Source organism: Enterococcus sp. DIV0236 (genome assembly GCF_050558525.1).
GTDB lineage: Bacteria > Bacillota > Bacilli > Lactobacillales > Enterococcaceae > Enterococcus > Enterococcus faecalis.
On the sequence record NZ_CP187891.1, the window covers coordinates 115,343 to 173,013 of the forward strand.

General features: G+C 38.2%; 66 protein-coding genes (2 of these 66 running past the window's edge). 55 read left to right on the forward strand and 11 right to left on the reverse strand.

Features of this window, described 5'->3' with window-relative positions; all coding sequences use genetic code 11:
* On the forward strand, positions 1-1,517 hold the 3' portion of the coding sequence (locus IGK27_RS00480; RefSeq protein WP_010710971.1) for an EndoS/ChiA family endoglycosidase. 991 nt of this gene lie to the left of the window's left edge; only the last 1,517 of its 2,508 coding nucleotides appear in the window; the start codon falls outside the window, past its left edge; it ends in the stop codon at positions 1,515-1,517.
* 428 nt (positions 1,518-1,945) lie between these two features.
* Positions 1,946-3,214: a RidA family protein gene (locus IGK27_RS00485; protein WP_010830585.1), complete on the forward strand. Its 1,269-nt coding sequence runs from the start codon at positions 1,946-1,948 to the stop codon at positions 3,212-3,214.
* Positions 3,215-3,263: 49 nt separating this feature from the next.
* Here IGK27_RS00485 and IGK27_RS00490 read toward each other — a convergent pair whose 3' ends face one another.
* The 4 genes from IGK27_RS00490 to IGK27_RS00505 form a co-directional block, all read right to left on the reverse strand.
* Positions 3,264-3,707, reverse strand: coding sequence for a MepB family protein (locus tag IGK27_RS00490; RefSeq protein ID WP_002379245.1), 444 nt, complete (start codon positions 3,705-3,707; stop codon positions 3,264-3,266).
* 14 nt (positions 3,708-3,721) lie between these two features.
* Positions 3,722-4,267, reverse strand: a complete 546-nt coding sequence (locus tag IGK27_RS00495; protein WP_002387479.1) for an ATP:cob(I)alamin adenosyltransferase — start codon at positions 4,265-4,267, stop codon at positions 3,722-3,724.
* A gap of 150 nt (positions 4,268-4,417) precedes the next feature.
* The gene (locus tag IGK27_RS00500; protein WP_010819690.1) at positions 4,418-4,714 is read right to left on the reverse strand and encodes a hypothetical protein; all 297 of its coding nucleotides are present in this window, start codon (positions 4,712-4,714) and stop codon (positions 4,418-4,420) included.
* A 1,604-nt stretch (positions 4,715-6,318) separates the two neighbouring features.
* Positions 6,319-7,911 (reverse strand): ATP-binding cassette domain-containing protein, encoded by a 1,593-nt coding sequence (locus IGK27_RS00505; RefSeq protein ID WP_002394599.1) that lies wholly within the window; start codon positions 7,909-7,911, stop codon positions 6,319-6,321.
* 202 nt (positions 7,912-8,113) lie between these two features.
* Between IGK27_RS00505 and IGK27_RS00510 the strand changes: the two genes are divergently transcribed.
* The 6 genes from IGK27_RS00510 (at position 8,114) to IGK27_RS00535 (ending at position 13,570) form a co-directional block, all read left to right on the forward strand.
* Complete coding sequence (locus tag IGK27_RS00510) at positions 8,114-8,302, forward strand: hypothetical protein (protein ID WP_002394598.1); 189 nt, start codon at positions 8,114-8,116, stop codon at positions 8,300-8,302.
* Between the two features lie 73 nt (positions 8,303-8,375).
* A complete protein-coding gene (locus IGK27_RS00515; RefSeq protein ID WP_010819691.1) occupies positions 8,376-8,846 on the forward strand; it encodes a hypothetical protein in 471 nt (156 codons plus the stop codon).
* A 34-nt stretch (positions 8,847-8,880) separates the two neighbouring features.
* Positions 8,881-9,861 (forward strand): radical SAM protein, encoded by a 981-nt coding sequence (locus IGK27_RS00520; protein WP_267589435.1) that lies wholly within the window; start codon positions 8,881-8,883, stop codon positions 9,859-9,861.
* A gap of 20 nt (positions 9,862-9,881) precedes the next feature.
* Positions 9,882-10,727, forward strand: a complete 846-nt coding sequence (locus tag IGK27_RS00525; protein ID WP_002394593.1) for a PqqD family protein — start codon at positions 9,882-9,884, stop codon at positions 10,725-10,727.
* 2 nt (positions 10,728-10,729) lie between these two features.
* Positions 10,730-11,737: a radical SAM/SPASM domain-containing protein gene (locus tag IGK27_RS00530; protein ID WP_010819692.1), complete on the forward strand. Its 1,008-nt coding sequence runs from the start codon at positions 10,730-10,732 to the stop codon at positions 11,735-11,737.
* Between the two features lie 477 nt (positions 11,738-12,214).
* On the forward strand, positions 12,215-13,570 hold the full coding sequence (locus IGK27_RS00535; RefSeq protein ID WP_010819693.1) for a PIN-like domain-containing protein: 1,356 nt from the start codon (positions 12,215-12,217) through the stop codon (positions 13,568-13,570).
* A gap of 192 nt (positions 13,571-13,762) precedes the next feature.
* On the opposite strand, the gene guaA is transcribed toward IGK27_RS00535, so the two are convergent.
* Together guaA and coaA are read right to left on the reverse strand one after the other, a co-directional pair.
* The gene (guaA, locus tag IGK27_RS00540; RefSeq protein WP_002356158.1) at positions 13,763-15,325 is read right to left on the reverse strand and encodes a glutamine-hydrolyzing GMP synthase; all 1,563 of its coding nucleotides are present in this window, start codon (positions 15,323-15,325) and stop codon (positions 13,763-13,765) included.
* Between the two features lie 311 nt (positions 15,326-15,636).
* Positions 15,637-16,560, reverse strand: a complete 924-nt coding sequence (coaA, locus tag IGK27_RS00545; protein ID WP_002356160.1) for a type I pantothenate kinase — start codon at positions 16,558-16,560, stop codon at positions 15,637-15,639.
* Positions 16,561-16,714: 154 nt separating this feature from the next.
* Here coaA and IGK27_RS00550 point away from each other — a divergent pair, with 154 nt between their 5' ends.
* Positions 16,715-17,302 carry an SGNH/GDSL hydrolase family protein gene (locus IGK27_RS00550; protein ID WP_002356161.1) on the forward strand — a complete coding sequence of 196 codons (588 nt, stop codon included), beginning with the start codon at positions 16,715-16,717 and terminating at the stop codon, positions 17,300-17,302.
* 14 nt (positions 17,303-17,316) lie between these two features.
* Complete coding sequence (locus tag IGK27_RS00555) at positions 17,317-17,925, forward strand: class I SAM-dependent methyltransferase (RefSeq protein ID WP_002356162.1); 609 nt, start codon at positions 17,317-17,319, stop codon at positions 17,923-17,925.
* Positions 17,926-17,957: 32 nt separating this feature from the next.
* Here IGK27_RS00555 and add read toward each other — a convergent pair whose 3' ends face one another.
* Complete coding sequence (gene add, locus IGK27_RS00560; protein ID WP_002356163.1) at positions 17,958-18,989, reverse strand: adenosine deaminase; 1,032 nt, start codon at positions 18,987-18,989, stop codon at positions 17,958-17,960.
* A 141-nt stretch (positions 18,990-19,130) separates the two neighbouring features.
* Here add and IGK27_RS00565 point away from each other — a divergent pair, with 141 nt between their 5' ends.
* From IGK27_RS00565 to deoD, 13 genes are all read left to right on the forward strand, one after another.
* A complete protein-coding gene (locus tag IGK27_RS00565; RefSeq protein ID WP_002356164.1) occupies positions 19,131-20,138 on the forward strand; it encodes a substrate-binding domain-containing protein in 1,008 nt (335 codons plus the stop codon).
* Between the two features lie 140 nt (positions 20,139-20,278).
* A complete protein-coding gene (locus IGK27_RS00570; protein WP_002356165.1) occupies positions 20,279-21,580 on the forward strand; it encodes a pyrimidine-nucleoside phosphorylase in 1,302 nt (433 codons plus the stop codon).
* A gap of 27 nt (positions 21,581-21,607) precedes the next feature.
* A complete protein-coding gene (gene deoC / locus IGK27_RS00575) occupies positions 21,608-22,270 on the forward strand; it encodes a deoxyribose-phosphate aldolase (RefSeq protein ID WP_002356166.1) in 663 nt (220 codons plus the stop codon).
* Positions 22,239-22,703 (forward strand): cytidine deaminase, encoded by a 465-nt coding sequence (locus tag IGK27_RS00580; protein ID WP_002387503.1) that lies wholly within the window; start codon positions 22,239-22,241, stop codon positions 22,701-22,703. Before deoC ends, IGK27_RS00580 begins: the two co-directional genes overlap by 32 nt.
* Positions 22,704-22,798: 95 nt before the next feature.
* A complete protein-coding gene (locus IGK27_RS00585) occupies positions 22,799-23,872 on the forward strand; it encodes a BMP family lipoprotein (RefSeq protein ID WP_010830588.1) in 1,074 nt (357 codons plus the stop codon).
* A 53-nt stretch (positions 23,873-23,925) separates the two neighbouring features.
* Positions 23,926-25,011 (forward strand): BMP family lipoprotein, encoded by a 1,086-nt coding sequence (locus tag IGK27_RS00590; protein WP_002356169.1) that lies wholly within the window; start codon positions 23,926-23,928, stop codon positions 25,009-25,011.
* Between the two features lie 205 nt (positions 25,012-25,216).
* Positions 25,217-26,785, forward strand: coding sequence for an ABC transporter ATP-binding protein (locus IGK27_RS00595; protein ID WP_002381361.1), 1,569 nt, complete (start codon positions 25,217-25,219; stop codon positions 26,783-26,785).
* On the forward strand, positions 26,778-27,911 hold the full coding sequence (locus tag IGK27_RS00600; protein ID WP_002356171.1) for an ABC transporter permease: 1,134 nt from the start codon (positions 26,778-26,780) through the stop codon (positions 27,909-27,911). The genes IGK27_RS00595 and IGK27_RS00600 overlap by 8 nt, the downstream gene beginning before the upstream one ends.
* Positions 27,911-28,864 carry an ABC transporter permease gene (locus tag IGK27_RS00605; RefSeq protein ID WP_002356172.1) on the forward strand — a complete coding sequence of 318 codons (954 nt, stop codon included), beginning with the start codon at positions 27,911-27,913 and terminating at the stop codon, positions 28,862-28,864. Before IGK27_RS00600 ends, IGK27_RS00605 begins: the two co-directional genes overlap by 1 nt.
* A 275-nt stretch (positions 28,865-29,139) precedes the next feature.
* Positions 29,140-29,733, forward strand: coding sequence for a TMEM175 family protein (locus IGK27_RS00610; protein ID WP_010830589.1), 594 nt, complete (start codon positions 29,140-29,142; stop codon positions 29,731-29,733).
* Positions 29,734-30,034: 301 nt separating this feature from the next.
* Positions 30,035-31,201 (forward strand): phosphopentomutase, encoded by a 1,167-nt coding sequence (deoB, locus tag IGK27_RS00615; RefSeq protein ID WP_002356179.1) that lies wholly within the window; start codon positions 30,035-30,037, stop codon positions 31,199-31,201.
* A 16-nt stretch (positions 31,202-31,217) separates the two neighbouring features.
* Positions 31,218-32,036 carry a purine-nucleoside phosphorylase gene (locus tag IGK27_RS00620; RefSeq protein ID WP_002356180.1) on the forward strand — a complete coding sequence of 273 codons (819 nt, stop codon included), beginning with the start codon at positions 31,218-31,220 and terminating at the stop codon, positions 32,034-32,036.
* 17 nt (positions 32,037-32,053) lie between these two features.
* Positions 32,054-32,761 (forward strand): purine-nucleoside phosphorylase, encoded by a 708-nt coding sequence (gene deoD, locus IGK27_RS00625; RefSeq protein WP_002359338.1) that lies wholly within the window; start codon positions 32,054-32,056, stop codon positions 32,759-32,761.
* A 38-nt stretch (positions 32,762-32,799) separates the two neighbouring features.
* Here deoD and IGK27_RS00630 read toward each other — a convergent pair whose 3' ends face one another.
* Positions 32,800-33,738: an iron-hydroxamate ABC transporter substrate-binding protein gene (locus tag IGK27_RS00630; RefSeq protein WP_002361532.1), complete on the reverse strand. Its 939-nt coding sequence runs from the start codon at positions 33,736-33,738 to the stop codon at positions 32,800-32,802.
* A gap of 230 nt (positions 33,739-33,968) precedes the next feature.
* Between IGK27_RS00630 and IGK27_RS00635 the strand changes: the two genes are divergently transcribed.
* From IGK27_RS00635 to IGK27_RS00650, 4 genes are all read left to right on the forward strand, one after another.
* Complete coding sequence (locus IGK27_RS00635; RefSeq protein WP_002363473.1) at positions 33,969-34,775, forward strand: ABC transporter ATP-binding protein; 807 nt, start codon at positions 33,969-33,971, stop codon at positions 34,773-34,775.
* The gene (locus IGK27_RS00640; RefSeq protein WP_002388739.1) at positions 34,772-35,782 is read left to right on the forward strand and encodes a FecCD family ABC transporter permease; all 1,011 of its coding nucleotides are present in this window, start codon (positions 34,772-34,774) and stop codon (positions 35,780-35,782) included. Before IGK27_RS00635 ends, IGK27_RS00640 begins: the two co-directional genes overlap by 4 nt.
* Positions 35,779-36,783 (forward strand): FecCD family ABC transporter permease, encoded by a 1,005-nt coding sequence (locus IGK27_RS00645; protein ID WP_002392918.1) that lies wholly within the window; start codon positions 35,779-35,781, stop codon positions 36,781-36,783. Before IGK27_RS00640 ends, IGK27_RS00645 begins: the two co-directional genes overlap by 4 nt.
* 113 nt (positions 36,784-36,896) lie before the next feature.
* Positions 36,897-38,099, forward strand: coding sequence for an iron-containing alcohol dehydrogenase (locus IGK27_RS00650; RefSeq protein WP_002408242.1), 1,203 nt, complete (start codon positions 36,897-36,899; stop codon positions 38,097-38,099).
* Between the two features lie 56 nt (positions 38,100-38,155).
* Here IGK27_RS00650 and gpmA read toward each other — a convergent pair whose 3' ends face one another.
* From gpmA to rpiA, 3 genes are all read right to left on the reverse strand, one after another.
* Positions 38,156-38,842 (reverse strand): 2,3-diphosphoglycerate-dependent phosphoglycerate mutase, encoded by a 687-nt coding sequence (gpmA, locus tag IGK27_RS00655; protein WP_002359343.1) that lies wholly within the window; start codon positions 38,840-38,842, stop codon positions 38,156-38,158.
* A gap of 174 nt (positions 38,843-39,016) precedes the next feature.
* Positions 39,017-39,592: a recombinase family protein gene (locus IGK27_RS00660; protein ID WP_002356188.1), complete on the reverse strand. Its 576-nt coding sequence runs from the start codon at positions 39,590-39,592 to the stop codon at positions 39,017-39,019.
* Between the two features lie 41 nt (positions 39,593-39,633).
* Positions 39,634-40,314: a ribose-5-phosphate isomerase RpiA gene (gene rpiA / locus IGK27_RS00665; RefSeq protein ID WP_002363468.1), complete on the reverse strand. Its 681-nt coding sequence runs from the start codon at positions 40,312-40,314 to the stop codon at positions 39,634-39,636.
* A gap of 344 nt (positions 40,315-40,658) precedes the next feature.
* Here rpiA and rpsL point away from each other — a divergent pair, with 344 nt between their 5' ends.
* The 28 genes from rpsL to secY all read left to right on the forward strand — a co-directional run.
* Positions 40,659-41,072 carry a 30S ribosomal protein S12 gene (gene rpsL, locus IGK27_RS00670; protein ID WP_002356190.1) on the forward strand — a complete coding sequence of 138 codons (414 nt, stop codon included), beginning with the start codon at positions 40,659-40,661 and terminating at the stop codon, positions 41,070-41,072.
* A 55-nt stretch (positions 41,073-41,127) separates the two neighbouring features.
* Positions 41,128-41,598: a 30S ribosomal protein S7 gene (gene rpsG / locus IGK27_RS00675; protein WP_002356191.1), complete on the forward strand. Its 471-nt coding sequence runs from the start codon at positions 41,128-41,130 to the stop codon at positions 41,596-41,598.
* Positions 41,599-41,681: 83 nt separating this feature from the next.
* Complete coding sequence (fusA, locus tag IGK27_RS00680; RefSeq protein WP_002356192.1) at positions 41,682-43,763, forward strand: elongation factor G; 2,082 nt, start codon at positions 41,682-41,684, stop codon at positions 43,761-43,763.
* A 150-nt stretch (positions 43,764-43,913) separates the two neighbouring features.
* Positions 43,914-45,101: an elongation factor Tu gene (tuf, locus tag IGK27_RS00685; RefSeq protein ID WP_002356194.1), complete on the forward strand. Its 1,188-nt coding sequence runs from the start codon at positions 43,914-43,916 to the stop codon at positions 45,099-45,101.
* Between the two features lie 180 nt (positions 45,102-45,281).
* Positions 45,282-46,106 (forward strand): bifunctional hydroxymethylpyrimidine kinase/phosphomethylpyrimidine kinase, encoded by an 825-nt coding sequence (thiD, locus tag IGK27_RS00690; protein WP_010819148.1) that lies wholly within the window; start codon positions 45,282-45,284, stop codon positions 46,104-46,106.
* A gap of 271 nt (positions 46,107-46,377) precedes the next feature.
* On the forward strand, positions 46,378-47,544 hold the full coding sequence (locus IGK27_RS00695; protein ID WP_033626371.1) for an SAM-dependent methyltransferase: 1,167 nt from the start codon (positions 46,378-46,380) through the stop codon (positions 47,542-47,544).
* A gap of 348 nt (positions 47,545-47,892) precedes the next feature.
* On the forward strand, positions 47,893-48,201 hold the full coding sequence (gene rpsJ / locus IGK27_RS00700) for a 30S ribosomal protein S10 (protein ID WP_002389727.1): 309 nt from the start codon (positions 47,893-47,895) through the stop codon (positions 48,199-48,201).
* A 21-nt stretch (positions 48,202-48,222) separates the two neighbouring features.
* Positions 48,223-48,852: a 50S ribosomal protein L3 gene (rplC, locus tag IGK27_RS00705; RefSeq protein WP_002356199.1), complete on the forward strand. Its 630-nt coding sequence runs from the start codon at positions 48,223-48,225 to the stop codon at positions 48,850-48,852.
* Positions 48,853-48,877: 25 nt separating this feature from the next.
* Complete coding sequence (rplD, locus tag IGK27_RS00710; RefSeq protein ID WP_002356200.1) at positions 48,878-49,501, forward strand: 50S ribosomal protein L4; 624 nt, start codon at positions 48,878-48,880, stop codon at positions 49,499-49,501.
* On the forward strand, positions 49,501-49,791 hold the full coding sequence (locus IGK27_RS00715) for a 50S ribosomal protein L23 (protein ID WP_002356203.1): 291 nt from the start codon (positions 49,501-49,503) through the stop codon (positions 49,789-49,791). The genes rplD and IGK27_RS00715 overlap by 1 nt, the downstream gene beginning before the upstream one ends.
* Positions 49,792-49,830: 39 nt before the next feature.
* Positions 49,831-50,661: a 50S ribosomal protein L2 gene (gene rplB, locus IGK27_RS00720; protein ID WP_002356204.1), complete on the forward strand. Its 831-nt coding sequence runs from the start codon at positions 49,831-49,833 to the stop codon at positions 50,659-50,661.
* Positions 50,662-50,703: 42 nt separating this feature from the next.
* Positions 50,704-50,982: a 30S ribosomal protein S19 gene (gene rpsS, locus IGK27_RS00725; protein WP_002356205.1), complete on the forward strand. Its 279-nt coding sequence runs from the start codon at positions 50,704-50,706 to the stop codon at positions 50,980-50,982.
* Positions 50,983-51,003: 21 nt separating this feature from the next.
* Positions 51,004-51,351 carry a 50S ribosomal protein L22 gene (gene rplV, locus IGK27_RS00730; protein ID WP_002356206.1) on the forward strand — a complete coding sequence of 116 codons (348 nt, stop codon included), beginning with the start codon at positions 51,004-51,006 and terminating at the stop codon, positions 51,349-51,351.
* 66 nt (positions 51,352-51,417) lie between these two features.
* Positions 51,418-52,074 carry a 30S ribosomal protein S3 gene (gene rpsC / locus IGK27_RS00735; RefSeq protein WP_002356207.1) on the forward strand — a complete coding sequence of 219 codons (657 nt, stop codon included), beginning with the start codon at positions 51,418-51,420 and terminating at the stop codon, positions 52,072-52,074.
* 2 nt (positions 52,075-52,076) lie between these two features.
* A complete protein-coding gene (rplP, locus tag IGK27_RS00740; RefSeq protein ID WP_002356208.1) occupies positions 52,077-52,511 on the forward strand; it encodes a 50S ribosomal protein L16 in 435 nt (144 codons plus the stop codon).
* Positions 52,501-52,689: a 50S ribosomal protein L29 gene (gene rpmC, locus IGK27_RS00745; RefSeq protein ID WP_002383858.1), complete on the forward strand. Its 189-nt coding sequence runs from the start codon at positions 52,501-52,503 to the stop codon at positions 52,687-52,689. Before rplP ends, rpmC begins: the two co-directional genes overlap by 11 nt.
* Positions 52,690-52,712: 23 nt before the next feature.
* Positions 52,713-52,979, forward strand: coding sequence for a 30S ribosomal protein S17 (gene rpsQ, locus IGK27_RS00750; protein WP_002359348.1), 267 nt, complete (start codon positions 52,713-52,715; stop codon positions 52,977-52,979).
* Positions 52,980-53,036: 57 nt separating this feature from the next.
* A complete protein-coding gene (rplN, locus tag IGK27_RS00755) occupies positions 53,037-53,405 on the forward strand; it encodes a 50S ribosomal protein L14 (RefSeq protein ID WP_002356211.1) in 369 nt (122 codons plus the stop codon).
* 35 nt (positions 53,406-53,440) lie between these two features.
* Positions 53,441-53,752 carry a 50S ribosomal protein L24 gene (rplX, locus tag IGK27_RS00760; protein WP_002356212.1) on the forward strand — a complete coding sequence of 104 codons (312 nt, stop codon included), beginning with the start codon at positions 53,441-53,443 and terminating at the stop codon, positions 53,750-53,752.
* 25 nt (positions 53,753-53,777) lie between these two features.
* Positions 53,778-54,317 carry a 50S ribosomal protein L5 gene (gene rplE, locus IGK27_RS00765; protein ID WP_002356213.1) on the forward strand — a complete coding sequence of 180 codons (540 nt, stop codon included), beginning with the start codon at positions 53,778-53,780 and terminating at the stop codon, positions 54,315-54,317.
* 18 nt (positions 54,318-54,335) lie between these two features.
* Positions 54,336-54,521: a type Z 30S ribosomal protein S14 gene (locus tag IGK27_RS00770; RefSeq protein WP_002356214.1), complete on the forward strand. Its 186-nt coding sequence runs from the start codon at positions 54,336-54,338 to the stop codon at positions 54,519-54,521.
* Between the two features lie 35 nt (positions 54,522-54,556).
* On the forward strand, positions 54,557-54,955 hold the full coding sequence (gene rpsH / locus IGK27_RS00775; protein WP_002356215.1) for a 30S ribosomal protein S8: 399 nt from the start codon (positions 54,557-54,559) through the stop codon (positions 54,953-54,955).
* A gap of 31 nt (positions 54,956-54,986) precedes the next feature.
* On the forward strand, positions 54,987-55,523 hold the full coding sequence (gene rplF / locus IGK27_RS00780; RefSeq protein ID WP_002356217.1) for a 50S ribosomal protein L6: 537 nt from the start codon (positions 54,987-54,989) through the stop codon (positions 55,521-55,523).
* A 160-nt stretch (positions 55,524-55,683) separates the two neighbouring features.
* Complete coding sequence (rplR, locus tag IGK27_RS00785; protein WP_002356218.1) at positions 55,684-56,040, forward strand: 50S ribosomal protein L18; 357 nt, start codon at positions 55,684-55,686, stop codon at positions 56,038-56,040.
* 20 nt (positions 56,041-56,060) lie between these two features.
* A complete protein-coding gene (gene rpsE / locus IGK27_RS00790) occupies positions 56,061-56,561 on the forward strand; it encodes a 30S ribosomal protein S5 (protein ID WP_002356219.1) in 501 nt (166 codons plus the stop codon).
* Positions 56,562-56,575: 14 nt separating this feature from the next.
* Positions 56,576-56,755: a 50S ribosomal protein L30 gene (gene rpmD / locus IGK27_RS00795; protein WP_002356220.1), complete on the forward strand. Its 180-nt coding sequence runs from the start codon at positions 56,576-56,578 to the stop codon at positions 56,753-56,755.
* Between the two features lie 47 nt (positions 56,756-56,802).
* A complete protein-coding gene (gene rplO, locus IGK27_RS00800) occupies positions 56,803-57,243 on the forward strand; it encodes a 50S ribosomal protein L15 (RefSeq protein ID WP_002356221.1) in 441 nt (146 codons plus the stop codon).
* On the forward strand, positions 57,244-57,671 hold the 5' end (the start) of the coding sequence (gene secY, locus IGK27_RS00805; RefSeq protein WP_002359350.1) for a preprotein translocase subunit SecY. 871 nt of this gene lie beyond the right edge of the window; 428 of the gene's 1,299 nt are visible here — the first part of the coding sequence; the start codon lies at positions 57,244-57,246; its stop codon lies off the right edge, out of view. It abuts the gene before it with no gap.

Genomic DNA, 57,671 nt, shown 5'->3' on the forward strand with positions numbered 1-57,671 from the left:
AACCTTCTAATTTGCTTTGGACAAAAACGGCCATTGCAGAGAGTAAAGGCGTTTCTCTTGCAGAGATGAAAGCGGCTGCGCAACACTATTTAAAACGAATTAGCTACGCCAACACAGACCTTGAAGCACAAAATAAAGCCGCAGAAGCAGTGACACAAGCAACAACGCTTTATGATGTGAATAAAGCTATTTTAGGTGGCGATTATGGCCAAGGGATTTCAAACATCTATGATGCTGAATTAGAAAAAGGCCTGTTAGCCATTGACTTAACCACTTTATATCGTGCGTTGGATCAAGCAGTTACAGCCATTGAAAAGGCAGAAAGCTATACACCAGAAACGATTCAAGCACTACAAACAACAAAAGAGACAGTCGCAACAGAACTTGCGGGAAAAACGTATACATCCGCGCAAGTGACTACTTGGCAAACGGAGGTCCAAACAGCTTTGGATAATTTAAAAGAGAAACAAACACAACCTTTAAAAAGTGTCTTTTCCATTGATGCGGGAAGAAAATATTTTTCCGTGGAACAACTGGAAGAATTAGTGGCCAAAGCCAGTCAAAATGGGTACACAGATGTCCAATTAATTTTAGGAAATGATGGCTTACGGTTTATCTTGGATGATATGTCGGTCAATGTGAATGGTAAAAAATACAACCACAACCGGGTTTCAAAAGCAATCCAACGAGGCAACAACGCGTATTACAATGACCCTAATGGCAACGCGTTAACACAAAAAGAAATGGATCGGTTGTTGGCTTTTGCGAAAGCGCGCAACATCAACATCATTCCCGTGATTAACAGTCCAGGACATATGGATGCCTTGTTAGTGGCCATGGAAAAACTAGCGATTAAAAATCCCGCTTTTGATGGCTCAAAACGAACAGTAGATTTAGGGAACCAAAAGGCAGTGAATTTCACAAAGGCGATTATCAGTAAGTACGTGGCTTATTTTTCCACGCATAGTGAAATTTTCAATTTTGGCGGCGATGAGTATGCAAATGATGTCGACACGGGCGGTTGGGCGAAACTGCAATCTTCTGGGCGCTACAAGGATTTTGTCGCTTATGCGAATGATTTAGCTAAAATAATTAAAGATGCGGGCATGCAGCCAATGAGCTTCAATGATGGCATTTATTACAACAGCGACGATTCTTTCGGTACATTTGACCCAGAGATTATTATTTCTTATTGGACAGCCGGTTGGAGTGGGTATGACGTAGCCAAACCTGAGTACTTTGTTCAAAAAGGACACAAAATTTTTAATACCAATGATGCGTGGTATTGGGTAGCTGGCAATGTTGATTCTGGCATTTATCAATATGATGATGCTTTAGCAAATATGTCGAAAAAAGCATTTACAGATGTGCCAGCAGGTAGCCCAAATCTTACAATTATTGGAAGTATTCAATGTGTTTGGTATGATGACCCTCGTCGTGACTATGATTTTGAACGAATTTATACGCTAATGGATACGTTCTCGGAAAATTATCGTGAGTATATGGTGGTTAAATAAAACTAGTTAAAGCTAACGAGTTATCTATAAAGACTGATCCTGGGACAAAAATCACTTTGGATTTTTGTCCCAGGATCAAAACCTGATAAACGGCGGGAACAGAACCAACTCCTTCGGAAATAAGCCGAAATTCTCCAAAAATTAAAGAGCAATTTTCGGAAATTTCTTCTTATTTCTCGGAGCTAAACGGTTCTTTCCCGACCTCAGCCTTCTTTAACGGAAGAAGATTTGTTTGAGGGCCAACAATCAATTTAGGAATGCCTTATTGAAATGTTCCTGTTCTTATTGTAGACTGAAAGAAGTGGTGGTGGAAAGCTATCACCATTAATAGAAAAGCAAGAAAATAAAAAGGATCTTGTTGGAAGTTTAATGCTTGAAAATGTAAGCGGAATCATTTTTGTTGGAATGCTAAAAAAGGGAGTAGAGTTATGAGTAATGAAAATATCGTCTTAGCAAGAAATACAGAACGTGCACCAAAGCATCCTCTCGCAGCCCAAACAGTCGCATTTTCCCACTATAATCATTTGTCGGCACAGTTACCTATTGAGCCAACCTCTGGACAATTGGTAGAAGGTGGCATTCGGGCCCAAGCGACACAATGTTTGAAAAATATCCAAGCGGTTGTTGAAAGTATCAACCATGTGATGAGTGACATTGTCAGAATGACCATTTTTGTCAAAGATATGCGGGATGTTACCGCAGTTGAGGAGGTCTATGCGGCCTTTTTTACCCATTATTATCCAGCTAAAACAGTGGTTGCCGTCGCAGATTTGCCGTTAGGCGCTTCTGTTCAAATGGAGGCACTTGTTTCAAATGGGGAAGGAACTATCCCTAATGCACCTCAAGCTGGGGATTTAATTAAATTAACAAATCAGACTGTTCAGGCACCAATTGATGCTCTAGCCAGTCAAACGGTCGCGTTTTCTCATTATAACAATCTGTCTGCACAATTGCCTATAGATCCTCAAACGGGCAGAGTTGTGGCTGGCTGTGTTAAAACGCAAACAAAACAATGTTTGAAAAACATAAAAGCCATTTTAACCAGTATTGATGTGCCTTTTGATGATATTGTGAAGGTCAACATTTATTTAAAAGATTTATCTAAGCTGGAAGCTGTCAATCAAGTATATGCCGCTTTTTTCCCAGATTCAGGAATTGCGCGTACGGTCAATTACATGCCAGCACGAACAGTGATTGCTGTTGCTGATTTACCAATGGGCGCGGCGGTTCAAGTAGAAGCGGTGGTTTCTCATGGGGATGGTACGCCACCACAAGCGATTGAAGATCGACATGGATTAATTATTGAAGCAAATAATACAGATCACGCACCGAAGTGTCCATTTTCGACACAAACTGTTGCTTTTTCTCATTACAACCATCTATCAGCTCAGCTACCATTGGACCCTAAAACAAATGCGTTAGTCGCTGGCGGAATCAAGGAACAAACGACGCAATGTTTAGAAAACATCAAAGCGATTATTGAAAGTGTGGATCACAGCTTAGCTGATCTGGTGAAAGTGAATATTTTTGTGAAAGAGATTGAAGAGCTGGCGGCAGTGGATGACGTCTACCAAACGTACTTTCCTGAAGGCACGCCTGCCAGAAGAGTGATTGGTGTGACGGATTTACCAAAAGGTGCCCAGATTCAAATCGAAGCGATTGCTGGGAACGCAGAAGGTACGCCACCAATTGGCTAAACAGTAAAATAAACAAACGTCAGCTGGCTTCTGAAGCCAGCTGACGTTTTTAGTATTTAGATAAATCAGTAAAGTAAGTTAGTTGCCATTTTTGTGTTTTTTTCGCGGTTTGATTAAGGTTTTGGCACCAAGAAGGATAAAAACGGGCCGCCATTTTGCCTTTTTGTTGATGCGTTTTGAGAATTTTTTGTTGGATTAAACATTCTTTTGGCAGAAGAAAGAGACCTTGCTTTTCTTGATCAGCAATGACAATTGCTAACATTTCAGGGGCTTCCGTTGCATCAAAGGCTTCGTTCTGATTTTGTTGATTTTTTTCCCAGAAGGCTACAAAATAGCCTTCTTTTTTCGGCGTTTTTTTGGCTAAGCGACTGCGGATAAGTTGTTGCGATTCATTAACTTGGCATAAAAAGCCTTCATATTCGGCATTTTGTTTTTCTTCGGAAAGCAGGGTAATCGTGCCCACTGCTTTTTCAAGTATTGGCAATGAATTCATCATCTTCCTCCAAATTAAATAGAATAGTTGCGAGAAACAAAGGGAACTTCTTCACCATTTTCGAGCTGATTTAGATACAAAGCTAACATGAAAAAGTAACCTGAGAGTAAGTTGACTACATCATACAGCTGCGGATCAATTTTTTTACCACCATAGTCCATGCGATAAAGTAAACGAACAATATCTTTGGCTTTGGCTCTTAAAATGTGTGCATAAGAGGAACAGATTGTGCCCATCGGTAAAACAAAAGGACGATTTTCTTCGTATGTCAGTTCATTCATAGCATTGACACGTTCCAAAAGCCAGGCTATTTCGTCCTCTGTGACTGTTAATTTTGTTCGGGTCGTTGGATTGACATGGTAGATTAACTCGCAAATTTTGGCTAGTTCTTCTGTTAGTGCAGGCTGTTCAGGGACGTCTAATTGTTGCACATATCCTCGTAGAAGACCTGTCATCGAGGCCAATTCATCAGTCATTAATTCAAAATCACATCGTAAATCTTCTGGTTTAGAAGATAGATACGGGTACGCTTCATACGGACTGCGGTACATTTTTTCCATTCAATTTCCCTACTTTCTAAAAATAAAAAGCCCTCAAAAAGAATGCACGAAAGCCAATCTTTTTGAGCGCCGTTGCTCGACTGTTCACAGTACACCATTGTACTTGCTAAGGTAATCATAGCCAAGAGTGAAGGGAGAGTCAAGGGGGAATCAAAGTTGGAGAAAGAAAATGAAGCTAAGAATTACCAGAAGTAAACCAATCAATAAACTGACAAGACCAGAAAGTTGACCTAATCGTTGTTGGGTAGAAGAAGGCTGGTCGGTAATTGTGAGCAAACTTGAGAAAAAGTTCATTTTTTTCACGAGTATTAAATACGCAACAATAAGCAAAAGAATACCCGAAAAAAGGTACGAAAGGGGCTCAGAAATAAATTTTTGGGCACGAAGTAAAAAAATTCCTATGAAGAGGACAACAAAACCATACTTAAGAAAAGTTTCTTTTGACATGTTGAAATCGCTTCCTTTTTATTGATAAATTTTATTAATAGCCATTATTCTTATGATTAAATTATAGGACTTTGAGGGCGGTGGAGCAAAGGAAAAACGGAGAATGGTGGGAGGAAAGTGTGATAACACAAAAGAAAACCCGCTAGAAAACCTAATTTATAGGTTTTCTAGCGGGTTGATTGTTATTCCCTCCCAAAAGCCAACAACTTTGGTAATAGGAGAGGTGATATTTATGCAGATGTAAAGTAATTTAAAATAGGCATGTTCATTTAGAATATTATCAACTAAGGTTAAATAAGTCTTTAGATATTTAGGTTTTATAAAATAAAATATTTCAACATCAGTAATGATTTTGGTAATAGGGCTTTTCCAATAATTACATAATAATTATTTCGTAGAAACTTAATTTTATCACCAAAAATTAGTTGATTATAAAGAAACTTTTCATTCGGACTTGTATTAAGGGTTTGTGATTAAAAACATATTGTTACTATTCAAACTATGAACAACACAATTCCCATTTAAGTTATATGAATTATACAAGTATCATTTTGTTTTCTAGGACATGCGGTACGGAAGAAACACCATCTAGGTTCTATTGATTTTTGCGAAAGCCAAATCATTAACAAAACACCTCTCTTTCAGTTAGTTACCTTCTAATCTCCAACACCAGTACAGAGGGTTACAACCATTATACTGAGTACAAACTCTTATGACACATGCACCTCTAGGTTTAATTTCGTTATAGTCTTTTAACCAATTCATATTCATATGCTCCTTTCCTATTGTTTAAAGATTGATATAACAAGATTTATTCCAACACCATCTCCATGCGCAACCCCCATTATTTGGACAAGAAACTGAGATACAAGTTTTAATTCCGCAAGTTAAACCTGAACAATTGCCACGCAGTGAAGGTTCACTAAAATTTAACCAATTCATTTCAAATTCCTCCTTTCTATTTAATTATGAAAAATATAATAGTAGGCAGAAAAATGACTACTATTAAAATAACAAAAATAATTAATAAAATTTTAAGAATCTTGTTCATCATTTATTCCTCCTATATTTAACAATTTAAAGTTTTAAAATCGAGTAAGAACTGGTTACATTACTTAAGAAAAGTTAGAGGCTTTAACTAATTTGTACTGGTTAAACAAAGTTGGGAAATATTAAAATAAAAATGCTTATTATATAGTGGATAGGCTATCAATAGTAAAGAAAGTTAAGAATGAACTTATTATAGTCTTCCTTTCTTTATAGATAGAATTGTTACGATATCTGAAACAATTAGGCATATGAAACATGATAGGATAATAATTATTATTTTTGTGTTTTCGGACATTGATAAAACGTTAAAGCATAGAAGGGTTATTATTGATACAACCATTAGAAAAGTACCTACTAATTTATTAGAAAAGTACCAGACTCGTTTTCCGTATATGTAATATGCTAATCCTCTGTATGCAATTCCTCCGTGCGGGGTTTTGGTTGACAGGGCAAATACAATCAATCCAATTATAAATATCAATATAGGTATTTGGTTTACATAAGTTGATTTTATCATGTTAATAATTAACATTAACTTTTACCTTCTTTCCATGTTAGGATTTATTTAAATCTATGATGGTGTCTACTCGTTCCAACACAAAATTATCGTGACTCGAGATAATAATAATAGCATCATTCTTTATATTATTTAAATACTTCATAAGTATTTCCTTACTTATAAAATCCAAGTGATTTGTTGGTTCATCTAGCAAGAGAATATTAAATGGTTTTGTGATGCTTCTTAAGAAAGAGATTTTCTGTTTTTCTCCACCAGAAATTTTTGTATTTATGTTATAGTTAGAATCAATATACTTTTCCAAGCCGAGTTCTTGTATTAAAGTACTTAACTTTTCAGAGAGATTTTGCGATAATATGTTATCCTTTAAGCCAGCTTTAATAACAAAAGCATCTTGAGTCATGTATGATAGACATACGTCACGATAATATTTTGTATCGAATAATTCGATATTTCGCTGATTTAATTCTATGGAACCATTATACGAAAATTTTAGCTTAGAAATAATATCCAGTAGGGTTGTTTTTCCGCTACCATTCCTACCCTTTAAACAATAAATATTGCCTTTTTGGAAAGAATAATTAAATTTTGAAAATAAATAAGTGTTGGAGCCTGGATATTTATAGGTTAAATTTTTTATTTCAAGAAAATTATTATCTGAATATTTTAATTTTCCAGTATTATCTTTTTCTAAATTAATTAATTCAGTAATCCTAGAATATGAGGCAAACATTTCGGCGTAGGACGATGTTAATGATGGAATATATTTTATTGAGTTGAGCATCATATTGAAATATGATAGTAAAACTGAGAATATACCAATTGTCATATTTCCATTTATTACTGATACTCCCCCAAAGATGAAAATTACTATTTGAGCAAAGAATGCTAACAAGGTATCACCTGAAGTGAGCCTAAAAGAAAAGATTTTAAATTTTTTTAAAGAATATATATATTTGTTATAGGAGTCAAATAAGCTGATTCCATAATAATTATACAAAGAAAAAATTTTTAAATTTTTTAAATTTTTGAGCTGAGAAAAGATTTGTGAGAAATAATAGCTAAAATCATTTTTAACATCCTTCTGTTTCACTGTTAAATTATTTTGTAATTTGTAAAAGTATAGTATATACAATACTAAGAATACTAAAATAAATAATGCAATCTCCCATTTTACGATAAATAAAAGAATTGTTGAGAAGAAGAAATTAAGGCAACAAACTAATAACGAACTTCCCGAAGATATCATAAATGATGATATTGAAGAAGAATCACTTGATATTCTTTGACTTAAGTTAGCTAAATCGTATTGGGAAATTAAATAAATTTGAGTTTTCTGAAGTTGATTTAGAATGTCTTTTTGTATGTTATAAGTCAAGTGAGCTTGTAAAACGGCTTCTTGAACTTGGACAACATATCCAAGTGACAATTGTGCAAATACAAATAAACATAGTATTATGATAAATTTTATTATAATTTGATAATCATGCGAAGAAACTAATGAATCTATGAAATTGCCCGAAATAAGCGGAACAACAGCTGATATGAAAGCGATTAACATATTTAATATGCTAAAAATTAGAATCTTTTTTTTTGCCTGTTTAAAGTAGTTGCTTAGAAATAATAACATGATTTTCTCCTTTTAGCTCATTGTACCATATTTTAAATCAAAAGCACCAAATTATTTGTTATTGATAAAAAAAATTTTTTATACAAGAGGAGTTATGGTATACTTAGCACATAGCTTTAGAAATATGACCATTGTCAAGAGGAATGTGTAAATGGCGTTGACTATGGGTTATATAGATTAGTATTGGAAAGGAGGAGAGAATATGAATGAGCAAAATTTTTCAGAAGAACAAAAAAAATATCAGAGTCCCAGTTCACAAAATTTTTATGGTTCTGAAATCCAACCGACAAGTTCAACAGTTTTTGGTATTGTAATGGTATTTACAGTTGTCGCAGCTTACTGGGTTGTAAACTCGTTCAAGCCATGCAAGTGCTATGGTAATATTGCGTAGCACTCAGTTTCAGAAAAAGTAAAGCAAAAAATTGTTTTACTTTTTCTATTTTAATTTGGAAGGAGTGACTATTGTGTATAAACATGTTAATGAAGGCGATACAGGAGATTTGATGCTTTTTTTGAAAACGCTTTCCGAAGAGGGTGGTTCATCTTTCTTTGATAACACAAATATTATGAAAATGCAGGTTAACAGTATCAGCTTAGCTCGGTATTATTTGTATAAAAAAGAGCAAGAAGTTATTTATGATGAATCAAAAGAGAACTTTATAGGATTATTTGTTGAGAATAATTATAGGAATTCAGCTAGTATAAATTTTATTTTTTTGAAAAATGACTCTCAAATGAAATTACAGGAAATGATAAATTATATAAAAAATGAAATGGTATCATTTTTAGTAAAAGAAGTAAATAAGTTAGTTATTGATTTAGACTCAAATACTGAATTTTTTAAAGTGTGGGAAAATCGTATTTTAGCTGTGGGATTCAATAAATGTACGTTAGCCAAAGAAAGTAGGTTATTTACGTATGAATTATTGCTTTGACTAATTTATAAATAGGGATGGAAGGAGTAGTTATATGAATAATATAGTCAGAGGGCCGATAAATATTAATTTTGATATTACGAATAGATGTAATTTAAATTGCCTACATTGCTACAATAGTAGTGGGGAAAGAGATTTCTCTTTTGAACTTTCCGATAATGAGGTGTTAAATATTGTTGATCAAATCATAGAGATGAAGCCCTACAATGTATGTATTTGTGGTGGTGAAACTTTAATTAGGAAAAGGTTAGTTTTGAAAGTCTTAGAAAAACTGACCAAAGCTAATATTAGTTGTGGCATGGTAACAAATGGAATATTGTTAACAGAAGAGTTGGCTAAGTCATTAAAGAAAAAGGGGATAAATAATATACAAATTAGTCTTGATGGAAAAAAATGGGCACATAATAATTTGCGTAATAATAAAAATGCATATGATGGAGCGATTAGAGGGTTAAAGTTATTAAGTAAATATAATATTATTTCTGGTATTGCTTTTTCTCCTACTAAGTGGAATATATCTGAGTTTGATAGTGTCTTTTCTCTTGCAGAAGAGTTGGGAGTGCATGAAGTTAGGCTACAAGATTTAATGCCAGTCGGTAGAGCTGAAAAAAATTTACACATTTTACCTTCTGAAAAAGAGTATAGACAGTTAAAAAAAGAATACAATAAAAAAATATTGGAAAATTTAAACGGGAAAACTAATGTTAATGTTGCTTGGGGTGATCCAATCGATCACTTGTTAGTATTTACGGAGAGTTTTTCTAATTCGTCATATACGGATACTATTTGTATATTATCGGATGGGTCAATTACGCCATCTATATATTTACCAAAGACTTTTGGAAATTTGAGAAAGCACACTCTGTCAGAATACTGGATTGGGGGGCTAAATCAAATATGGGGTTCAGAACATATTATATCTATGGTTTCAAAACTTACATCAGTAAAACAGATGACTACACCAAGTAATAATACACAAAGTAACCGTTCAACCGAGTTTGATATATTAAACTAAGTAAAGAATAGGGTGGTAAAATGTTAATACAAAAAAGATTTTTAGAGTTTAAACCTTGTTTGATTGAAAATTATCTTATCTATTATCGGTTTGAACATGGTGGGTATGTAACGATTAAAACTATTGTCAATTCTCAGAAGACTGAGTTAGTAAACTCTACTTACTATTATATTTTAACAATGTGTGATGGAGTGAATAGTGTTGAAAATATTATAGATAAAATAATGGCAAAATATATAGGAGCCCCTAAGTCTTTAATTGAAAAAGACGTAATTAAAACTATTGAAAAGTTATCAATATGTGGTGGTTTAAAACTTAAAGATAATCCTTTTTTTGTGAAGGAAAGCATACATTTATCAAATGAATTGTCGATATCCTATGATATAAGTGCTTGCTATTCATCATTGTTAAAACTTATTTTACAAGAAAAGGGGGATTGTTTGAGAATATTTAAAAATCCATTTTATGATGATTTGTTTGTAAATAGTTTGATTCTAAATCGTGATTTTGAACTAAATAAATCTACTATTGTTTTAATGATAATAGATAACTTGAGGAAGACAAATTGTGGGTTCATGATTTGGAATATTCAGAATAAAAACAATGTAATACTTCAATATTATTGCAGAAATAAAAATATTGAAGTATTCGATGAAAAAATTTTAAAAAATGGGATTGCTTTGACTACAAAGCTACTAAAACAGAGGTCGTTAACATACAAAGTGTTCTGTATACAAAATAATTTAGAAAGTCAAAGTCTGATTAGTAATATTAAAAATTTGAAATTTCGACATATTAATTCATATAAAAAAGAAGTTAGAAGTCAAAATGTTGATGAGTACCAATTTAATTTTGGAGGTATTTGAACTTGAATTCTTTTGAACTAAGGAGTGTATACTTAGAAGTGGGGTCGTTATGCAATCTAAAATGTAAGCATTGCTACAACAAATCTGGTAGTGGAATGTATCGTTTTAGCGAAGATCAGATTCTATCAATATTTAAAGAAATATCGAAATTGAAATGTCAAAATGTAATTATCTCTGGAGGAGAGCCGTTACTTTATAAAAATTTAATAAACTTGCTAAGAATAGGAAAGCAAAAATATGGTTTATGCATTGGGTTAGTAACGAATGGAACTATGGTAGATGATTACCTTGCCCAGAGGTTGAGTAATGTCGTAGATTATGTTCAGATTAGTATTGACGGAACAACGCCAGAAGAAAACGATGCTGTAAGGGGAAAAGGTACTTTTCAAAAAGCTATCTACGCAATTGAACTATTCGAAAAATATAAAATTAAAACAGTCGTAAATTTTGTGATAACTGGGAAAAATACGAGTAAGCTAGCTCCTTTTTTAAGTGCACTTAAATCTAAAAATGTTTCAGTGATATCTTTTAAAGAAATAATCAATATCGGAAGGTCCAAGGGAGAGAAACCTGTTTCGGGAGAATTTTTTAGAAGTATAGTGAAAGAGCTTTTGCTTCTCATGGAAGAATTGCAAGATGACAATTTTGAGATCAAACCACCATATGTTTCCAACAGTAGGTGTCCGTTATATTTTGAAAATAATTATACTCCTACTCTAGAGATTCGAATTAGTTATACCGGCGAAGTATTTCTTTGCCAAAAATTTGAAACAGAAAAAGTATTTAGTTTAGGAAATGTGAACGTTGATCTACTAACTGATATTATGCAATCAGAGAAATATGTTGATTTATTTAGCTTGATTGATGTTTCAACAAAATTCATAAAAAAATGTGAAGGCTGTTTTTTTACAGAAATGTGTTTTCGGGAGTGTCCAGCTACAATAATTTCAAATGGTTTTTTCGATTATCAAGATCAACTATGTGATATACGACATTTTGGAATGGATTGATTATTTTAACTAGCAGTTTAAATCTTAAGATATATTTTTTACAGACGAATTATAAGGAGAATTGCAAAAAAATCCTTGTCAAGCATTAGTCAGACAAGGATTTTTTCGGTAGGAAAATACTAGGGAACCATATCATTTTTTATGAGAACCAAGCATTTCATAAGTTAAAAAGTGTAGGTTTGTAAGCGGTATTCATCTATATTATGTTAGGTCTTTTTCCTAATACAGTAGTAAGCAAAAGAAAAAAATAATATTAGAAAACTTAAGAACTAGGTTAGGAGCAGTAGATGTAGTAAAAATAAGTTTTAGTGATGATGATTTACCTTTTTAAGCCAACTCTATTGGTTGCAAATTTTTTAAGTTAGAATAACCATGTTAAAGCTATTGTATTCTATTTTATATTAATAAATATGTTACAATATTATTGTATAAAGAATATTCAAGATATAAAATTATTGTTAATAAGAGGGATAATTAATGGCAAATTTGAAAGAGCTTTTTCCAGAGTTTTATCAATCTAAATTAGATATGAAAGATTTGAGCAGTGAAAGTGAGAATTTATTAGTACTAGATACAAATTATCTTTTAGATATAATTCAATTACCTACAACTGTTTCAAAGAAATACATAGAAGCGTTGGAAAAAGTAAAAGAAAATATTTATATACCTTATTTAGTGGCTCTGGAGTTCAATTTTAAAAAGAGTAGTTTGAAAAAAGGAAAAATTAAAAAGATTAGAAAGTATAAAAATGAGATAGAGCAATCAGTTGTAAATATAAATAAAAAAATCAATGAAATTGATTTAGTAGATAAAGAGGAAAAAGAAATTTTTACTAATGAGCTACTAACAATGACAGAAGATTACTTAGCTGAATTAAAAAAAGTAATAGATAGTAAGGTATCTTCGATGATTACGGAGGAAGAAAACGAATTATATGAAAGACTTATTTCTGTAATTGAAAATAAAGTAGGTAATAAATATAGTCAAGAGTGGATAGATGAAATAGAGAAGGAGGGAGAGGAGAGATACAAGCAAAATATTCCCCCTGGGTTTAATGACTCTTCAAAAGAAGACGAAATCGATTCACTTAGAATGTATGGTGATATAAAATATTGTAGGAAATATGGTGATCTTATAATATGGAAAGATATTATTGAGTATTCAAAAGAATATACGAAAATGGGAAAAAAAGTTGTTTTTATTACAAATGACGGTAAAGCTAAACAGAAAAGAGATTTGTTGTACAAAGTTGATGATTTTACAGTTGGACCTAATATCCATTTAATGAATGAATTATACATGGAATCCAATAAAGAACTTCATATTTTAAATAATTTGAGATTTGTCCAGTTAGTGAATGACTTAAGTGATGTAGAGATGAGTAAGTTGAAAAAGTCTTCCGAAAAAATGTATAGAGTGAAAATTCCTCATGATCAGATAGAGGAAGAACGAATTAAACTACTGAAAAAAAGTATAGAAAATAATGAGTATGAATTTGGAATTTCTGATGATGGATATTTATTTAAAAAGGAAAAGAATCATATAGACAATTTATACAACTCTACTATTGAAGATATAGAACGAAAAAAATTAATAAAATATATCAATATGATAAACCATGGCGGAAATCATGACAGAAGTAAAGAAGAATTTTATAAAATGTATTTATTAAACAAATTAACCGAATCTGAACTAAAAGATTATAAGCAAATGGAACTTTGGGATAAAGATGACCGTTCGAATAAAATGTCTTATGATAGTGAATCTAGAAAGTTCATTTTTAATTTTGATGATGATTTAGAAGATAATTTTGACAATGAAGAAAACGAGTAATTGAAAAATTAATATATAATAACAAAGACTTATTTTAATTAGATTTACAATTTGAATAAGTCTTTTTTCTGCAGTATTTTATTAGTAAAGCAATGTGAAGGGAAAAAGTAATTTACCTAGAATGTATTGGTTGCACAAAATAAAAAATAACCGTGAAACCCTCTAATATCAAAGGTTTCACGGTTTCATTATTTATTCCCACTCCACAGTTGCAGGTGGTTTTGAAGTAATATCGTACACGATACGGTTTACATGTGCAACTTCGTTCACGATGCGCACAGAGATTTTTTGTAAAACATCCCAAGGGATACGGGCAAAGTCAGCGGTCATGCCATCGATAGAAGTCACAGCACGGATACCGACTGTGTAATCGTAGGTACGGCCATCGCCCATAACGCCTACTGAGCGGATGCCAGGTAAGACAGTAAAGTACTGCCAAATGTCACGATCTAAGCCAGCTGCTGCGATTTCTTCACGTAGGATAGCATCTGAATCACGAACGATTTGTAACTTATCTTCTGTAATTTCACCAAGCACACGAATACCTAATCCTGGTCCTGGGAATGGTTGGCGCCAAACGATTGCATCAGGCATGCCAAGTTCAGTTCCTAAGGCACGAACTTCGTCTTTGAATAATGTATTTAAAGGTTCAATTAATTCAAATTGCATGTCTTCAGGAAGACCACCAACATTGTGATGTGATTTAATTGTTTGCGCAGTTTCTGTACCAGATTCGATGACGTCTGTGTAAAGAGTTCCTTGTGCTAGGAATGAAACGCCTTCTTCCCCAGCAAGTTTAGTTGCTTCGTCATCAAAAACATACACAAATTCGTTACCGATGATTTTACGTTTTTGTTCAGGGTCAGAAACGCCTGCTAATTTACTTAAGAAGCGTTCTTTCGCATCTACTTTAATAATGTTTAAGCCAAATTTACCGCCTAAACTTTCCATTACTTGTTCTGCTTCACCTTTACGTAATAATCCATGGTCAACGAAGATACAAGTTAATTGGTCGCCAATGGCTTTTTGTAAAAGCACGCCGACAACACTTGAGTCAACGCCACCTGATAAACCAAGTAAGACTTTTTTATCGCCTACTTGTTCACGGATTTTAGCGACTTCCATATCGATGAAGTTTTCCATGCTCCAGTCACCAGTACAGCCACACACATCAAAAGCAAAGTGACGTAATAAGTCGTTACCATATTCTGAATGACGAACTTCTGGGTGAAATTGTACGCCGTAGAATTTGCGGTTGGCATCTTCGATAGAAGCGATTGGACAATCGTTGCTTGTCCCAACTTTTTCGAATCCAGGAGCGATTTCTGTTACTAAATCACCGTGGCTCATCCAAACGGTTTGTTTCGCAGGTGTTCCTTGGAATAAGGTCGCATCACCAAGGATTTCTAATTCTGCTTTTCCGTATTCACGGTTTGCGGCAGGTTCTACTTTTCCGCCTAAGTTATGAGTCATTAATTGCATACCGTAGCAGATGCCAAGAATGGGAATTCCTAACTCATAAATTTCTGGATCAATGCTAAAAGCATCTTTGTCATACACGCTGTTTGGTCCACCTGAGAAGATGATTCCTTTAGGCGCGATTTTGCGAATTTCTTCTGCCGTAGTTCGGTGGCTTAATAACTCAGAGAATACGCCAAATTCACGAATACGACGAGTAATCAATTGGTTAAACTGACTACCAAAGTCTAAAACAATAATTTTTTCGACAGATGTCAAATCGGCAACGTTAGTCACGTCTATTACCCCTTATCCATTTAAATTTATCTAAAGAAAAGGCGGTTAAAAAGTGGTCAGCACCAAGAATTAAGAAAGGATTTTCAAAAATTGTTTTACGATTTTTAGAAAATTTTGGCTTAATTCCGCAGGGGCTACTTTTAAACAGCCGAGAATCAGGCGGTTAAAAAGTGGTTCACTTTTGTTCCGTACTCTTCTTTGTCTAGCTATACTTATTAAAACATTTTACTCCTTGAAAGTCATGCATTCTGCTGAAAATTTTCAAGGATATTTCTACAAAAGATACAGGATATTTCTTAGCTCGTCAACCCTTAATATTTACGTAGATAGATTTGGTCAATCAAATGATTTTCCGTTTTATGCAAAATAATGTCCGCACGTCCGCGCGTTGGCAAGATATATTCCTCCAAGTTCGGTAAGTTCACGGTTTTCCAAACATTCCGTGCCATGGCGAAAGCATCTTCTCGTTTGCCAATTGCATATTGGTAATAATAATTATTAGGATCTAAGAAAGCCGTATCTAATAAGGCCCCAAAACGTTCTAGGTACCATTTTTCAATTAAGGCTGGATCGGCATCTACAAAAATAGAAAAATCAAAAAAATCACTCACATAAATTTGTTGATTGGCGGGTAACTGTAATGTGTTAATGCCTTCAACAATCAGAATATCTGGTTGTTGTATCAACTCATATTCGCCTTCGATAACATCGTAGACACTGTGAGAATAGACAGGTGCTTTAATTTCGTCTTTGCCGCTTTTGACTTCGTTTAAGAAATTAATTAGCTTCTCCATGTCATAACTTTCAGGAAACCCTTTTCGGTCCATAATTCCCTGTTCTTCTAACACTTTATTGGGATACAAAAATCCATCCGTTGTAATGAGTTGAACGTTTCTTCGTTTAAACGTTCGGGCCAGAATTCTTTGCAAAAGACGAGCGGTGGTGCTTTTACCAACGGCGACACTGCCGGCAATTCCAATGATGAATGGTGGTACAGAGACATATTCATGTAGGAATAATCCTTTGCTAAGTGTTAGCGATTCAAATTCTTTCATGTATAAATGAATAAGATGCGTTAAGGGTACATAAATTTCTTGTACATCTTTTAGTGAAATTTGGTCGTTCACACTTTTAATGTTATCCAATTCTGCTTCGGTTAACGGTGCTTTGCCGTCATGATAAAACCCATGCCATTCTTCTCTGGAAATTGGGTAGTAATTCATTTTATCGTCCATTGTTCCTCCACCAAACCCTGTTCAATCTTTGTACATTTTACCATAATTTCACAAGGGAAACACAGGATTTTACAAAAGAATTCCCTTCTTCGCCAATTTATGATGAAAATGGTATCATGAAAAGAGAAAACTGTTAGAAAAGAGGGGAAAAGCCATGAGAAAAATTGTATTATTTGGTGATAGCATTACTGCTGGTTATTTAGACGAAGCCGTCTCACCTGTTCTTGTTGACTTAGTGAAACGGGATATTGCTGCGATGGGTCTAGAAGAAGTGGCTGTTATTAATGCTGGAATGCCTGGCGATACAACAGAGGATGGTTTAAAACGATTAAATAAAGAAGTACTAATTGAGAAACCTGATGAGGTGGTGATTTTCTTTGGCGCCAATGATGCGTCACTGGATCGAAATATAACAGTAGCCACGTTTAGAGAAAACCTTGAAACAATGATTCACGAAATTGGTTCAGAAAAGGTGATTTTAATTACGCCACCATATGCGGATAGTGGCAGACGTCCAGAACGTCCACAGACGCGTATCAAGGAATTGGTCAAGGTTGCACAAGAAGTCGGAGCGGCACATAACTTGCCAGTTATTGATTTGTATAAAGCGATGACTGTTTATCCTGGAACGGATGAATTTTTACAAGCGGATGGTTTGCATTTTTCACAAGTGGGCTATGAATTATTAGGTGCCTTGATTGTTCGAGAAATAAAAGGTAGACTAAAACCAAAACAAGCATAGATAGGAAGAACAAAATGGCGAATCATTATTATACAGAAAATCCAGAATTAGCACATGATTTAGAAAGCTGGTCTTTTCCATTACGTGGTCGGACCTTTCAGTTTACGACCGATAGCGGGGTCTTCTCAAGAGGAACAGTGGATTATGGTTCTCGTGTGTTGATTGATGCCTTTGAATGGGAAAATTTACCAGCAGGCCGTTTGTTAGATGTTGGTTGTGGCTATGGACCAATTGGGTTGTCCTTAGCAGCGGCGACTGGTCGACTGGTGGAAATGGTGGATGTCAACCAACGGGCAGTTGGGCTAGCTCAAATGAACGCCCAACGTAACCAAATTACTACTGTGGATATTCATTCTTCCAATGTGTATGAAACCTTAAACGAAACGACCTACGCGGCGATTGTTAGCAACCCGCCCATTCGTGCAGGCAAAAAAGTTGTCCATGGCATTTTAACAGGGGCTTTTCCGTTGTTGAAAGTTGGTGGCACACTAACGGTAGTTATTCAAAAGAAACAAGGTGCACCTAGTGCAGAAAAGAAAATGGCTGAAGTATTTGGCAATGTTGAAATTGTGACAAAAGACAAAGGCTATTATATTTTACGAAGTGTTAAAGAAGCAGAGTAAAAAAGAACCTCCACTTTAGTGGAGGTTCTTTTTTAGAATAGATATGCTTGATCAATTTTTTGGTTCAACAGTTTTTTTTCGTCTGGCGATAAAAAAGCACCTGCAAGCGCATTTTTAGTGAGTTGCTTCATTTCGTCATAACTTAATTGATACCAAGTGGCCAATTTCATGAATTCCTTCGTTAACGTAGTATCTGAAACAGTGCGATTATCGGTATTGATGCAGACGGCTAAGCCAGCCTCTATAAATTGTTGAAAAGGGTATTCAGCCAATGTTTTGACGGTGCCTGTTTGGAAGTTGCTAGTTGGACACATTTCTAAAAGAACCTTTTTTTCTTTTAAGAGCGCCAAGTATTCGGGTGTATCTTTCAAAGCAATACCGTGACCAATCCGAGTAGCACCTAAAGTGACAGCATCAGCGACGTTTTTGCCACAGCCGCATTCCCCAGCGTGGAGTGTTAATGGAATTGACAATTGGTTGGCTAAAGCTAATACGTCTTCAAATGTGTATGGAGGGAAATCGACTTCATTGCCAGCTAAATCAAAGCCGACAACGCCTGTCTCTCTGAAATCATGCGCTAAGTGAACGATTTTTTCTATGGCTTGTTGTTGGTCATGCCGCATGCCGCATAACAGTGCATTGCTTTTTACACCAAAATCTTCTTCGCCTTGTTTTAAGCCAGTTAAAACAGCAGTCACGATTTCAGGTAACCGTAAGCCTTTTTCTGTATGTTGGGAAGGCGCAAAACGCACCTCTATGTAAGCCACGCCATCTTCGGCGGCTTGGCTAATCACGTCATACGCCGCTGCTTGCAAAGCTTCGGCCGTTTGTAGACAGGTTAGCACGAAGTCGAACCGAGTTAAATAATCATTCAAATCGGTGCATTTTTCAGGGGCAACCACTAACTCTTTCAAGGCTTGTTCGTCTTGGGGTAATGGAATGTTTTGTTTTTCAGCAATGGTGCGTAAAGTGGTTGGTCGAATCGACCCATCTAAGTGACAGTGCAGCTCGATTTTTGGTAATTGACGGACACGGGATTCTTCCATGAAAAAAATAGCCTCCATTTTCTTTTGTTTTTTAATCTTTTTAGTCTATTTCTTTTGTCTTTTTTTTGTTAAAATGTAAAAGATTCGATAAGTATTTTGAAGACTGTAACACGTCTACAAATGTCTGTCAATGCAAAAGGAGACGTTGGGAGGGGCGCGATGAAACTAACGATTAAAGAAATTGCTGATATGGCTGGTGTTTCTGTCACAACCGTCTCACAAATTCTGAATAATAAAGGGAGTCGTTTCAGTGAAAAAACCCGCAACAAGGTGTTGGCGGTAGTCGCTGAAAATCATTACAAACCAGATTACTTTGCTTCGAATGTAATCAACCGTCATTCCAAAACCATTGGTATGATTGTGCCAGATGTGACGGATTTCTTTTTCTCAAAAGTGATTGAAGGTGTAGAAACATATTTAAATTCGTTAGGCTACATGATTTTGTTATGCAATTCAAAGCATGATTCCGAGCAAGCGATGCAATATGTTAGCGAGTTGATTCATCGGTCGGTGGATGGCATTATTTTTGCCACGCCGAATGTTTTGCCAGAAAATCATATTTTAAAAGACCGACGAGAACATCCGATTCCTGTCATTCTTGTCGATCGTGGGATTAATCCACGAGATAGTGGACGATTAATCGTTAAAGAGTACGAAGGTGCTTATCAAGCGGTCCATCATTTGATTCAACAAGGGCATCAGCATATTGGCATGTTGCGTGAAAGTGCCGGCTATTATCGTTTAACGGAACGAGTGACGGCGTATCAGCATGCGTTACAGGACAACAATTTACCTTTTCGTCCGCATTATGTTTGTGCTGGGGAATTGAACTTGCATGGCGGCTATGCTGCGGCGAAAGAAGTTTTGAAAAATGAAGAAATCACAGCAATTTTTTGTGGCAATGATGAAATGGCAATGGGAGCTTATCAAGCCATTGAAGAAGCGGGCAAGAAAATTCCTGACGATATTTCGGTGGTTGGTTTTGATGGCTTGGAAATTTCCGAATATTTGGTGCCGAGTTTAACAACCGTCTATCAGCCGAGTTTTGATATTGGCTATTATGCAGCAAAATTTTTGGTGGAAGCTATTGCAGATCCAACAGGGAAAGTTCCAAATAAAGTTTTTGATGCGACGTTTATTGCTAGAAAAAGCACAAAACCGATTTAAAAAACAGATTAGAAATAGAACGTTCGTGTTGTTTGCGTTTTCACAAGAAAAAAATAATAGTAAACTGGTTTACTAAATGGTTTAAAGCTGAACGATTTTGTTGTATAATACATTATCGGGAAATCGGAGGGAACGAATTCATGAGAATGGTAGACATTATTGAAAAGAAACGTGACGGGCATCAACTAACAAGCGAAGAAATTCAATTTATTATCAACGGATACACAGATGGTTCAATTCCAGATTATCAGGTAAGTGCCTTTTTAATGGCTGTTTTTTACCAAGATATGACAGACGAAGAAATTACACAAATGACGTTAGCAATGGTCCATTCAGGCGAAATTGTGGATCTTTCTTCTATAGAAGGAATCAAAGTCGACAAGCATTCTACAGGTGGCGTAGGCGACACTACGACGCTTATTTTAGCGCCGTTAGTTGCTAGTGTCGGGGTCAATGTAGCAAAAATGTCTGGTCGTGGCTTAGGCTACACGGGCGGTACGTTGGATAAATTAGAAGCGATTCCTGGTTTTAAAGTTGAATTGACAGAAGAACGTTTTATTCAATTGGTGAACGATACAAAAGTGGCAGTGATTGGTCAGTCAGGTGATCTAGCACCAGCAGACAAAAAACTTTATGCGTTACGCGATGTGACCGCCACTGTTGACTCAATTCCATTAATTGCAAGTTCCATTATGAGTAAAAAAATTGCCGCAGGGGCAGATGCGATTGTCTTAGACGTGACTACTGGTGAAGGGGCCTTTATGAAAGACCTAGCAAGTGCTCGTCGATTAGCGGAAACAATGGTTCGCATTGGGAAACTGGCAAATCGCCAAACGATGGCAGTAATTTCAGACATGTCACAACCTTTAGGGGAGGCCATCGGAAACAGTTTAGAAATCGTTGAAGCAATCGAGACCTTGCAAGGAAATGGACCAGAAGATTTAGTGGAGATGTGCTATGTCTTAGGAAGTCAGATGGTCGTTTTAGCTAAAAAAGCCGAGACGTTAGACGAAGCACGGGCTTTATTGGAAGAAGCATTAACAAGCGGTCGAGCGCTCGCGAAATTTAAAGAAATGATTGAAAATCAAGGCGGCGACAGTTCCGTTGTTGACCAGCCAGAAAAATTATTAACCGCAACTTATCAATTTGATTTACCTGCCAAAGAAACAGGCGTGGTACAAAAAATCGTTGCCAATGAAATTGGCGTTGCCGCAATGTTGCTGGGCGCTGGTCGGGCTACGAAAGAAGATACGATTGATTTTGCAGTTGGCTTGAAACTTCACAAAAAAGTAGGGAGCCCAGTTGAAAAAGGCGAATCATTATTAACCATTTATGCCAATCGTGAAGACGTGACAGAAGTCGAACAATTGCTTTATAAAAACATTGAAATTGGACCAACTGGCGAAGAGCCTATTTTGATTCACGATATCATTACGGAATAAAACAAAAAGAAAAGAGGAATTCTCATCATGGAATTAAACCGCATGATTGACCACACTATTTTGAAACCAGAAGCGACAGAAGCCGCTGTCCAAAAAATTATTGACGAAGCTAAGGAGTACAACTTTTTCTCTGTATGTATCAATCCTTGTTGGGTCGCTTTTGCTAGCGAGCAATTAGCAGATACCGACGTCGCTGTGTGTACCGTTATTGGCTTTCCTTTGGGGGCAAATACACCAGAAGTTAAAGCATACGAAGCAGCTGATGCAATTAAAAATGGTGCGAATGAAGTGGATATGGTGATTAATATTGGTGCATTAAAATCACAACAATACGATTACGTACGTCAAGACATTCAAGGCGTAGTAGATGCAGCCAAAGGAAAAGCGTTAGTCAAAGTGATTATTGAAACAGCATTATTAACAGACGAAGAAAAAGTTAAAGCTTGTGAATTAGCCAAAGAAGCAGGTGCCGATTTCGTTAAAACATCTACTGGCTTCTCAACAGGCGGCGCTAAAGTAGCAGATATTCGTTTAATGCGTGAGACAGTTGGTCCTGACATGGGCGTTAAGGCTTCTGGTGGCGTGCATAATGCAGAAGAAGCGTTAGCAATGATTGAAGCGGGGGCAACACGCATCGGTGCAAGTACGGGTGTAGCAATTGTTTCTGGCGCAACTGGCGAAGGGTATTAATTCGTATTTCAAATTAAACGAAGGTGTGGCGAAAAAGATGACAGTAAAACAAGAATGGCTTGATTGTGCCGTAGAAGCATTGGCACACGCCTATGTACCGTATTCTAATTTTCCTGTGGGCGCTTGCTTAGTGACTGCAGACGGGAAAATGTATCAAGGAGTCAACATTGAAAATGCCTCCTTTGGTTTAACAAATTGTGCAGAAAGAACGGCGATTTTTAAAGCCATTTCAGAAGATGAACGGACCTTCCAACATTTAGTTGTAGCAGGTAATACAGAGGCACCCATTTCTCCATGTGGCGCTTGTCGTCAAGTAATGGCTGAATTCTTTGATCCACAAATGCCGGTCACGCTAGTTGGTAAAGATGGCGCGACTAAAACAATGACAGTTGAGGCATTATTGCCCTATTCATTTACAGATAAAGATTTTTAAAAAAAGGACATAAGGTTTCGTTGGGCTCAAAGTAGATTTCAATAGCATAAATGCGAATGAAATAATAGATAAAATAGTAGGGGGCTTTTCGGAAAGTGAAACAAGCAAAATTTTTAGGTCTAGGATTGGCAGCAGTTGCCTTAACCATTGGGTTAGCTGCATGTGGCGGCAATAGCAAAAAGAATGCCAACACAAAAGGTGATCCACAACATAGTGTCGTAATGGTCACAGATACAGCCGGCATTGATGACAAATCTTTTAACCAATCTGCGTGGGAAGGAATGCAAGAGTGGGGCAAAGAGCACAAACTTCCAGAAGGACCTCAAGGGTATGCGTATATTCAATCAAATGAAGCATCTGATTATACATCAAACATTGACCAAGCCATTTCAAGTCAATTTAAAACGATTTTTGGCATTGGCTATTTACTAAAAAATGCAGTAGTAGATGCAGCGGACGCCAACCCAGAAACGAATTTCGTTCTAATCGATGATACAGTTAATGGGAAAAACAACGTCGCTTCTGCAACATTTAGAGATAATGAATCTGCGTATTTAGCAGGTGTGGCAGCAGCTAACACTACGAAAACCAACAAAGTAGGATTTATCGGCGGGGTTGAAGGACCTGTTATTGGCCGTTTCCAAGCTGGTTTTGAAAAAGGTGTAGCAGACGCTGGCAAAAAATTAGGCAAAGATATTCAAATTACGTCTACTTATGCAGGGACATTTGCAGACGCTTCAAAAGGACGGGCCTTAGCTTCTTCTATGTATCAAGCAGGTGCCGACATTATTTATCACGCAGCGGCGACTACAGGACAAGGAATCTTCCAAGAAGCCAAAGCGCTAAATGAAACAGGTTCAAAAGATAAAGTTTGGGTGATTGGTGTTGACCGTGACCAAAACGAAGACGGTAAATATACAACCAAAGATGGCAAGGATGATAACTTAACGTTAGCTTCAACCATTAAAGGTGTAAATATTGCTGTGAAAAAAATGTCTGATCTTGCATTAGAAGATAAATTCCCTGGCGGCGAACATTTAACTTATGGATTGAAAGATGGCGGTGTTGATTTAACAACAGAAGCCCTAAGCGATCAAGCCAAAACGGCAGTTAAAGAAGCCAAAGAACAAATCATCTCTGGTGACGTAAAAGTCCCAGACCAACCTTAGAAACAACTTAGTTGTTTAAATACATTAAACTATTTTTAGGAGGCTTTACAGAAATGAAAAAAGCAAAATTATTCGGTTTTAGTTTGATTGCATTAGGTTTATCAGTTTCACTTGCAGCATGTGGTGGTGGCAAAGGAAAAACCGCTGAAAGCGGCGGTGGCAAAGGGGATGCAGCGCATAGTGCTGTAATCATTACAGATACAGGCGGCGTGGATGACAAGTCGTTCAACCAATCTTCTTGGGAAGGATTGCAAGCTTGGGGTAAAGAACATGATTTACCAGAAGGTTCAAAAGGGTATGCATATATTCAATCGAATGATGCAGCTGACTATACAACAAATATTGACCAAGCGGTATCAAGTAAATTCAACACAATCTTTGGTATTGGCTACTTGCTAAAAGATGCAATTTCTTCTGCAGCAGATGCCAACCCTGATACAAACTTTGTTTTAATCGATGATCAAATCGATGGCAAAAAGAATGTCGTTTCTGCAACATTTAGAGATAATGAAGCAGCTTACTTAGCCGGTGTTGCTGCTGCAAACGAAACAAAAACGAACAAAGTCGGTTTTGTTGGTGGTGAAGAAGGGGTCGTAATTGACCGTTTCCAAGCTGGTTTTGAAAAAGGTGTGGCTGATGCTGCGAAAGAATTAGGTAAAGAAATTACTGTTGATACAAAATATGCGGCTTCATTTGCTGATCCTGCCAAAGGGAAAGCTTTAGCTGCTGCAATGTACCAAAACGGCGTTGATATCATCTTCCATGCTTCTGGTGCGACTGGACAAGGGGTCTTCCAAGAAGCAAAAGACTTGAATGAATCAGGTTCTGGCGACAAAGTTTGGGTAATCGGTGTTGACCGTGATCAAGATGCTGATGGCAAGTACAAAACAAAAGACGGCAAAGAAGACAACTTCACGTTAACTTCAACACTTAAAGGTGTCGGCACAGCGGTTCAAGATATTGCCAACCGTGCGTTAGAAGACAAATTCCCTGGTGGCGAACATTTAGTTTATGGATTAAAAGATGGTGGCGTTGACTTAACAGACGGCTATTTAAACGACAAAACAAAAGAAGCTGTTAAAACAGCAAAAGATAAAGTAATCTCAGGTGACGTAAAAGTCCCAGAAAAACCAGAATAATTTAAGCTCCTAAATAAAAAAAGAAGGGCTCATTATTGTTCCTTCTAAAAATAAAGTGGTCCTTGGCAGCGACGGCTGCCAAGGAAACCCTTTATGATGTTTGGATTTTTAACTAAATAGTTGAGGTTCTTCAACTACTTAGTTAAGGGTCAAAATTACCCTCTAAAGTATTGCCAATATAATTTTGTTAGGAAGTGAATAGACCTTGTCTCAAGAAGAAAACGTAATTGAGATGCGTAAAATCACCAAAGAATTTGGGACGTTCAAAGCCAACGACCAAATTGATTTACAAGTAAAACCTGGTGAAATCCACGCACTGCTAGGTGAAAATGGTGCAGGCAAGTCGACCTTGATGAATATCTTATCAGGGCTATTGGAACCGACCTCAGGTGAGATTTATATGAATGGCGAAAAAGTCAACATTACAAGTCCTACTGCAGCCAATCGTTTAGGAATCGGAATGGTCCATCAGCATTTTATGTTAGTTGAAGCCTTTACTGTGACTGAAAATATTATCTTAGGTAGTGAACCTACCCATGGCGGTATTTTAGACCGGAAAAAAGCGAAAAAAGAGATTGAAGAAGTGTCTAAGCAATACGGGTTGGATGTAAATCCCAATGCCTATATTCGCGATATTTCTGTAGGTATGCAACAACGGGTTGAAATTTTAAAGACCTTATATCGTGGTGCGAACGTTTTAATTTTTGACGAACCAACCGCAGTATTAACGCCACAAGAAATTGATGAATTAATGATTATTTTGAAAGAACTAACCGATGAAGGCAAATCGATCATTTTAATTACACATAAGTTAGATGAAATTAAAAAAGTGGCGGACCGTTGTACGGTCATTCGCCGGGGGCAAAGTATTGGCACCGTCAATGTGAAAGACGTTTCTTCGCAACAGTTAGCCGATATGATGGTGGGCCGTTCTGTTTCTTTCAAAACAGAGAAAAAACCAGCGCAACCGAAAGAAACAATTTTATCAATTAAAGATTTAGTAGTGAAAGAAAGCCGCGGCTTAGATGCAGTGAAAAATCTTAGCTTAGATGTCCGAGCAGGGGAAGTTGTTGGAATTGCGGGGATTGATGGCAATGGACAAACAGAATTAATCCAAGCCTTAGCAGGATTAACCAAAGTCGAAAACGGGTCCATTCATTTGAATGAAAAAGAGATTACTAATCGCAAACCTCGGGAAATTACGGAAATGGGTGTCGCCCACGTTCCTGAAGACCGACATAAATATGGCTTGGTATTAGAGATGACATTGGCTGAAAATATTGGCCTACAAACGTATTACCAAAAACCATACAGTTCAACAGGTATTTTAAACTATCGAATGATTAACAAACACGCCCGTGAATTAATTGAAGAATATGATGTACGGACTCCTAATGAACTAGTACCAGCTCGGGCGCTTTCAGGTGGGAATCAGCAAAAAGCAATTATTGCCCGAGAAGTTGACCGCGATCCAGATTTGTTGATTGTTTCTCAACCAACACGCGGTTTAGATGTCGGAGCTATTGAATACATTCATCGTCGACTAATTGAACAAAGAGATAAAAATAAAGCTGTTTTATTAGTAAGTTTTGAATTAGACGAAATTTTAAATGTTTCTGATCGTATCGCTGTTATTCATGCGGGGGAAATTGTCGGAATTGTTGATCCGAAAGAAACGACAGAAAATGAATTGGGCTTGTTAATGGCTGGCTACTCATTGGAAGAAGCCCGTGCTGAGTTATCAAAAGTAGAGGCAGGTGAAACTGTTGAATAATCGTTCTGAAAAAATAAGAAATATTTTAGTCCCTGTGTTATCTGTTATTATGGGTTTCCTCTTAGGGGCAATTATTATGGTTATCTTTGGCTATGACCCAGTGGCTGGGTATCAAGCGATGTTTGAAACAGCTTTCCAAGGAAAGAAAAGTATTGGTGAGATTTTTGTCACCGCAGCTCCGTTGATTTTTACCGCTTTAGGATTCTCGGTGGCAAATTCGGCTGGATTCTTTAATATCGGGCTTTCAGGACAAGCCTTATGTGGTTGGGTGGCTAGTATTTGGGTCGCTTTATCCATGCCTGATGCACCCCGGATGATTGCGTTGCCGGTGGCGATTATTGTTGGCGCAGTTGCAGGAGCTTTAGCAGCAGCCATTCCAGGTTTCTTGCGTGCCTATTTTGGGACGAGTGAAGTTATTGTTACGATTATGTTGAATTATATTTTATTGTACACAGGAAATCATATTGCTAATAATGTCATGAAACCAAGTATTATGGCGAACAAAGGGATCACCAAAATGATTGGTGCGAATGCATCATTACGCTCACCGTTTTTAACAAGTATCAGTGATGGCTCTCGTTTGAACATCGGCATTTTCTTGGCCTTCATTTTCCTTATTCTTGTGTGGTTCTTGATGAAAAAAACAACGCTTGGTTTTGAAATTCGGTCGGTGGGGTTAAACCCATTTGCTTCTGAATATGCTGGAATGAGCAGCAAGCGAACAATTATTTTATCTATGATGATTTCAGGAACGCTGGCTGGTTTAGGTGGTGCGGTCCAAGGATTGGGGACTTTCCAAAACTTCTTTATTCAAAACACATCGTTGAGCATTGGGTTCGATGGTATGGCCGTGTCTCTATTAGGAGCAGGTAGCTCAATCGGGATTTTACTTTCCGCATTACTGTTTGGAATGTTAAAACTTGGTGGACAAGGAATGCCGTTGATAGCTGGTGTACCAACCGAATTAGTTGATGTTGTTATTGCAGCAATTATTTTCTTTGTGGGAATTAGTTATTTAATTCGTTTCTTGTTAGCAAAAGCGTCTGGTAGTAAAAAAGAAGTAGCGATTGTAGAAACAATTGAAGCGGCGCCAGACAAAAACAATCAAGAGGGGGGAGACATCTAATGGATTTAGCAACAATTTCCTCAATCATCACGCAAACATTAGTGTATGCAACTCCGCTCATCTTGACAGCATTAGGCGGAACGTTCTCAGAACGAAGTGGTGTGGTTAACGTTGGTTTGGAAGGTATTATGGTAATGGGCGCTTTCAGTTCGGTCGTTTTTAACTTGACGTTTGCTGATACATTTGGCGCGGCGACACCATGGATTGCTTGTTTAGTAGGAGGCGTTGTCGGGATTGTCTTTTCTCTCTTACATGCCGTTGCAACTATTAACTTACGAGCAGATCATATTATCAGTGGTACTGTCATTAACTTGATGGCACCGGCGCTAGGGGTTTTCCTAGTAAAAGTTATTTATCAAAAAGGACAAACAGATATGATTACACAATCATTTGGCTATTTTTCTTTCCCAGGATTGTCAAAAATTCCAGTGATTGGTGAACTATTCTTTGCAAAAACCTCTTTGCCAGCTTTCGTAGCAATTTTGATTGCGATTTTAGCTTGGTTTGTCATTTATAAAACACGTTTTGGCTTACGGTTACGTTCTGTGGGAGAACATCCACAAGCGGCAGATACATTGGGAATCAATGTCTATTTAATGCGTTATTCTGGCGTCTTGCTATCCGGCTTCTTAGGCGGTATGGGCGGAGCTGTCTTTGCTCAAAGTATTGCGGGTCGTTTTGGGATTACCACAATTGCAGGACAAGGGTTTATTTCAATGGCCGCAATGATCTTTGGTAAATGGAATCCACTTGGGGCAATGGGCGCAGCCTTATTCTTTGGTTTTGCACAAAACTTGAGTATTGCTGGGGAAAACTTACCAATTATTTCAGAAATTCCAAAAGTTTATCTACAAGCAGCACCATACGTATTGACCATTTTAGTCCTAGTTGTGTTCTTCGGAAAATCATCGGGACCAAAAGCGAACGGGAAAAATTACGTCAAAACGAAATAAGAAAAGAAATAGGCCCTCCGTCAAAGCGACGGGGGGCCATTTCTTTTCTTAGGATAATCAGTTGAACACAAGCGACATTAGGCACTGCTTCACTGCAAAAAAGCGAGTTGATAAAGGAGACTTAACTTTTTTCCTTTGGCTGTTTTTTACAATTCGAAGGAAGTGTCGAAATTTTGAAAAAAACCAAACAGCTCTAGCAGCTTTTTTTCAAAAATCGTTGGTTTTTCTGCTATACTTTTGTTTGTAGTAAGCATAGGAAAAGTGGAGGACGTTCAATGAATAAAACACGTGTAGAAGCATTTAGTGATGCAGTTATTGCCATCATCATGACCATCATGATTTTAGAAATTAAGACTCCTCAAGTGGGTGTTTTGGCAGGTTTGATAGAAAATATCCCCTATTTTTTATCGTTTATTGTCAGTTTTATTTTTATCTGTATCGCTTGGTACAATCATCATTACATAATGTCCGTAACTCATTGGTTTTCTAAAAAAGCGTTTTGGGCAAATAATTTTTGGTTATTCTCCATGGCCTTCATTCCGGTAGCAACTGCTTGGGTGAGTGAATTTTGGTGGATGCGGGCACCCGTTTATTTTTATCTTGTTGTGTATACGATTTGGGATTTTGCCTACTTCTTGTTAACAAGGATCATTTATGAAGACAATGCAGTGAAAGATCCACAAGGTGCAGCTAAGTTAAGAAGATCGAAATCTTATAGTAAGGCAACAAAAATCATTCATCTTTGTCTTTTCGCAATCGGATATATCGGCATTTATTTTTATCCGCCCATTGGCATTGGTGTGATTTTATCAGAAGCGGTTATCTGGTATTTAAATGTGCCAAAAGAGGGAGACCGCTTGGAGTGTTAAAAGTTTCGATGGCATAAAGAGTAGTGTTCTTTTTAAGGAGCAGGCTATTCGAAAAAAACAATAAAAAAGTTTCCTAATTACGGTGGGAGACTTTTTTTCTTTCAGTTTTTAAGCCCTGCTAAAATCGAAGGAATCAGTGAAAATTTTAATGCTCTTTCAGGCAATAATAGCGGATTCATGGTATAATTGAAGAGCTGAGAATAAATAGATTATTCTGTTTGATTCTCGAGACTATTTAAAAGGCTAGCGTAAAATAATTGTCATTCTTGACGTATTTACGACCTTAGAGGAGGAAGCAAGTGTGTTTAAACGTGTTCATTTAATCGTACTAGATTCAGTCGGTATTGGTGAAGCACCAGATGCTGAAAAATTTGGAGATGTCGGCAGTGATACACTGGGGCATATTGCCAAAGAAGCGGGACTAACCATTCCTCATTTAGAAAAACTTGGATTGGGAACTATTGCTCCTTTAACAGGTGTCAAAGCAGTGGCAGACCACGATGGCTATGCCACCAAATTAGAAGAAATTTCTGTTGGAAAAGATACTATGACCGGTCACTGGGAAATTATGGGCTTGAACATCAAAAAACCTTTTCGAGTATTCCCAAACGGCTTTCCTGAAGAATTACTGAAACAAATTGAAGATTTTTCTGGGCGAAAAGTTGTTTGTAACAAACCATATAGCGGGACAGCAGTCATTGATGATTACGGCGAACATCAAATGAAAACTGGGGATCTAATCGTTTATACTTCAGCAGACCCTGTTTTACAAATTGCGGCGCATGAAGACATTATTCCATTAGAAGAATTGTATAAAATTTGTCAATATGTTCGTGACATTACGAAAGACGAACCTTATATGATTGGTCGGATTATCGCTCGCCCGTATGTTGGTGAACCAGGTAATTTCACTCGAACCAGTAACCGTCATGACTATGCTCTAGATCCTTTTGGCCATACTGTTTTAGATTCGTTGAAAGAAAACGGCAATGATGTGATCGCTGTTGGGAAAATTAACGACATCTTTAATGGACAAGGAATTACTGAAGCTATCCGCACGAAGAGCAATATGGATGGGGTGGATCAATTATTAACGGTCATGAATAAAGATTTCACAGGTTTAAGTTTTACTAACTTAGTGGATTTCGATGCGCTGTATGGCCACCGTCGTGATGTGAAGGGCTATGCAAAAGCCATCGAAGATTTTGATGGTCGTTTGCCAGAGATTATGGCAGCTATGGCCGAAGATGATTTGCTTTTAATTACAGCAGATCACGGGAATGACCCAACTTTCCCAGGAACAGACCATACCCGTGAATATGTGCCTTTATTGGCTTATAGTAAAAAAATGACAAAACAAGGCAGCTTGCCACAAGGATTTTATTCAGATATTTCAGCAACGATTGCTGAAAACTTTGAAGTTCCTGCAACGGAAAACGGTCAAAGCTTTTTAAATCAATTACAATAATTCGAGGAGGCAACACATGACAACGTTAACGAACCATTTAAACGAAACAACTGAGTTTTTGAAAGAAAAAGGGGTGCAACAAGCAGACTTCGGTCTAATCTTAGGTTCTGGGTTAGGTGAATTAGCTAATGAAATAACCGATGCGATTGCTATTCCTTTCTCTGAAATTCCCCATTTTTCTGTTTCAACAGTCGTTGGACATGCTGGACAATTAGTTTACGGAACGCTTTCTGGAAAAAAAGTTTTGGCGATGCAAGGACGTTTTCATTATTATGAAGGACATTCGATGCAAACGGTCACTTATCCCGTTCGTGTGATGGCTGCTTTAGGCATTCATTCAATGATTGTAACCAACGCAGCTGGTGGCGTAAATGAAACATATACACCGGGGAATTTGATGTTAATCAATGACCACATTAATTTTACAGGCGATAATCCGTTAATTGGTGAAAATGATGAAGAAATCGGGCCGCGTTTTCCAGATATGAGTCATGCTTACACGCAAGAATATCGGGAAGTGGCAAAAAAAGTGGCTGCGGAACAAAATATTGACTTAAAAGAAGGCGTGTATATGGGCTTTTCTGGCCCGACATATGAAACGCCAGCAGAAATTCGGATGTCACGGACGATGGGTGCGGATGCAGTTGGCATGTCAACTGTTTCGGAGGTCATTGTAGCTGTGCATAGTGGCATGAAAGTACTAGGCATCTCTTGTATTACGAATTTAGCAGCTGGTATGCAAAGTAGCTTAAATCATGCAGAAGTAGTTGAAACAACTGAACGCGTTAAAGGACAATTCAAAGAGTTAGTGAAAGCAACACTAGCAGCTTTATAAAAAAGGAGTAAACCAGAATGAGTGTGCATATCGAAGCAAAACCAGGTGAAATTGCCGATAAAATTTTACTACCAGGGGATCCCCTCCGAGCAAAATATATTGCGGAAACTTTTTTGGAGAATCCTGTCTGCTATAATCAAGTTCGTGGGATGTTAGGTTACACAGGAACATATAAGGGACAGCGTGTTTCGGTCCAAGGAACAGGGATGGGGATGCCTTCAGCAGGTATTTATGCCCATGAGTTAATTAACTCTTATGATGTGAAGAAGTTGATTCGTGTTGGTACGTGTGGTTCTATTTCAGAAAAAGTCAACGTTCGTGAATTAGTTATCGCACAAGCAGCAGCGACGCCTTCTTCCGCGATTCGCAATGATTTTCCTAAATATGATTTTCCACAAATTGCGAGCTTCGACCTTTTACTCAAATCTTACGAAATTGCTAAAGCAAAAGGCTTTACTACCCATGTTGGTAACGTATTGTCAGATGATGTTTTTTACAAAGATAGCTTAGATGATGTCTTTCGTTTAGGTCGATACGGGGTATTAGCGATTGAAATGGAAGCGGCAATGTTATATTATTTAGCAGCAAAATTTGATGTAGAAGCATTGGCGATTATGACGGTGAGTGATAGCTTGGTGACAGGCGAAGAAACAACGGCAGAAGAACGCCAAACGACGTTTAATGAAATGATTGAAGTTGGTTTAGAAACGGCAATTGCTAATTAAAAAAATGCTTGGATGATTATTTTCATCCAAGCATTTTTTTAATTTAAGAGCGCTTTTTTTACATCTTCAACAATTTGAGTATTCGCAATAGGTCCGTTGTATAACCAACTACTTTTTTTATCATAGGTATGAACTTGGTTATTTTTCACAGCAGGTAAGTTCTTCCAAATTGCTTCTTGGAAAAGAGGTGCTGATTCATCGCTGTTTACAAGGAAAATGTGGTCTGCGTCAAGCTCAGCTAATTTTTCTAAAGAAACTTGATTCCAATCCGCAGTAGCGTTTTTAGAAATTTCTTCCACTAATTTTGGAACTTGGAGGCCTAAGTCCTGATAGAGCACGGTTCCGCTTGAGCGATTATCGCTAACCATAAAGACTTGGTTGTTGGTTACCCATAAGACTGCCGCAGATTTGCCAGCATCTTTTTTGCCAAGGTCTTCTTGGACGCCTTTGGTTAAGGTATCATAATCTTCTAACACTTTTTTCGCTTGTTCTTTTTTATCTAAAACAGTGGCAATATCTTCCAATTGATCACGCCAGGTGACATTTTCGCCGTTTTTGACTACATAAGTTGGCGCAATTTTACTGTATTCTTTGTATTTACCGCCTTCAACTAGAGCAGATGAACTGATTAATAATAAGTCAGGTTCAAATTTTAGAACCGCTTCATATGGCAAGTCATAGGAAATAGTGGGGACATCTTTCAATTCTTTCGCTAAATAATCTTGAATACTGCCTTGTCCAACTGTCCATTGTGCCACTGGTTTTTCTCCTAATGCAACTAGATAATCTTCTAAATAACTCGCAATAATCCGTTTGGGTTTCGCGGGGACGGTTACTTTATTGCCTAAGGTATCTGTTACTTCATGTGTTTTGTCAGCGTTGTTGGCTTCTTTATTCGTATTACCACAAGCTGCGAGTAAGAATGAACCAAGAAGAAGGGTTGTACCAATTAGGACCGTCTTTTTTAAAAGTTTCATTGTGTAACTCCTTTATTTTTAGTTGATAACGATTCTCATTATCAGTTAAAAACGACCGTTTGTCAATCATCGCTTGCTTTTTTGAGCAAATAAGTTGCATTTTTTAGATAATTCGTTTTTTTGATTGGAAGAAACATTGCTTTTTAAGGAAGGGTCTTTTATAATCAAGGAACAATGAGTGAGAACGATTCTCAATAAATGTAAAATAACGACAGAAAAATTAAAGAGGAATGGTTATGAATTATTTAGAGGCAGAGGACTTAACTACAGGATATGGTCGTCAAGTGATTAGTGAAGCGCTGAACTGTTCATTTGAAGCGGGAACTATTACAAGTATTATTGGACCAAATGGTTGTGGCAAATCGACCTTGTTAAAAACACTTGCGCGTATTTTGCCAGCCGAGAAAGGCAAGGTGTTCATTAAGAACCAAGAACTTCAACATTTTTCTTCAAAAGAAGTGGCGCAAGAACTAGCGATCTTATCACAAACGCCAGAAAATACAATCGATTTATCTGTTTTTGACCTCGTCTCTTTTGGGCGGTATCCATATCAATCGGGCTGGAAAAGTGTCACCGCAGAAGATCAAGAGTACATACAATGGGCATTAGAATTAACAGGCTTAACTGAGTTAGCTAGAGAGTCTGTGGCAATTTTGTCAGGTGGACAACGTCAACGGGTTTGGATTGCTATGGCGCTAGTACAGGATACAGATATTTTAATTTTAGATGAACCGACCACCTATTTGGATCCAGCGCATCAGCTAGAAATTTTAAATGTGTTAAAACGAATTAATCAAGAACATCAGAAAACTATCGTGATGACGATTCATGATATTAATTTAGCTTCTCGTTTTTCTGATCGCGTGATTGCGATGAAAGAGGGAAAGATTATCAATGAGGGAACACCGCAAGAAGTGATTACTGTTACTGGCTTAGCAGATGTTTTCGCTATTCAAGCAGAAATTAGTTATCATAGTCAGACACAGCGGCCACTAGTGCTTTCTTATGAGTTGATGGAAATGGAGCTGGATGGATGAAAGGCATAAGCGGATTTTATAGACACCAATGGCAAGTGTTACTTGTCTGTCTTTTTTTGCTAATTGGGACAATGCTTCTGTCATTGATGTTTGGTGCGACGTCGGTTTCGATTCAAACGATTATTGAATCATTTACGCACTTCGATGCGACCAATCAAGCGCATCAAGTCATCCAAACGGTTCGGTTGCCGCGGATTTTAGGGGCCGCTTTTGTGGGGGCAAGTTTAGCAGTGAGTGGGGCGTTAGCGCAAGGGATTACGCAAAACCCATTGGCAGATTCTGGCTTGCTGGGTATCAATGCTGGGGCTGGCTTGGGCTTAGCGCTTGTTTTTGCTTTCCTCCCTCAGGCAAGTTATTGGTGGCTTTTAGTTGTTTCTTTTCTTGGTGCCGGCGTGAGTGTGGCACTGATTTATTATCTTTCTAATCATTCAATTCGAGGAGCAAGCCCCATGCGTCTGACCTTAGTGGGAGCTGGTATTAGTGCCCTTTTTTTATCATTTAGTCAATTCTTAGCCATTCAGTTCAATTTGAGTCAAGAGTTAACGTTTTGGTTTCTTGGCGGTGTCAGCGTTATTTCTTGGGCACAATTAAAAATAGTCGTTCCTATCTTTCTGGGCGCATTTGCATTAGCAGTTCTGATTAGTCCGTCGGTGACTATTTTACGGTTTGGCGATGATGCAACAATTGGTTTGGGGCGAAATCCGCAGCGTATTCGGTTGTTTGCCAGTATAACGATTTTGCTTTTATCAGGATTGTCTGTGGCGCTGGTTGGCTCGGTCAGTTTTGTTGGTTTGGTGGTGCCTCATGTGATGCGAACAGTTTCTGGAGAAAATTACCGGCGCTTGATTCCGTTCTCGGCGTTAGGCGGTGCGCTCCTCGTTTTGGTGGCAGATTTAATCGCTCGAATGGTGAATCCGCCTTTTGAAACACCATTTGGGATTATCACGGCCTTAATTGGCATCCCATTCTTTCTTTATTTATTTCGTAAAGGAGGGCAACTAGGATGACACAGAAAAAAGTGTCCCGTTGGGTGGCTATCTTAATAGTTGGGATTATCCTAACTGCTTGTATCAGTTTAACGCAAGGGGAATTATCTGTTTCCTTCATGGATTTAAAAGCCCTTCTTTTGGGACAGGGAAGTCAGGCCAAACAACTGTTAGTTTGGGATTTTCGGTTACCACGGATTGTGCTTGCGGTCCTAGCGGGCGCAGCTTTAGGCTTAAGCGGCGCTATTCTTCAAGGGATTACTCGGAATCCGTTAGCAGATACTGGGATTTTAGGCATTAATGCGGGTGCGGGTTTGGCAGTGATTTTGTTTATTAGTTTTGTTGAGACGACAAGTATCACAACGTTTGCACTTCCACTCGTGGCCTTAGTTGGCGGCTTGCTAGCGGCTGTTGGGATTTTGGTAATTGCGTATCATCATCGTTTAGGATTGACGCCAGTTCGAATGGTCTTAGCGGGTGTCATTTTGAGTACGGGTATTTCAGCACTCACCTTATTAATTACATCAAAAATTGACACTGAAAAGTACCGTTTTGTTACAATGTGGCAAGCAGGCAGTATCTGGGGCAGTAATTGGTTCTTTGTGGGCGCTTTGTTGCCTTGGCTAGTCATCGGGTTCTTTTTTGCGATGAAGCGTCATCGTCTGTTGGATATTTTACAATTGGGGGACGAAACAGCTATTTCTGTAGGTATTGCTGTGAAAAAAGAACGAATCGTTTCGTTGCTGTTAGCGGTGATGTTGGCGGCTTCAGCGATTTCCGTTACAGGGGGAATTAATTTTTTAGGTTTACTTGCGCCACATATTGCTCGCAAATGTGGTTTTACGCAACAAAAACAGGTATTGCCATTGGCGGCGTTGTTTGGGAGTTTGCTTTTATTGGTTAGTGATACGATTGGTCGGCTATTGCCTGGCAATGGAGAAATGCCTGCAGGGATTATTGTTGCGATCATCGGTGCGCCTTATTTTCTTTATTTGTTAATCAAAACAAGCGATTCGTTATAAAAAAGAATCAAAAGCTGGGTCAAGCGATCGTTGTGAAAGCAACTGTCATTTGCTCGGCTTTTTGATTGGCGGATTTTTGAAAAAATAGTATGATAAATGCGTAAGAGCATTGAATGGAGGATGAAAGAATGGAAAACTTTAATTTTTATGTACCAACAGACATCCGTTTTGGGAAAGATCGTTTAGACGAATTACCTGCTGTGTTAGATCAATTTGGCAAAAATGTCTTACTTGTTTATGGTGGCGGTAGTATCAAACGTAATGGCTTGTACCAACAAATTACTGATTTGGCCCAAAAAAACGGGCATACACTGATTGAGTTGAGCGGTGTCGAACCAAACCCGCGCATTGAAACCGTTAGAAAAGGAATTGAGTTGTGTAAAGAAAACCAAGTCGATGTTATTTTAGCAGTTGGCGGTGGTTCGACCATTGATTGTTCCAAAGCAATTGCTGCGGGCTTTTATTCGGAAGAAGATATCTGGACAGTTATTGCAGCCAGAAAAGGGTATACTGGTCCTGCTTTACCAATCGTGACCATCTTGACTTTAGCAGCGACAGGTAGTGAAATGAACGCAGGTGCTGTCATTTCTAACTTAGAAACCAATCAAAAATTAGGCTTTGGTGGTCCGAATATGATTCCAAAAGTTTCGTTCTTGGATCCAACGAATACTTTTACGGTTCCTCAAAATCAAACAGCAGCTGGCTCAGCGGATATTTTCAGTCATTTGATTGAAAACTATTTTAGTATTTCGACAGGCACGGACGTCCAAGATTTTGTGTCAGAAGGCTTAATGCGAACGGTTATCAAAAATTGTCCTATTGCTTTAGAAAATCCAGAAGATTATGATGCACGTGCTAATTTAATGTGGGCAAGTAGTTTAGCCTTAAATGGCTTAACAGGGCGCGGCAAACAAGGTGTTTGGTCTTGTCACCCAATGGAACATGAATTAAGTGCGTTTTATGACATTACGCATGGGATTGGCTTAGCAATTTTAACGCCTCGTTGGATGAATTACGTTTTGTCTGAACAAACCGTAGGCAAGTTTGCACAGTTTGCTCGAAATGTTTGGGGAATAGTCGAACAAGAAGAAGAAGTAGCAGCGAAAAAAGGTATTCAAGCATTGTATGATTACTTTGTGGCTTGTGGCATTCCAATGACATTACCAGAAGTTGGCATCGAAGCAGATAAATTTGAAGAAATGGCACAACAAGCTGTGGCCCATAGTGCAATTGCCGAAAAGGCTTATGTACCATTGGATGCAGCGGATATAGTAGCGATTTATAAAGATTGTTTAACCGAAAGTCAATTTATTTAATCCATAAAAAAGCGGTTTGCCTTGGCAAACCGCTTTTGTTAATAAGAAACAAGTTCTTATAAGTAGTATTTTTCTTTCACAGTTAAATCATCGTTTAATTCATAAACTAATGGTTTACCTGTTGGGATTTCAAGATCCATAATATCTTCATCAGAAATGCCTTCGATGTGTTTAGCTAAAGCACGTAATGAATTACCATGAGCCGCTACTAAGACAGTTTTGTTGTCTTTTAAAGCTGGCGCAATTTCATCTTGCCAGAATGGTAATGCACGTTCCAAAGTAACTTTCAAGTTTTCGCCACCAGGAATATCGCGTTGGTCTAACATTGCATAACGACGGTCGTTTGCTGCAGAACCTTCATCTGTTGCTTCCATTAATGGAGGAAGAGTATCGTAAGAACGACGCCAGATGTGGACTTGTTCGTCTCCGTATTTTTCAGCAGTTTCTTTTTTGTTTAGTCCTTGTAATTTACCATAGTGACGTTCGTTTAAGCGCCAAGATTTGATTTGAGGTACCCATAATTGATCTGAGTATTCTAGTAAATAGTTACAAGTTTTGATGGCACGAGTTAAAACAGAAGTATAAGCAACGTCGAATTCGATGCCTGCTTCTTTAATTTTACGGCCGCCTTCTTTTGCTTCTTCAACACCTTCAGGTGCTAAATCTACGTCAGCCCATCCAGTAAATTGGTTTAAGGCATTCCATTCGCTAAGTCCATGACGAGAAAAAACTAATTTTGGCATGTATAAGCTCTCCTTTGAGTTTAGTTTTCTGAAAATAAGATTTCCACGTTTATTGTACACCGTTTTGCGCAAGATTTCCAATGGAAAATAGTAAAAAAACGTGAAAGTTGCTGAAAAATTAGAGTGAAATCGAATCAAAAAAGAAGCCCCATCTGAAGGACTTCTTTTTTATTCTTAGGAATACAGCCGCTCGACATCTGTCTCAGGTAAATTGATGTACTTATAACAAGTGCCCACCGAAACGCCGCATTTATTAGAAATAAATTGGATTGTTTCTTTGTTTTCGTAATATAATGCACGGATTTTGCGGACGGTGCGTCCATCGATTTTTGGACGTCCACCTACTTTTCCGTTTTCACGAGCTTTGTGGAGCCCAACGAGTGTTCGTTCTTTAATTAGTGCACATTCCATCGCAGATAAGCTCTCCATTAATTGGAAATAGGCTTCACCTGTTGGAAGGTGAGTATCAATTCCTTCTGAAATGCTGACAAAATCAACTTGTTTTTCCTTTAGCATTTTCATAAAGTCTGTTAATTGGCGGGTTGTTTTACCTAAATGGTGCAATTTACAAACAATAAGTGTATCCCCAGCAGAAAGAAGTTTTTCGACTTCGTCTAAGACACTGATCTCCGCTTGAGGATCAAATGTCTCTTGGAAAATATCATCACAACCAAACGATTGGAGAGTGGTTAGTTGATTTTTTAAATCGTCTTCAATAATAGTTGTGCGCGCATAACCAATTCGTTTCATATATTATCCTTCCTATATAAATAATCTTTTTTCACACATTCTTAACGTGCGGGAACATGTAAGGTTTTCGGTCCATCTTCATAACCGACGATTACCATAGAAACCATATTTAAAAATAAGCCGTGTTCAACGACGCCAACCAAGTTGTCTAAATAAGAACCTAAAGCTTCTGGATCTGTAATTTTTTCTAAATGCAAATCGATGATATGGTGGCCTCCATCTGTTATTAATGTTTCGCCAGCAGCGTTTAAACGAAGTGTTGGGTGATAGCCTTTTTCTTCAAATAAATGCACTAGTTGGCGGCTGCCATAAGGAACAACCTCAACGGGAAGTGGGAAAGCTCCTAAATCGTCCACCATTTTTGATTTATCCACAATCCAAATACATTTCTTTGAATAAGTGGCCACAATTTTTTCAAAAAGTAAGGCAGCGCCACCGCCTTTGATTCCTTGAAAATCAGCGCTGATTTCATCGGCGCCATCAATCGTAAGATCCACATACGGAACCTCATCAATACTTTTTAAAGGAATGCCCAAGGCCAAGGCTTGTTTCTCTGTTTCTTTTGAAGTAGTAACCCCTACGATTGACAATCCTTCTTCTTTTACGCGACGACCAATTTCGTCTACCATAAATTTTGCTGTTGAGCCAGTACCCAAACCGACAATCATGCCGTCTTCTACATATTTTGCAGCTTCGATTCCTACCATTTGTTTCAGATTCATCGCTGTTTTCCGCCCCCTTCAATAGTCAAAGATATTGTACCGTTATTTAACTAAAAAAGATAGAAAGTTTTTGAAAAAGTCATAAAAATTTTTAAAGGAAAAGTACGTTTAAATAGAAGGAAAAGCTTTTTTTCGAAAGGCGAAAGAAGAGGGTTGACAGCTGATGCTTATCGTGGTATCCTAACAAAGGTGCTTTATCTACAGGTTCCTTATAGGGACGTGCTGACTGTCTATCAAAGCATATTTGATAAAGAGTGCAGAGATTGCATTATTTTTTATCGCGAAAAAAGAACCACCTGGATGTGTGGAACTAGAAGCGAAGTAAGGAAGGAGGAGAACAAGGAATGCCTACAATTAACCAATTAGTACGTAAACCTCGTAAATCTAAAGTAGAAAAATCTGATTCACCAGCCTTAAACAAAGGATATAACAGTTTTAAGAAAACTCAAACAAACGTTAACTCTCCGCAAAAACGTGGAGTTTGTACACGTGTGGGTACGATGACACCTAAAAAACCGAACTCAGCTTTACGTAAATATGCCCGTGTTCGTTTGTCAAACTTAATCGAAGTTACAGCTTATATCCCAGGTATCGGTCACAACTTACAAGAACACAGCGTGGTATTATTACGTGGTGGACGTGTAAAAGACTTACCAGGGGTACGTTACCATATCGTTCGTGGTGCGCTTGATACTGCCGGTGTTAACGACCGTAAACAAAGCCGCTCTAAATACGGTACAAAACGTCCTAAAGCTTAATTATAATAAGACAATAACAACTTGAAAAATCATATTTCGGAAGGAGGAGTTACGGATGCCTCGTAAAGGTCCTGTTGCAAAACGTGATGTTTTACCAGATCCAATTTATAACTCAAAATTAGTAACTCGCTTAATCAACCGTGTAATGGTTGACGGTAAACGCGGGATTGCTGCTAACATTATCTATAATTCATTTGATATCATCAAAGAATCTACAGGTAACGATCCATTGGAAGTTTTTGAACAAGCAATGAAAAACGTTATGCCTGTTCTTGAAGTTAAAGCACGTCGTGTTGGGGGTTCTAACTACCAAGTACCAGTTGAAGTTCGTCCAGAACGTCGTACAACTTTAGGTTTACGTTGGGTAGTTAACTACGCGCGTCTACGTGGTGAACACACAATGGAAGAACGTCTAGCGAAAGAAATCATGGATGCTGCTAACAACACTGGCGCTTCTGTTAAAAAACGCGAAGACACACACAAAATGGCAGACGCAAACCGCGCATTTGCTCATTATCGTTGGTAAGATCCTCTCTGTCTGTCGCGTAAAGTGGCAGCAGAAAGTCAATTTACAATCGATTTAAATAAAGAGAGGAGTAAACATACAAAATGGCAAGAGAATTTTCACTTGAAAAAACTCGTAACATTGGTATCATGGCCCACGTTGATGCTGGTAAAACAACAACAACTGAGCGTATCTTGTACTACACTGGTAAAATCCATAAAATCGGTGAAACCCATGAAGGTGCTTCACAAATGGACTGGATGGAACAAGAACAAGAACGTGGTATCACGATTACATCCGCTGCGACAACTGCACAGTGGAAAGGCTACCGTGTAAATATCATCGATACTCCAGGACACGTGGACTTCACAATTGAAGTACAACGTTCTCTACGCGTATTAGATGGTGCGGTAACAGTTCTTGACTCTCAATCAGGTGTAGAACCTCAAACAGAAACTGTTTGGCGTCAAGCGACTGAATATAAAGTTCCTCGTATTGTATTCTGTAACAAAATGGATAAAATCGGTGCGGACTTCTTCTATTCAGTAGAATCATTACATGATCGTTTACAAGCAAACGCTCATCCAATTCAAATTCCAATCGGAGCTGAAGAAGACTTCACTGGAATCATTGACTTGATTAAAATGAAAGCTGAAATCTACACAAATGATTTGGGAACAGATATTCAAGAAACTGATATTCCTGAAGATTATTTAGAAAAAGCGCAAGAATGGCGCGAAAAATTAGTTGAAGCTGTTGCTGAAACTGACGAAGACTTAATGATGAAATATCTTGAAGGTGAAGAAATCACTGAAGAAGAATTAGTCGCTGGTATCCGTCAAGCAACAATCAACGTTGAGTTCTTCCCTGTATTAGCTGGTTCAGCATTCAAGAATAAAGGGGTTCAATTAATGTTGGACGCTGTTCTTGATTACTTACCATCTCCATTAGATATCGATGCTATCAAAGGGATCGATACTAAAACAGACGAAGAAACAACTCGTCCAGCTGATGACGAAGCACCTTTCGCTTCATTAGCATTTAAAGTTATGACTGACCCATTCGTAGGTCGTTTAACTTTCTTCCGTGTTTATTCTGGTGTCCTTGAAAGTGGTTCATACGTATTGAACGCTTCAAAAGGCAAAAAAGAACGTATCGGTCGTATCCTACAAATGCACGCCAACACTCGTCAAGAAATTGACAAAGTGTACTCTGGTGATATCGCTGCTGCTGTTGGTCTAAAAGACACAACAACTGGTGATACATTATGTGCATTAGATGCACCAGTTATTCTTGAATCTATTGAATTCCCTGACCCAGTTATCCAAGTCGCTGTTGAACCTAAATCAAAAGCTGACCAAGATAAAATGGGCGTGGCTCTACAAAAACTTGCTGAAGAAGATCCATCATTCCGCGTTGAAACAAACGTTGAAACTGGTGAAACAGTTATCTCTGGTATGGGTGAATTGCACTTAGACGTTTTAGTAGACCGTATGAAACGTGAATTCAAAGTTGAAGCTAACGTAGGTGCTCCTCAAGTATCTTACCGCGAAACATTCCGTGCTGCGACTAAAGCAGAAGGTAAATTCGTTCGTCAGTCTGGTGGTAAAGGACAATACGGTCACGTATGGGTTGAATTTACACCAAATGAAGAAGGTAAAGGCTTCGAGTTTGAAAACGCAATTGTCGGTGGTGTGGTTCCTCGTGAATACATCCCAGCAGTTGAAAAAGGGTTAGAAGACTCTATGAACAACGGTGTTCTTGCTGGTTATCCATTAGTTGATATCAAAGCAAAACTTTACGATGGTTCATACCACGATGTCGATTCAAATGAAACGGCCTTCCGTGTAGCTGCTTCTATGGCATTGAAAGCTGCGGCTAAAAATGCAAACCCAGTTATTTTAGAACCAATGATGAAAGTTACAATTACTGTTCCTGAAGATTACTTAGGTGATATCATGGGACACGTAACAAGTCGTCGTGGACGTGTTGAAGGTATGGAAGCACACGGTAACTCTCAAATCGTTAATGCGATGGTACCTTTAGCTGAAATGTTTGGTTATGCTACAACATTACGTTCAGCAACACAAGGACGCGGTACATTTATGATGGTATTTGACCACTATGAAGACGTACCTAAGTCTGTTCAAGAAGAAATCATCAAGAAAAACGGCGGCAACGCATAATTTTCCTTGAGAATAAAAGGTTTGTTTTTAGAACTATCCTTTTTTCAAGATTTCGTGTAAAATAGCTTATGATGATCAGACGATTTTTAGTAACGTCTATCACATATAAAACAAACAATAAAATTTATATTTTTAGGAGGAACATTCAAAATGGCAAAAGAAAAATTTGACCGTTCTAAATCCCATGTTAACATTGGTACTATCGGACACGTTGACCATGGTAAAACTACATTAACAGCTGCAATTGCTACTGTATTATCAAAACACGGTGGCGGGGAAGCACAAAGCTACGATTCTATCGATAACGCTCCAGAAGAAAAAGAACGTGGAATCACAATCAACACTTCTCATATCGAATATGAAACTGAAACTCGTCACTATGCACACGTTGACTGCCCAGGACACGCGGACTACGTTAAAAACATGATCACTGGTGCTGCTCAAATGGACGGAGCTATCTTAGTAGTTTCTGCTGCTGATGGTCCTATGCCTCAAACACGTGAACATATCTTATTATCACGTAACGTTGGTGTACCATACATCGTTGTATTCTTAAACAAAATGGATATGGTTGATGACGAAGAATTATTAGAATTAGTAGAAATGGAAGTTCGTGACTTATTATCAGAATACGATTTCCCAGGCGATGATGTTCCAGTTATCGCAGGTTCTGCTTTGAAAGCTTTAGAAGGCGACGAGTCTTATGAAGAAAAAATCTTAGAATTAATGGCTGCAGTTGACGAATATATCCCAACTCCAGAACGTGATACTGACAAACCATTCATGATGCCAGTCGAAGACGTATTCTCAATCACTGGACGTGGTACTGTTGCTACAGGCCGTGTTGAACGTGGTGAAGTTCGCGTTGGTGACGAAGTTGAAATCGTTGGTATTAAAGACGAAACATCTAAAACAACTGTTACAGGTGTTGAAATGTTCCGTAAATTATTAGACTACGCTGAAGCAGGCGACAACATCGGTGCTTTATTACGTGGTGTAGCACGTGAAGATATCGAACGTGGACAAGTATTAGCTAAACCAGCTACAATCACTCCACACACAAAATTCAAAGCTGAAGTATACGTATTATCAAAAGAAGAAGGCGGACGTCACACTCCATTCTTCACTAACTACCGTCCTCAATTCTACTTCCGTACAACAGACGTTACTGGTGTTGTAGAATTGCCAGAAGGTACTGAAATGGTAATGCCTGGTGATAACGTTGCTATGGACGTTGAATTAATTCACCCAATCGCTATCGAAGACGGAACTCGTTTCTCTATTCGTGAAGGCGGACGTACTGTAGGTTCAGGCGTTGTTACTGAAATCGTTAAATAATTAACTTTTTAACTATAGTTTTAACCAGCGTAAAAAACTGGGGTATTCGGACGTAAGACCAGAGAATTTATTCTCTGGTCTTTTTTTGTTTAGAAATTGGCTGGCTAAAAAATAAGCCAATTGGCTGTTTTAGCAGACTTGTTTCTTCCGTATACTTGGAGAAAAAGGTTAGGTGATTTAATGGAAAAAGTATTGACGATTGCAGGCTCCGATTCAACTGGAGGGGCAGGAATTCAAGCAGATTTAAAAACATTTGAAGAGTATGGAGTTTTTGGATTTTCAAGTTTAACCTCGATTGTGACGATGGATCCTACGACAGGCTGGTCACATGAAGTAACTGAATTGCCAGAAATGCTCTTAGAAAAACAATTGATTTCGGTTTTTGCAGGCGGTCCAGTAGCGGCTTTGAAAACAGGGATGATGGGTAATGAACAAAATATTAAAATGGCTAGTAAGTACATTAAACAAGAAAAAATTCAAAAAGTCGTGATTGACCCAGTCATTGCTTGTAAGGGAACGGCACAAATTCTGCAACCCAAAAGTGTGGAAGGCCTAAAAAACGATTTACTGCCATTAGCATTAGTGGCCACGCCTAATTTAATTGAAGCGGGCATCTTATCTGGTTTAGGCGAAATTTCTTCCGTGGCGGAGATGGAAGAAGCGGCAAAACGAATTGTACAAATGGGAGCCAAGCATGTCGTGGTTAAAGGGGGACATCGCTTAGCTGGTGAAAAAGCACTGGACTTGTTTTACGATGGTCACACCGCGCATCTTTTGGAAAATGAATTATATCCTACTGATTATAATCATGGTGCAGGTTGTACTTTTTCAGCGGCGATCACAGCTGGCTTGGCGAAAGGTTATTCGGTGTTAGAAGCAGTAACTTTAGCGAAAAAATTTGTAGCAGCGGCGATTAAACACGGTATTCAAGTTAATCCTTATGTGGGGCACGTATGGCATGGCGCTTACACTCATGCGGAACAACGGATGCGTAAGAAAGCATAATATTTAGAACTAGAGGAGTCTGTCAAGGACTGGCTCTAGTTTTTTTGTGATAAAGAATAACAATAGTAGGTATTACGTTAAAAGAATGTTCAAATTTTTAAAAGAGGAGTAGAATAGAACTGTAATTGCAAAAAAAGAAGCGGAACATAGAAGGGGTGATAACTTTTCTGTGCTTCAGTTTAGAACGGACTGTGGTGTTTGTTTTGACGAACTACCGGAAAGCGACTTCTTTTTGTTTTGGCTTCAAATGGTATTTAATGGAGGGAATGCAATGTTAGAAAAAGAAACGTACAGTCAACTGTTTAAATGGTCTTTTTCAAAAAAGACACAAGTCACATACTGGGATGGTACCGTCAAAGAGTATGGGCAAGGGTCGGGGGATCCGGTTTTTAAAATTGTATTCAATGAAAAAATTCCTGTGAAGGATTTACTGAATAACGCTTCGTTAACTTTAGGGGAAGCCTACATGGATCGCAAAATTGAAATCGAAGGCGATATCCAAGCGCTGATTTATGATGTGTATAACCAAAAGGATAGCTTTTTACACAATGCTAAATTTATTAAATGGCTTCCTAAAGAAAGTCATTCAAAAAAACGTTCGCAAGAGGATATTCACAGCCATTACGATCTAGGAAATGATTTTTACAAAAAATGGCTTGACCAAACAATGACGTATTCATGTGCTTATTTTAAAACGCCTGAAGATACATTAGAACAAGCGCAAGTGAATAAAGTTCATCATATTTTAGATAAATTGTTTATCAAAGAGGGCGACACTTTACTGGATATTGGCTGCGGCTGGGGCACGTTAATTTTAACTGCGGTGAAAGAATATGGAGCCAAAGCAACTGGGATTACATTAAGTGAAGAGCAATTTCATCATATTCGCCATATTATAGAAAAAGAAGGTCTACAAGATCGAATGACTGTCAAATTGATGGATTATCGTGATTTAAAAGGAGAGTCTTTTGACCATATTACGAGTGTTGGGATGTTTGAACATGTCGGTGCAGAAAATCTACATGAATATTTTGACGTCGTTCAACGAAATTTAGCGCCTAAAGGTACGGCGTTGATTCATGGGATCAGTCGCCAACAAGGTGGGGCTAAAAATGCTTGGATTAATCGTTATATTTTCCCGGGTGGCTATATTCCTGGTGTCACTGAGCTAGTCGGCCATATGACAGAAAACGACTTGCAAGTGATTGACTTGGAAAGTTTGCGCAGAGATTATCAATTGACGTTGGAACATTGGACAAAAAACTTCCATAATATAGAAACAGAAATTGTTGACGAAAAAGGCGAGCGCTTCTATCGAATGTGGGACTTATATTTGCAAGCATGTGCAGCCTCATTCCAAGCAAGTAATGTTGATGTTATTCAATATTTATTGGTTCATCCAGATAACAATGATATTCCAATGCGCCGGATTGGTTAATAGAATAAAAAAGAAAGAATTTGAGATTCTGGTAAAAAAGGAATCCCAAATTCTTTTTTTATAAAAATAGAATGAAAAGAATTGAAAAACAAAACAAATGCTTTTCAAAACAAGAAAAAATTCTTTCAAAAAAACGCAGAAAATCCTTGCTAACACTATCCTTTCATAGTATAATCAAAAAGGTGCTGTTTACAGGAGTGTAAAAAGCATTGGTAGATCAACGATTTGATTTGCCGGCTGTGAAGCGAGAGGTTGCGACACGCTCGGACGCTTTGCCATGAACGAGCATGCCGGATAAATTTTCGTGGAGCTATGTCTACTTTTAAAATAGGCGAAGGAGGGAACAAGATGGCAAAACAAAAAATTCGTATCCGTTTAAAAGCGTATGAACACCGTATTTTAGATCAATCAGCGGATAAAATTGTGGAAACAGCAAAAAGAACTGGAGCTGACGTATCAGGTCCGATTCCATTACCAACAGAACGCTCACTTTACACAGTTATTCGTGCGACTCATAAATACAAAGATTCTCGCGAACAATTCGAAATGCGTACTCACAAACGTCTAATTGACATTGTGAACCCAACACCAAAAACAGTTGATGCTCTAATGAAGCTTGACTTACCGTCTGGTGTTAATATTGAAATCAAACTATAAAATTAAGATGGAGGTGTACTCATGACCAAAGGAATCTTAGGGAAAAAAGTGGGAATGACACAAATCTTTACTGAGTCTGGTGAATTAATTCCAGTAACAGTAGTTGAAGCTACGCCAAACGTAGTTTTACAAGTAAAAACTGTTGAAACTGACGGATACGAAGCTATCCAAGTTGGTTACCAAGACAAACGTGAAGTTTTATCAAACAAACCTGCGAAAGGTCATGTTGCAAAAGCAAACACGGCTCCTAAGCGCTTCATTAAAGAATTCAAGAATGTTGAGCTAGGAGAATATGAAGTAGGTAAAGAAATCAAAGTAGATGTTTTCCAAGCAGGAGACGTTGTTGATGTTACAGGTACTACGAAAGGTAAAGGATTCCAAGGGGCAATCAAACGTCACGGCCAAAGCCGCGGACCTATGTCTCATGGTTCTCGTTATCACCGTCGTCCTGGGTCAATGGGTCCAGTAGCGCCTAACCGTGTATTTAAAAATAAACGACTAGCCGGCCGTATGGGTGGCGACCGCGTAACAATTCAAAATCTTGAAGTTGTTAAAGTGGACGTAGAAAGAAATGTTATCTTAATCAAAGGAAACATTCCTGGAGCGAAAAAATCTTTAATCACAATCAAATCAGCTGTGAAAGCTAAATAAGTGTAGGGAAAGGAGGAACTAAGGAATGCCGAATGTAGCATTATTCAAACAAGATGGAACTCAAAACGGTGAAATCACTTTAAATGAAGAAATCTTCGGAATCGAACCTAATGAAAGTGTTGTCTATGATGCAATCATCATGCAACGTGCTTCATTAAGACAAGGAACACACGCAGTTAAAAACCGTAGCGCTGTTCGTGGCGGTGGCCGCAAACCATGGCGTCAAAAAGGAACTGGTCGTGCTCGTCAAGGTTCAATCCGTTCACCACAATGGCGTGGAGGTGGCGTAGTCTTTGGACCAACACCGCGTTCATACAGCTACAAACTTCCTAAAAAAGTTCGTCGCTTAGCAATGAAATCTGTATTATCAGACAAAGTTGCTGAAAATAACTTGGTAGCAGTAGAAGGTTTAAGCTTCGATGCACCAAAAACAAAAGAATTCAAACAAGTTCTTGCTAACTTGTCTATCGATACTAAAGTATTAGTTGTTTTAGAAAATGGTAACGACTTTGCAGCTTTATCAGCTCGTAACTTACCAAACGTTTCTGTAGTAACTTCTGATAACGTTAGTGTGTTAGATGTTGTGTCAGCTAACAAAGTCTTGGCAACACAAACAGCTCTTACTCAAATTGAGGAGGTGCTTGCATAATGGAATTACTAGACGTAATCAAACGCCCAGTGATCACTGAAAAATCCATGTTAGCTATGGACGAAAAGAAATATACTTTCGAAGTGGACACTCGCGCAAACAAAACTTTAGTAAAACAAGCTGTTGAATCAGCATTCGATGTTAAAGTAGCAAACGTAAACATCTTAAACGTGCGTCCAAAATTCAAACGCATGGGTAAATATGCAGGTTATACAAAAAAACGTCGCAAAGCGATCGTTACATTAACTGAAGATTCAAAAGAAATTCAATTATTCGAAGCTGCTGAATAAGCAGTCCTGAACAATATCAACGTAGGAGGGAAATAAGACGTGGCGATTAAAAAGTACAAACCTACCACAAATGGCCGTCGTAACATGACAAGTTCTGATTTCGCTGAAATCACAACTTCAACACCAGAAAAATCATTGTTACAGCCATTAAAAAACAATGCCGGTCGTAACAACAACGGTCGCATTACGGTTCGTCACCAAGGTGGCGGTCACAAACGTCAATACCGTGTGATTGACTTCAAACGTAATAAAGATAACGTCGCAGCGGTTGTTAAAACGATCGAGTACGATCCAAACCGTTCTGCTAACATCGCGTTAGTTCATTACGAAGACGGGGTTAAGGCATACATCTTAGCACCAAAAGGATTAGAAGTAGGCATGCGCCTAGTATCTGGTCCAGAAGCAGATATTAAAGTAGGTAACGCATTACCATTGGAAAACATTCCAGTTGGTACAGTTATCCACAACATTGAAATGAAACCTGGTAAAGGTGGACAATTAATCCGTTCAGCTGGAACAAGCGCGCAAGTACTTGGTAAAGAAGGCAAATACGTATTAATCCGCTTAAACTCTGGCGAAGTTCGTATGATCTTAGCAACTTGCCGTGCAACAATCGGTTCAGTTGGTAACGAACAACACGAATTAATCAACATTGGTAAAGCTGGCCGCTCTCGTTGGATGCGTAAACGCCCAACTGTTCGTGGTAGCGTAATGAACCCTAACGATCACCCACACGGTGGTGGTGAAGGTAAAACACCAATTGGACGTAAAGCGCCAGTATCTCCATGGGGTCAACCAGCAATTGGATACAAAACACGTAATAAAAAAGCTAAATCAGACAAACTTATCGTTCGTCGTCGTACTAAATAATTTTTTTGACCATGTGTCGTACATTTTGAGAGGAGGTTCACCATGGGTCGTAGTTTAAAAAAAGGACCTTTCGTCGATGATCATTTGATGAAAAAGGTCGAAGCACAACAAGGTGCCGAAAAGAAAAAAGTAATTAAAACTTGGTCTCGCCGCTCTACAATTTTTCCATCATTCGTAGGTTTCACAATCGCTGTATATGATGGACGGAAACATGTCCCTGTTTACATTCAAGAAGACATGGTAGGACATAAATTAGGTGAATTTGCACCAACTAGAACTTATCGTGGCCACGTTGCTGACGATAAAAAAACTAAACGCTAATTTTGAGGGGAGGATATGCAAATGTCAGAACAAATTACATCAGCTAAAGCAACTGCAAAAACAGTTCGCACTTCACCTCGTAAAGCACGTTTAGTAATCGATCTTATCAGAGGGAAAAGCGTTGCGGATGCAATTTCAATCTTGAAATTCACACCGAACAAGTCTGCTGGAATCATTGAAAAAGTTTTAATGTCAGCAGTTGCTAACGCAGAAAACAACTTTGACTTGGACGTTGAAAGCTTAGTCGTATCTGAAGCATTTGTTAACGAAGGACCAACAATGAAACGTTTCCGTCCTCGTGCAAAAGGTTCAGCTTCACCAATCAACAAACGTACTAGTCACATCACAGTAGTTGTAACAGAGAAATAAGTCTCATGAAATAGGCTGTTTTCTTTATGAAAACAGAGCTTAAACATTTAAGAGGAGGGACAATCAGTGGGTCAAAAAGTACATCCAATTGGAATGCGTGTAGGCATCATCCGCGACTGGGATGCGAAATGGTATGCTGAAAAAGAGTATGCTGAATTCTTACACGAAGATTTAAGAATCCGTAAATTTATCGCAACAAAACTTGCTGATGCTGCTGTATCTACAATTGAAATCGAACGCGCTGCAAACCGTGTTAACATTTCAATTCACACAGCTAAACCAGGTATGGTTATCGGTAAAGGCGGATCTGAAGTCGAAAACCTAAGAAAAGAATTAAACAAATTAACTGGCAAACGAGTTCACATCAACATCGTTGAAATCAAAAAACCAGATTTAGATGCAAAATTAGTAGGCGAAGGAATTGCACGTCAATTAGAAAACCGTGTTGCTTTCCGTCGTGCTCAAAAACAAGCCATCCAACGCGCAATGCGTGCTGGCGCTAAAGGAATCAAAACTCAAGTATCAGGTCGTCTAAACGGTGCGGATATCGCTCGTTCAGAAGGATACTCTGAAGGAACTGTACCACTTCACACATTACGTGCGGACATTGATTACGCATGGGAAGAAGCGGACACTACTTACGGAAAACTAGGAGTTAAAGTGTGGATCTATCGTGGAGAAATTCTTCCAACGAAAAAAAACACTGAGAAAGGAGGGAAATAATCATGTTAGTACCTAAACGTGTAAAACACCGTCGTGAATTCCGCGGAAAAATGCGCGGTGAAGCTAAAGGCGGAAAAGAAGTAGCATTTGGTGAATGGGGTTTACAAGCAACTGAATCTCACTGGATTACTAACCGTCAAATCGAAGCAGCCCGTATTGCAATGACTCGTTACATGAAACGTGGCGGGAAAGTATGGATTAAAATTTTCCCTCACAAGTCTTACACAAGTAAAGCTATCGGCGTACGTATGGGTAAAGGTAAAGGGGCACCAGAAGGCTGGGTATCACCAGTTAAACGTGGTAAAATCATGTTTGAAATCGCAGGCGTTCCTGAAGAAGTAGCTCGTGAAGCTCTTCGTCTTGCATCTCACAAATTGCCGGTAAAAACTAAGATCGTAAAACGTGAGGAAATGGGTGGTGAATCGAATGAAGGTTAAAGAAATCAGAGAATTAACCACTGCCGAAATGCTAGATAAAGAAAAACAATTAAAAGAAGAATTGTTCAACTTAAGATTCCAATTAGCAACAGGTCAATTAGAAAACACTGCACGTATTAAAGAAGTACGTCAATCGATTGCACGCATCAAAACAGTATTGCGTGAACAAGCTAACTAATAGTGGAAGGAGGCCAAACGCGTATGACTGAAGAAAGAAATCAACGTAAAGTTTACCAAGGTCGTGTGGTATCAGACAAAATGGATAAAACAATCACAGTTGTCGTTGAAACAAAGAAAAACCACCCTATCTATGGCAAACGTATGAAATATTCTAAAAAATATAAAGCGCATGATGAAAACAACACAGCGAAAGTTGGAGACATCGTAAAAATCATGGAAACTCGTCCATTATCAGCTACAAAACGTTTCCGTTTACTAGAGGTAGTCGAAGAAGCAGTTATTATCTAATAAAACGAGAATTTCCTAATAGATTGAAGCACAAAATCTGAAAGGGGGATACACATCGTGATCCAACAAGAAAGTCGTTTAAGAGTCGCTGACAATTCTGGCGCACGTGAAATTTTAACGATCAAAGTCCTAGGCGGATCTGGTCGTAAAACTGCTAACATCGGTGACGTTATTGTTGCTACTGTCAAACAAGCAACGCCAGGTGGGGTTGTTAAAAAAGGTGAAGTAGTTAAAGCCGTTATCGTTCGTACAAAATCTGGCGCTCGTCGTGCTGACGGTTCTTACATCAAATTTGATGAAAATGCTGCGGTAATTATCCGTGACGATAAAAGCCCACGCGGAACACGTATCTTCGGACCAGTTGCACGTGAATTACGTGAAAACAACTTCATGAAGATCGTTTCTCTAGCACCAGAAGTATTATAATCTCGAGCCCACGTTAAAGGAGGTGCGAAACAGTAATGTTTGTTAAAAAAGGCGATAAAGTAAAAGTTATCACTGGTAAAGATAAAAACAAAGAAGGCGTTGTCTTAGCAGCGTTTCCTAAACAAGATAAAGTTATCGTTGAAGGTGTCAACGTCGTTAAAAAACACCAAAAACCAAACCAAGCAGCCCCACAAGGTGGAATCCTTGAAGTGGAAGCGCCAATTCATGTTTCTAATGTAATGGTGATTGATCCTTCAAACGGAGAAGCTACTAAAGTTGCGTTTAAAGAAGTCGACGGCAAAAAAGTCCGCGTTTCTAAAAAAACAGGTGAAGTTTTAGATAAATAAAAATTGCGGAAGGAGGGCTTACTGAATGAACCGCCTGAAAGAAAAATATATTAAAGAAGTAACACCATCATTGGTGGAAAAATTTAATTACAGCTCAGTTATGCAAACACCTAAAGTTGATAAAATCGTTATCAACATGGGTGTGGGTGATGCAGTATCAAATGCTAAAAACTTAGACAAAGCTGTTGAAGAATTAGCATTAATCACTGGTCAAAAACCACTTATCACAAAAGCTAAAAAATCTATCGCTGGATTCCGTTTACGTGAAGGAATGCCAATCGGTGCGAAAGTAACGCTACGCGGCGAAAGAATGTACGAATTTTTAGATAAATTAGTAACAGTTTCTTTACCTCGTGTACGTGACTTCCACGGTGTCAGCAAAAAAGCTTTCGATGGTCGTGGTAACTATACTTTAGGTATTAAAGAACAATTAATCTTCCCAGAAGTTGATTATGATTTAGTAGATAAAGTACGCGGTATGGACATCGTAATTGTTACAACAGCGAACACTGACGAAGAGTCTCGCGAATTGTTGGCACAATTAGGTATGCCATTCCAAAAATAATATAAGGAGGCGAACTACGTGGCTAAAAAATCAATGATTGCTAAAAACAAACGTCCTGCTAAACATTCAACACAAGCTTATACTCGTTGTGAACGTTGTGGACGTCCACATTCAGTTTATCGTAAATTTCATCTTTGCCGTATTTGCTTCCGCGAACTTGCCTATAAAGGTCAAATTCCCGGCGTGAAGAAAGCTAGCTGGTAAACAAGTAAACTCGCATAAAGGAGGTAAATAGTTCAATGGTCATGACAGATCCAATTGCAGATTTTCTAACTCGCATTCGTAATGCGAACATGGTTAAACATGAAACTTTAGAAGTACCTGCTTCAAAAATCAAACGTGATATCGCAGAAATCCTGAAACGTGAAGGATTTATCCGCGACGTAGAATACATCGAAGATGACAAACAAGGCGTAATCCGTGTTTTCCTAAAATATGGTAAAAACGAAGAACGTGTTATCACAAACTTAAAACGTATTTCTAAACCAGGTTTACGTGCATACGTAAAAGCTGACGAAGTACCAAAAGTATTAAACGGTCTAGGAATTGCAATCATCTCTACATCAGAGGGTGTAATTACTGACAAAGAAGCTAGAGCGAAAAATATCGGCGGCGAAGTAATCGCCTACGTATGGTAATTCTAAAAAATACACAAGGAGGTGTCTCTAAGTGAGCCGTATTGGTAATAAAGTTGTTGTTCTTCCTGCTGGTGTTGAAATCAAGCAAGACGGAAACAACATTACAGTTAAAGGACCTAAAGGTGAATTAACACGCGAATTTTCTTCTGATATCAAAATGAACATCGAAGGAAACGAAGTGACATTCACTCGTCCAAACGATTCAAAAGAAATGAAAACAATCCACGGAACAACTCGTGCAAACTTCAACAACATGGTTGTTGGTGTTTCTGAAGGTTTCCAAAAAGCACTTGAACTTATCGGGGTCGGATACCGTGCCCAAGTACAAGGCAACAAATTAACTTTAAACGTTGGTTATTCTCATCCTGTCGAAATGACAGCACCAGAAGGCGTAACATTTGAAGTACCTGCGAACACACAAGTTATCGTTAAAGGCATCAACAAAGAAGTTGTTGGTGAATTAGCTGCTAACATCCGTGGCGTTCGTCCTCCAGAACCTTATAAAGGCAAAGGGATTCGCTATGTTGGTGAATTTGTACGCCGTAAAGAAGGTAAAACTGGTAAATAATAACAGCTGTGTAGAAAACAGAAGTCAACAACAAGCAACTGTCATTTTATGGGATTTTTCCAATAAAATGCTTTTGTCTTGTCTGCCAGCTTCTCTTTTCCGTAATCTGCTGACTGCTTGAAATATTAGTAGTAAACATTAAATCAAAGAGGTGAAAATTGTGATTACAAAACCAGATAAAAACAAAACACGTCAAAAGAGACATCGTCGTGTACGTAACAAAATCTCTGGTACTGCTGAGTGCCCACGCTTGAACATTTTCCGTTCTAACAAAAACATCTACGCGCAAGTCATTGATGACGTAGCGGGTGTGACGCTAGCAAGTGCCTCTGCCTTGGATAAAGAAATTTCAGGTGGAACAAAAACAGAAACAGCTGCAGCTGTTGGTAAACTAGTTGCTGAACGTGCCGCTGAAAAAGGCATCAAAAAAGTAGTCTTCGACCGTGGTGGATACCTTTACCATGGCCGCGTGCAAGCTTTAGCTGAAGCTGCTCGTGAAAATGGACTAGAATTTTAGGAGAAGGAGGAACACCATTCATGGTTTATATTGATCCAAAACATTTGGAATTAGAAGACCGCGTTGTAGCGATCAACCGTGTAACAAAAGTTGTTAAAGGTGGACGTCGTTTACGTTTCGCAGCTTTAGTTGTTGTCGGTGACAAAAACGGACACGTTGGTTTCGGTACTGGTAAAGCACAAGAAGTACCTGAAGCTATCCGTAAAGCAATCGAAGACGCGAAGAAAAACTTAGTTGAAGTGCCTATGGTTGGTTCTACTATCCCGCACGAAGTAATTGGCGTATTCGGTGGCGGCCGTATCCTTATGAAACCTGCAGTAGAAGGTTCTGGGGTAGCTGCTGGTGGACCAGTTCGTGCCGTATTGGAATTAGCTGGTGTAGCAGATATTACATCTAAATCACTAGGTTCAAACACACCTATTAACGTTGTTCGCGCAACTGTTGAAGGTCTAAAACAATTAAAACGTGCCGAAGAAGTGGCAGCACTTCGCGGTAAATCTGTAGAAGAAATTATCGGTTAAGGAGGACAAAAATAATGGCTGAATTAAAAATTACTTTAAAACGCAGTGTTATCGGACGTCCTCAAAACCAACGTGCTACAGTTAAAGCGTTAGGTTTAGGTAAAGTGAATAGTACTGTTACAAAACCTGCCAATGAAGCAATCAAAGGTATGGTTAACACTATTTCACATTTAGTGGACGTAGAAGAAGTTTAAGATTTATAGATTTGTAATAGAAGATTGCTTAAGGAGGTGCCAAACCTATGAAACTTCATGAATTAAAACCTGCTGAGGGCTCACGCCAAGTACGTAACCGTGTTGGACGTGGTACTTCATCTGGTAATGGTAAAACAGCTGGCCGTGGACAAAAAGGGCAAAAAGCCCGTTCAGGCGGTGGTGTTCGTTTAGGATTTGAAGGGGGTCAAACTCCATTATTCCGTCGTTTACCAAAACGTGGGTTTACAAACATTAATCGTAAAGATTACGCTGTTGTGAACTTAGATACTTTAAACCGTTTTGAAGATGGAACAGAAGTAACTCCTGTTGTCCTAAAAGAAGCAGGAATCGTTAAAAACGAAAAAGCGGGAATCAAAGTTCTTGCAGATGGTGAGTTAACGAAAAAATTAACTGTGAAAGCAGCTAAATTCTCGAAATCAGCACAAGAAGCTATCGAAGCTGCTGGTGGTTCAATCGAGGTGATCTAATTGTTCAAGCTATTAAAGAACGCCTTTAAAGTCAAAGACATTAGATCAAAAATCTTATTTACAGTTTTAATCTTGTTTGTATTTCGCCTAGGTGCGCACATTACTGTGCCCGGGGTGAATGCAAAGGGATTGTCTGATTTAAGTAGCTTACCCTTTTTGAATATGTTGAATATGGTGAGTGGTAGTGCCATGCAAAACTTCTCTATCTTCTCGATGGGGGTTTCGCCATACATTACAGCCTCTATTATTATTCAACTATTGCAAATGGATATTGTACCTAGATTTGTAGAATGGTCAAAACAAGGGGAAGTTGGGCGTAAGAAATTAAATCAAGCAACAAGATATCTAACGATTGTCTTGGGTGTGGCTCAGTCAATGGGGATCACTGCTGGTTTTAATAGCTTAAGTCAAACTGGGATTGTAAACAA

Bases quoted from the DNA above. Each gene is read 5' to 3' on its own strand.
- IGK27_RS00620 (WP_002356180.1), top strand. From the start codon at position 31,218: ATGACAACGTTAACGAACCATTTAAACGAAACAACTGAGTTTTTGAAA.
- IGK27_RS00605 (WP_002356172.1), top strand. From the start codon at position 27,911: ATGGATTTAGCAACAATTTCCTCAATCATCACGCAAACATTAGTGTAT.
- IGK27_RS00510 (WP_002394598.1), top strand. From the start codon at position 8,114: ATGAATGAGCAAAATTTTTCAGAAGAACAAAAAAAATATCAGAGTCCC.
- fusA (WP_002356192.1), top strand. From the start codon at position 41,682: ATGGCAAGAGAATTTTCACTTGAAAAAACTCGTAACATTGGTATCATG.
- IGK27_RS00535 (WP_010819693.1), top strand. From the start codon at position 12,215: ATGGCAAATTTGAAAGAGCTTTTTCCAGAGTTTTATCAATCTAAATTA.
- rplV (WP_002356206.1), top strand. From the start codon at position 51,004: ATGTCAGAACAAATTACATCAGCTAAAGCAACTGCAAAAACAGTTCGC.
- gpmA (WP_002359343.1), bottom strand. From the start codon at position 38,842: ATGCCAAAATTAGTTTTTTCTCGTCATGGACTTAGCGAATGGAATGCC.
- IGK27_RS00490 (WP_002379245.1), bottom strand. From the start codon at position 3,707: ATGAATTCATTGCCAATACTTGAAAAAGCAGTGGGCACGATTACCCTG.
- IGK27_RS00570 (WP_002356165.1), top strand. From the start codon at position 20,279: ATGAGAATGGTAGACATTATTGAAAAGAAACGTGACGGGCATCAACTA.
- IGK27_RS00525 (WP_002394593.1), top strand. From the start codon at position 9,882: ATGTTAATACAAAAAAGATTTTTAGAGTTTAAACCTTGTTTGATTGAA.
- IGK27_RS00660 (WP_002356188.1), bottom strand. From the start codon at position 39,592: ATGAAACGAATTGGTTATGCGCGCACAACTATTATTGAAGACGATTTA.
- rplE (WP_002356213.1), top strand. From the start codon at position 53,778: ATGAACCGCCTGAAAGAAAAATATATTAAAGAAGTAACACCATCATTG.
- rpsS (WP_002356205.1), top strand. From the start codon at position 50,704: ATGGGTCGTAGTTTAAAAAAAGGACCTTTCGTCGATGATCATTTGATG.
- rpsH (WP_002356215.1), top strand. From the start codon at position 54,557: ATGGTCATGACAGATCCAATTGCAGATTTTCTAACTCGCATTCGTAAT.
- IGK27_RS00485 (WP_010830585.1), top strand. From the start codon at position 1,946: ATGAGTAATGAAAATATCGTCTTAGCAAGAAATACAGAACGTGCACCA.
- IGK27_RS00565 (WP_002356164.1), top strand. From the start codon at position 19,131: ATGAAACTAACGATTAAAGAAATTGCTGATATGGCTGGTGTTTCTGTC.
- tuf (WP_002356194.1), top strand. From the start codon at position 43,914: ATGGCAAAAGAAAAATTTGACCGTTCTAAATCCCATGTTAACATTGGT.
- IGK27_RS00550 (WP_002356161.1), top strand. From the start codon at position 16,715: ATGAGAAAAATTGTATTATTTGGTGATAGCATTACTGCTGGTTATTTA.
- IGK27_RS00695 (WP_033626371.1), top strand. From the start codon at position 46,378: ATGTTAGAAAAAGAAACGTACAGTCAACTGTTTAAATGGTCTTTTTCA.
- rpmD (WP_002356220.1), top strand. From the start codon at position 56,576: ATGGCTGAATTAAAAATTACTTTAAAACGCAGTGTTATCGGACGTCCT.
- IGK27_RS00630 (WP_002361532.1), bottom strand. From the start codon at position 33,738: ATGAAACTTTTAAAAAAGACGGTCCTAATTGGTACAACCCTTCTTCTT.
- rplD (WP_002356200.1), top strand. From the start codon at position 48,878: ATGCCGAATGTAGCATTATTCAAACAAGATGGAACTCAAAACGGTGAA.
- IGK27_RS00610 (WP_010830589.1), top strand. From the start codon at position 29,140: ATGAATAAAACACGTGTAGAAGCATTTAGTGATGCAGTTATTGCCATC.
- IGK27_RS00650 (WP_002408242.1), top strand. From the start codon at position 36,897: ATGGAGGATGAAAGAATGGAAAACTTTAATTTTTATGTACCAACAGAC.
- IGK27_RS00505 (WP_002394599.1), bottom strand. From the start codon at position 7,911: ATGTTATTATTTCTAAGCAACTACTTTAAACAGGCAAAAAAAAAGATT.
- rplC (WP_002356199.1), top strand. From the start codon at position 48,223: ATGACCAAAGGAATCTTAGGGAAAAAAGTGGGAATGACACAAATCTTT.
- rpsJ (WP_002389727.1), top strand. From the start codon at position 47,893: ATGGCAAAACAAAAAATTCGTATCCGTTTAAAAGCGTATGAACACCGT.
- rplX (WP_002356212.1), top strand. From the start codon at position 53,441: ATGTTTGTTAAAAAAGGCGATAAAGTAAAAGTTATCACTGGTAAAGAT.
- deoD (WP_002359338.1), top strand. From the start codon at position 32,054: ATGAGTGTGCATATCGAAGCAAAACCAGGTGAAATTGCCGATAAAATT.
- add (WP_002356163.1), bottom strand. From the start codon at position 18,989: ATGGAGGCTATTTTTTTCATGGAAGAATCCCGTGTCCGTCAATTACCA.
- rpsL (WP_002356190.1), top strand. From the start codon at position 40,659: ATGCCTACAATTAACCAATTAGTACGTAAACCTCGTAAATCTAAAGTA.
- deoC (WP_002356166.1), top strand. From the start codon at position 21,608: ATGGAATTAAACCGCATGATTGACCACACTATTTTGAAACCAGAAGCG.
- IGK27_RS00635 (WP_002363473.1), top strand. From the start codon at position 33,969: ATGGTTATGAATTATTTAGAGGCAGAGGACTTAACTACAGGATATGGT.
- rplP (WP_002356208.1), top strand. From the start codon at position 52,077: ATGTTAGTACCTAAACGTGTAAAACACCGTCGTGAATTCCGCGGAAAA.
- IGK27_RS00520 (WP_267589435.1), top strand. From the start codon at position 8,881: ATGAATAATATAGTCAGAGGGCCGATAAATATTAATTTTGATATTACG.
- rpiA (WP_002363468.1), bottom strand. From the start codon at position 40,314: ATGAATCTGAAACAAATGGTAGGAATCGAAGCTGCAAAATATGTAGAA.
- coaA (WP_002356160.1), bottom strand. From the start codon at position 16,560: ATGGACGATAAAATGAATTACTACCCAATTTCCAGAGAAGAATGGCAT.
- IGK27_RS00555 (WP_002356162.1), top strand. From the start codon at position 17,317: ATGGCGAATCATTATTATACAGAAAATCCAGAATTAGCACATGATTTA.
- IGK27_RS00640 (WP_002388739.1), top strand. From the start codon at position 34,772: ATGAAAGGCATAAGCGGATTTTATAGACACCAATGGCAAGTGTTACTT.
- IGK27_RS00645 (WP_002392918.1), top strand. From the start codon at position 35,779: ATGACACAGAAAAAAGTGTCCCGTTGGGTGGCTATCTTAATAGTTGGG.
- IGK27_RS00715 (WP_002356203.1), top strand. From the start codon at position 49,501: ATGGAATTACTAGACGTAATCAAACGCCCAGTGATCACTGAAAAATCC.
- rpsE (WP_002356219.1), top strand. From the start codon at position 56,061: ATGGTTTATATTGATCCAAAACATTTGGAATTAGAAGACCGCGTTGTA.
- IGK27_RS00590 (WP_002356169.1), top strand. From the start codon at position 23,926: ATGAAAAAAGCAAAATTATTCGGTTTTAGTTTGATTGCATTAGGTTTA.
- rplO (WP_002356221.1), top strand. From the start codon at position 56,803: ATGAAACTTCATGAATTAAAACCTGCTGAGGGCTCACGCCAAGTACGT.
- thiD (WP_010819148.1), top strand. From the start codon at position 45,282: ATGGAAAAAGTATTGACGATTGCAGGCTCCGATTCAACTGGAGGGGCA.
- rpmC (WP_002383858.1), top strand. From the start codon at position 52,501: ATGAAGGTTAAAGAAATCAGAGAATTAACCACTGCCGAAATGCTAGAT.
- IGK27_RS00495 (WP_002387479.1), bottom strand. From the start codon at position 4,267: ATGGAAAAAATGTACCGCAGTCCGTATGAAGCGTACCCGTATCTATCT.
- rpsG (WP_002356191.1), top strand. From the start codon at position 41,128: ATGCCTCGTAAAGGTCCTGTTGCAAAACGTGATGTTTTACCAGATCCA.
- IGK27_RS00500 (WP_010819690.1), bottom strand. From the start codon at position 4,714: ATGTCAAAAGAAACTTTTCTTAAGTATGGTTTTGTTGTCCTCTTCATA.
- rpsQ (WP_002359348.1), top strand. From the start codon at position 52,713: ATGACTGAAGAAAGAAATCAACGTAAAGTTTACCAAGGTCGTGTGGTA.